Here is a 51,303-nt window from a genome sequence, read left to right on the forward strand (position 1 = left end):
ATGATTCGTTCGGCGTCAGCACTTTCAGGGACATTTTCTACAAAGTCAGCTTTAATCCCCAGCTCCTTCTCCATATACAGCCGTCCTTGATCATGTTGGTACGTGTAGCCGCCATCCCCTGGAGGTCCGATATAAACAAAAGCAACCGTCGGTTTCTTTGCAGCCGGTTCTGTTGTTGCAGTTGCCTCTGTTGCCGCTGTAGTTGTCGCTGGTGCCTCCGTTGCATTTGTAGAAGTATTATTATTGCTGCCACACCCCACCAAAGCCACCGTCATTAGAACCATTAATGCAAGACAAGATGTTATGAACTGACCCCTTTTTTTCATAATTCTCCTCCTCCAAATCATCTCTCATCATGGCTGCAACCATTAATGTACTTCTACTATACTTAGAGGTGGCCTTGGCGTAAATTTATATAACATACGTTTGTATAGGAATATAAGAATCAGAACTTTTTTTGTGTGTAATGCACTAATTGGTTTTCGGAAGGTGAGTTGCGTGTCATATTATATGACCAAAGGTGGAAAAGGAACACTGTTTCAGATTACTTTTTAGACTACTTTTTACTTCACTTTCCATTTCTCAGAATCCATTGCTCCTGAATCTCACCAAAATCTTCTCTTGTATCTGCGTCCATGAAATAATGGGCAGACTCAGATTCCAGAACAATCCCCTTATAATCAGGTGAACGCAATATCCCCGCCGCTCCTCGATCTCCATCTAATCCCTGTAGTGCTGGAAACAACGTCTTCGAGAACAAAGCCGGGGGCATAGCCGACCCATTGCTGACGCTAGCGACATAATCCATCTCCGGAGATTGTTCAAACGTTTGTATTAGACGGTTCACTAATGCTGTAGTAATAAATGGCTGATCCGCAAGCGCCACAACTACTGCATCGGGCTGTAAAGGTAATACCGCATTAAGGCCGCAGCGCAGTGAAAAAGACAATCCTAGATGTGCGGTTAAACAAGTTTCGGTGCGTCTGGAGCCTTGCGGTTCAATCGCGGGTGGCAGCCATTCCAAGTTGTCATCCGCACGCACTACCACGATTAGCGGTTCTAGATTGCAACGATCCAATTCACTAAGCGCGACGCTCCCGAGTGAGACCTCCTGCGACAATTTCAGTGAAACCTTGGACACACCCATCCGCCTGCTCTGCCCCGCTGCCAAATATATGCCTGCTACCTTCAATACTATCCGCTCCTTTGGGCAGCTCTCGTGAGCCCACCCTTCTAATTTGAATAATTTCTGCTATAATACTGACCGCAATCTCCTCCGGACCTTCTCCTCCAATCGGCAACCCTACAGGTGCATGCAAAGATGCAGGAGCCTCAAGCCCTTCCAGTAAAAGAGCTATCCGCGCCTTCGAACCCATAATCCCTATATATAGAGGAGCAAGCGGAATCACACTCTCCAGGAACTGTCTATCCCGCCCAAGTTGATGACTGCAAATCAATACATAATCCTCTCGAGCTACGCCTAATCGCTGAACAACCTCCATAGGGGAACAAATTACTTGTTCAGCTCGAGGAAACTTATTGTGCAAGCTTCCTTCGCGCCAATCCGCAACCGCAACCCGAAAGCCAACTCTGTCAGCAAGTTCCGCAATCGGAACCACATCAAGCCCACCACCAAAAATCACAAGCCGCGGTTTAGGCACGAAAGACGCATGAAATGCTGTCAATTCTGCTGGAGCGGCCATAAAGCGACCTGCTGCTAGGTTTTCTTTTGCCGAGTGGGATAATTTCGGATGTTTCTTGCTCTGCGGCAGTGAAGTATCAGTATCCTGCTCCAGCTTATAGGTAAACCCCCTCTCCACTGCCTCCCGAAACAGAACCAACCGCTCTCCCGCCGCCAGTCTGTCACTCACCTGCACCAAAAGCTTGTAGAGCTGACCCTGCACGGGTTCAAGCACCACTTTGATTTTGCCTCCACAGCCGACAGTCTCACCCCAGGACAGATCATCCGAAGACAACATATTGTATTCCACAATCTCGGGCAGCCCTCGTTCCCATATCTCAGAGGTACGTAACTCCAGATCGCTTTCCACACAACCTGGACTCAGACTCCCAATCGTGCCCCCTTCAAAAAACAACATCACTGCCCCGGGTTTACGATACGAGTGTCCCTCTACCTCAATCAGTGTTGCCAGCACCGCAGGCGCCTGATGGGTTTGAATATGCGTTGCGATCTCATGTGTATTCACGAGGCTCCCTCCTCCGTGTTTGCATTTCAACCCAGACCTTAGTCCCGCCCAAGCATTCTCCGAAACATGAACACTAACTTCAGCCTCATTAGATCATTTATTTTTTTAAAATCGACATCCAAGAGCTCACTGAGCTTCTCGATCCGGTAGGTAGCCGTGTTCCGATGAATAAACAACTTTTTGGCTGTCTCATTGACATGCCCATCGTTCTCTAGATAAACCTCCAGCGTCCGCAGCATTTCTCGCACATACTCCGGCTCACGACTAAGCAGCCCTCTAAGCGTTCCGTTGCAATATTTCTCCATGACCTCTGTCGGGATTTGCCCAAGAAGCAAGGAAAGCTCAAGCTGCCGATAATGCACAACATTCCCATGCACTCCCTCAAATTGAAGCATCCCCATACATTCCTTCACCTCCGCAAAAGCCTCCTTCAGCCCATCCGGCTTCAATTTACAACTACTTATCGCAGCTCGTGGATAATACCCCTTGTCAAACTTAAGGTTGTCAAAACAAGCCTGGATTACATCACGAAATTGCTCAGGACTCTGAAGAGCTGCCGGATAGATGGACAATAATCCTTGGTCTACAATCACATGAATGGCCTTTAAATCCCGCAGTACGGGGTGTTCAGTGTATTCTTCTTTTAATCTAAGCAGCTCACTTTGGCGTTCTTCACTCGTCGTAGCAATATCGGTTAATAAGAGACAGAATGGCGATTGAAGCAGCTCTATCTCCAGCTTTACAGCAGACTGTACTAAATCGGAGTAAGATAAGTTACCATTTAGACAACGTCTCAGCAATCCACTGAACTCCCTATGTTCTGCCTGTTCAAAATAATCCTCGTATCCTGAGTGAATATGATATGAAATAAGTTCAGCACCCTGAACGAACAAGCTCTCTTCCACCGGGAGCAATAAAGGGTCGATGGAACAATACAATAAATATCCCGAGCACTTTTCTCCTTGTATTAGTGGTGTGCGATAACCTGCACGATCCTCTACACGAAAACGTTGATTCCGTTTCTGCCATGGCCATCCCTCCAGCAACTGTGAGGTCTGGTATTCAGAATTGTTATAGATTACATCCCCGCGTGCGCTAACCACTACAAGTGAATGGCCAATCACATCAGACACCGAGTCAAACAATGGACGGCTGCGGACAGATCGCAGGGCAAATTGCATCAGCTTTTTCTGCTTCTCCATTATGCTCTGCAAAACATGAGTGCTCCGGCTAAGCTCGGCTCGAAACAGGCCATTCATCTGATCCGAAAAAGTGAACTGGAACGGCAACTGGATTAAGGGGAAGTTAAGGCTCTCCGCTTCTGCGATTAGCTGCTCCGGTATTTTATCCCAAAATCGTCCCAGCTTAATACCCAAGGCCGATGAGCCCCTTCGATTCAGTGTTTGCAGCAAAGCAGAGGCATCCTCCAGATTGTCCTTGATTAAATAGGCTGTCGTTAGCAGCATCTCGCCTTCTTTGATCCAATCCGAAATATCAGGTGCGTCCATCACATTGATCGATTTCACAATTCGATGTTTCCCCTTGGACCCCGCGATAAGCTTCGCCTCGGACAAAGGATAAATGGACAACGCTTCTTCAACCGTAAGATGCATGCCATCCCTCCTTTTTAGGATCAATTGAACCATTTTTGATTCATAATGTTATTTTATGTAACATTATAATTAAAATGAACCTCCTTGGATAGAGTGAAATTAAAATTTATTGGTTATCACGTTAGTTAATATAACATTAAATGAACATAACTGATGAATCATTAATCTTTAGTTCACATCACTTGTGTGAGTAGTATAATTAGATCGGACAATATTAGGATGGATTTGGAGGGGATCTTTTGAGTAAAAAGCAAGTGTTTACGGGTTCACCCTGGGAGTCGGTGGTTGGATATTCTCGCGCCATCCGAATCGGCAATCGTATCGAAGTCGCAGGAACAACAGCCATGCAAGACGGGGAAATAGTCGGTGTAGGAGATCCATACGCGCAGACGAAATTCATTCTACATACCATCGAAAAAGCGCTAAACCAGCTAGATGCTGATTTGTCGCATGTAATTAGAACAAGAATGTTCGTGACAGACATCTCACGCTGGGAAGAAGTCGGCAAAGCACACGGCGAATTTTTCAAAGATATTCAGCCTGTAGCAACCATGGTAGAGGTAAAAGCGCTTATTGATCCACTATTGTTAGTAGAAATAGAAGTCGAAGCATTCGTAGAATAGAGCTCGGACGTGGCATGGCACCTTCTTAACAGAAGGCGCTTTGTTTGCGTGTTCAGATGAAACGCGAGTGTGTCGTGGCTGACCTTTGTGGTGTGGGGCATTTATACCCCTTCTTCCGGTAATATCGCCAGAATTCTTGGATTCTGGGGGATTTATACCCCTCTTTTCGGCTATATGACCGGAATCACTGGATTCTAGGGTATTTATCCCCCTCTTTCCTGTAATATGGCCGGAATTACAGGATTCTAGGGTATTTTTGCCCTTCTTCCCCGCAATATGAGCCAATTTCGCGCATTCTACGGGATTTATACCGTTCTTTTTCTTCGCATGGAGGTGTTTACTGAAACGCTGGTCTTAGCCAACTTTTGAGCACTGAATTTTTCTTTTACTCTAACACACCATTATTGAGCCTACTTCATCACATTGAGTTCATTTTTTAAAAAACCAATTTCACCTATCATCTCAAAACCCATCAAGTCCCGTCATCTCACGACCGCCGCCAAACCTCCTTCACCCATGAGAGTAACCGAAGATCCTGACCATGTCCGGCGATAACCGACAATCCCAGCGGCAGTCCATTTGTAGAGAGCATAGGTAATGTTACTTGAGGCAGGCCTGCCAATCCAGCCATGCAACTCAACATCATCGCCCCACTACGGTTCTCCTCCAATTGACGCAACCCCCCACCACGCAGTGGAGCAGGACCAGGTACTGTCGGAATCACAAGACAATTATCTTCTCCCAGCAGTTGGCGCAATTGAGTAGAAATCTCCGCTCGTTTATTCAGAGCGATACTGTGGTCCTTGCCAGCAAAGTTAGCAGCCCAAGAGAACCGGGCCGCAATATCAGGCCCAAAAACTGGTTTCACCTTCTCAATCCAGGCGCTATGGGTTGTCCAGATCTCATTGCCTTGTAGCTCTCGAAAGACATCCATCCAGACTTTTAAACCTTCTCGAGCTATTTCAGTTTCGAAGAAATGATCAGCACCAGTCCTCAAGTGGTTCAATCCATTCGCTAGAACACTCACATCCTTTGGATCGACCAAATCCCAACAGTCCGTAGCGACAAATAAAGTCACCATTTTCTTTTGTGAATCATCCTCTTTATCCTTTCTAGAATTATATTCCACATGATTTCCTTTGCTCTTTGGTATCTGATCCTCTATGTTCTTTTGTATATTATTCTCCAATTCTTCCTCTTCATTTTTTTCCCTACCGTTCTCTATATTCAATTCTAAATTTCCATCTATGCTCATCATTACCTTTTCAGTCATGCGTCCACTTCCAAGTAAAACCTCCCCAACCTTCTGGAGCACACCCATACGATCTGCCATCCAGCCTACTGTATCAAATTGCGGTGATAACGGGATCACACCTTCCATATTCACAGCACCATGCGTCGGGCGAAAGCCATATACTCCGCAATAGGCGGAAGGGACTCGAATAGAACCACCTGTATCTGTTCCGAGCGCAAAATCAACACTACCTGAAGCTACCGCTACTGCCGATCCACTAGAAGAACCACCCGGGATACAACCTGCGGCACGGGGATTTATGGGCGTTCCATAATGATGGTTCTCACCACCCAGACTGTACATCAGCTCATCCGTATGAGTCGCTCCTCGAAGCGTCGCTCCCGATCGGAGCAACTGACGTACTACTGCCGCATGTTCTGTAGACGGATTGTGGCTCCACAGCCAATCTGGATTACCAGCAGAAGAACTGTGCCCTGCTACCGCATACACATCTTTCACCGCAAAGGTCAGTCCGTTCAATATCCCGTTCCCTAAACGTCCGACTGTTAGCTGAGGATCGATAAATGCACCATACCGATTATCCACCATATCCCCTTCCTCCTCCCCTCAACATTCCTTCTAAGATCTTAATCAACTCGTCTAAGATTTTAATCATCCTTCTAAAATCTCATGTCCAATAAACTAGGGCTTTCTGTTACACCTTTCTAAGAAGCCTTTCACTTCAAGGTGTCGCCTGCAACCCACCTCCAACCCAAATTCTACCTACTCTCACCTCACCCTACCAACCTATCGCCGCGCCATCGCAGCGCGGGTCTGTCCCCCCACTACGATATCCATTGTCATCTATGGATATCGCGTGAGCATGACCCACGCTCCCGTCATATGCTTCCACTTTCCGGACAATATGACCGGCTCCCGCCAAATCTGCCAGCACCTCATCCGCTACCCGTCCCTCTACCTTCAGCTCCTGCGTAGGCTCCCCCCACGTCCTCCCCCATACAAAACGTGGTTCACTTACAGACGTTTGCGGATTCATCCCATAATGCAGCATCCTTGTAAGTAGCAACGTTTGAGTCTGCGGCTGACCTTCACCACCTTGCGTACCATATAGAATCGCAGGTTTGCCCTCGCGGCAGGCCATGGCTGGCATCAGTGTGTGGAAGCTGCGCTTATGCGGTTCAAGCGTATTGATATGGTTCGGATCAAGCGAGAAAAACGAACCCCGATTCTGAAGCAGAATTCCTGTATTCCCAGCAACCACTCCTGAGCCAAACTCAAAATACAGACTCTGAATAAAGGAAACCGCATTTCCCTCCTCATCCACCACCGCAGCATATGCAGTATCACTACCAATAGGCTGACTGGTCAGCTGTGCCGCTTTTTGCATCGAGATCGTAGAGGCTAGTTGCCCTGCATAGTTCTTATTCAGCAACTGCACCAAAGGAATAGCACTAAAATCCGGATCTGTAAGCACTCTATCCCGATCACGAAAACTCAGCTTCAGCGCTTCAACAAGCAGGTGGTAATATTCATAAGAGCCATGCTCGATTTCTCCGAAATTAAAATACTCCAATATATTAAGACTCATCAGCCCCGTAAACCCTTGAGAATTTGGCGGCACTTGATACACCCTATGCCCATGATATTCCGCATGAATCGGCTCGACCCAATCCCCCTGATGATCCGCAAAATCATCCCGTGTGAGATAGCCCCCAGCTGCCAGCATATAATCACAAATATCTTCAGCAATCTTCCCCTTATAAAAAGCATCCCGTCCACCCGCAGCCAACGTCCTCAGGGTTGTCGCCAGCTGCGTCTGCTGAAATCTCGATCCAGCAGACACAGCCACTCCACCCGGCATATAAATCGCGGACGCCTCCGCCGACAACGCCGTTCCAGCAAACAGCGTATTATTCCGCTGGTCCGGCGACAGCGGAAACCCACTCTGAGCATAGCCGATGGCTGGCTCCAGCACCTCTGCCAGCGTTAAGCGGCCATACTTGCTGAGCATGGCGTCCCAGCTATCCACCATCCCCGGTACGGTGATGGCACTGCGGATCCCCCGCCTCGGAATAGCTCCCTCACCGGCATAGCAACTTCTGCGAACTCCGTAACCCGACCGTCCACTTCCGTTATACGCCCGGACACGCGCCTCTTCTGTGCTATAGGTCAACCAGAACGAATCCCCACCAAGCCCCGTCATATGTGGGTAGACTACAGCGAGCGTCGCACTAACCGCCACCGCCGCATCAAAGGCATTTCCCCCTTTTTCCAAAATGCGCGCACCCGCAGCCGAAGCTAAATAATGAGGGCTGACGACCATTGTTTTTGTGCCTATTACAGGTTTCTCCGCCATGTTCCCCATCTCCCTATTAACTTCTCACTTAATTAATGTCATTTAACATTACATAAAAATCCCTTGTCAATCGGTTACGCCAAACCTCAAAATAACCATCCTCTTTTTGTGATTCATGCACAAACATTAGCTAATTTCTAGTCAACCTCGTAGCTTCACACATATGATTTGTATAGAATGGGCTCTAAACACAAGGGGGGTCTCACGTGATATCCATCCATAAAGACTATGTACAATTAGCTATCGCCATGTTCAGAACTGGGATTGTCGGCTATGGCGGAGGGCCTTCCGTGATTCCATTAATCCGGCATGATGCGGTAACTCGCTACACTTGGCTAAGCGATGATGAATTCGGGGAGACATTGGCGATTGCCAACGCGCTACCGGGACCTATTGCTACCAAAATGGCGGCTTATCTTGGATATAAACTTCGAGGAGTTAGGGGGGCGATACTGTCAGTTCTGGCACATATTTTACCTAGCTGCCTGGCTATGATCATACTGTTATCAGCTGTAAATTATTTAAGTAGCTCAAAAGTAGTAGCTGGAATGATCGCGGGGGTATCTCCTGTCATTGCTGTCATGTTAGGAATAATGGCATATGAGTTTGCGCAAAAAGCCTATAAAGGGCTAGGAAAATATCTCAGCGCTGTCTTCATCCTTCTAGCCTTACTTCTGCTACAAATAATTCACATACATCCAGCTCTCGTAATCGTACTTTTTCTAGGTTACGGAGCCGTTCATTACCGGATCATCGCGAAGCAACAACAAGGAGGATCAAATTGATGGACTGGTTAGAGCTCATATACGGATTTTTCATGGCGAATTTGCTTGGATACGGCGGTGGTCCTTCCTCTATTCCATTGATGTATCAAGAAATCGTTCCCCATTACGGCTGGCTGACCGATGAACAGTTTTCTAACATGCTTGCACTTGGCAATGCACTGCCTGGCCCGATTGCTACCAAAATCGCAGCTTACGTCGGCTATGATGTCTACGGCTGGTTAGGACTCATCATAGCTTTGTTAGCAACCGTCTTGCCCTCCGCAGTAGCGCTTATTATCCTGTTAGAGGTCATGCAAAAATACAAGCAATCCCCCGTAGTGAAAGGGATGACATTGCTTGTCCAACCCGTTATAGCAGTTATGATGGCTGTACTCACTTGGACAATGGCCAAAGGTCCTGCGGACTCTATCGGAATCTGGCAAACACTGTTCATTGCCGCAATCGCATTCTGGGCCATCAAGCGGCTTAAGCTGCATCCTGCCTTTGTCATCTTAGCCGCTTTTGCCTATGGTGGTCTGGTACTCCGCTACACGGTCTAACTAAACTATTTTAAAATATATTGTGACAATACCGCCTGTACCTCATAAATATTCACGGATTTATTAAAGGTCTTCTTGAGTGGCACAGTGCTGCTGGAAATATAGATACATAGCTCCGCATCCAGATCAAAGTGCCCTGCCGTCTCCACGGAATAATGCGAGATGCTTTTGTATGGGATGGAATGATAGTCCGTCTTTTTCCCCGTCAGTCCCTGTTTATCCACTAGAATCAGTCGTTTGTCTGTAAAAATAAACATATCTCTAATCAGCTTGTAGGCTCGTTCAATTTTCTCTTGAGGGGCAAGGATTTGTGCATATTCCCGCTGTACCTCCGCTAGATTTACTTGTGATGCATTACCCATCAATCCGTCAAAAAGTGCCATATAACTTCCCCTTTTCATCTGTTATTTTTTAGTGGCACATCTCCCCACACATAGAACCATATTATTCATCGATTCATATTCTATGCAGTGTAAAACTTCGCTTTGCCATCTTTTTACTTGCTAAATTTCCGATTATTGTTTACACTGTCATTAAATTTGTTAAGAAAGGGGTGTGGAAGGAATGGATCACAACTGGACCAACAGTGTTATGAGTCGGCTACCTAAAGCGATAGCTGGCATTGCTCATGTAAATGGCGATAACGGGAGAAGTCTGTCCATTTCCATGAATTTAATAACACTACACAATTGTGAAATGCCTTTCCTGCCATCACCCGGACGGATCAGTTAACCGGAGAATGATAAGGCCGTAGGGAAATTTCCCTACGGTCTTTTTTTATGGTTTTTTACAGAATTCCAGTTTCGATTTAGGGTTCTGGCGGTGCAAAGGGCATTCTTAAAGGAGAATATATATGATTATTCAATGCCAAAATGTTCAAAAATACCACGGTGCACAGCTCGTACTAAATAGCATCACCTTCGATATCCGCCAAGGAGAAAAAATCGGTCTAATCGGCCGCAATGGCTGCGGTAAAACTACACTTTTCCACTTACTGAATGGCGAAGAGCGCCCCGATCAAGGGCAAATCTCAATTCGCAAAGGTAGTGTAGTAGGAATGCTGGCTCAAATTCAAGAGGTTAACGAAAAAGAAACCGTATATGAAGTTCTACAGCGTAGCTTTGCTGAACCTTTGCAATGGCAACAACGCCTGCGAGAGCTGGAGCTTGAAATGTCCACCTTCAATACCGGAACGGATGAAATGCTATGGAATCGGCTGCTGAAAGAATATGGTAGCCTTCAGGATAAATTTGAGACCGCAGGAGGTTACGAAATTGAATCCTCCATTCAGCGAGTTGCCATTGGTCTAGGAATCGGAACTGGGCAATATAACCGACTCTTCTCCTCTCTTTCTGGCGGCGAGAAAACTAAAGTCGGACTCGCAGAACTCCTGCTGCGTAGACCTGATGTACTTCTACTCGATGAGCCAACCAATCATCTAGACATGAACGCCATCGAGTGGTTAGAGCAGTACTTACAGAGCTATGACGGTACAGTGCTAGCCATTTCCCATGATCGTTACTTCCTCGACGCTGTAGTCAAAAAAGTGATCGAGATTGAGGATGGCGAGGCTTTTACCTTCCATACCAACTACAGCGGCTATCAAATAGAGAAGGAAACACGTCTACTTCAACAATTTGCTGATTATCAAGAACAACAGAAAAAAATAAAGCAAATGCAGGAGAGCATCAAACGCCTCATCGAATTTGGGAATCGGGGAACTCCCCCAAACCCTGCCTTTTACCGGCGTGCAGCTTCCATGCAAAAAGCACTGGATCGTATGGTAAAGGTTAAACGTCCTATTCTAGAGCGCAAATCGATGGATTTGCAGCTACAGCAAAATGATCGCTCCGGGAATCAAGTCGTCATACTGGAGGATATCGGTAAGGCATATGGAGAGAGAAGCCTGTTTACAGACGTAAACGAAGTTCTTCGCTACGGAGAAACTTCGGCACTTATCGGTGGTAACGGGGCAGGGAAAAGTACACTTTTAAGAATTATATTAGGTCAGGAGACGCCAGACACCGGAAGCTGCACGCTTGGTTCAAGAACCGTTGTTGGCTATCTCGCGCAAGAGGCTGTCCCTGACAATAACAAACAATCCGTACTCCGCTACTTCCGTGAAGAGGCCGGACTAGAAGAAGGTGAAGCGCGCGGGCAGCTCGCACGTTTCCTATTCTATGGTGCCGATGTATTCAAAGACATCACGAATCTATCCGGAGGAGAATGGACCCGCCTGCGTTTCGCTGTGTTGATGCATCGTAAACCAAACCTGTTAATTCTGGATGAACCAACGAACCATCTAGATATTGACTCCCGGGAAGCGCTAGAGGAAGCATTAGAAGAATTTCCAGGTACAGTGCTGGCCGTTTCACATGACCGCTACTTCATTAATCGTCTGTTCCATAAGCTCTGGTCCATTGAAAGTAGACGATTTGGAGTTTTCAACGGCAACTATGAGTATTACAAGGAGAAGCAAGCTGAACAGGCGTTAGCAGCACCAGTCTCTATTCCTGATCAGCCTAAGTCTTTCTCTTCAGATGGAACCCCTGCACGCTCCGGTAAGCCTCAATCTAACCGTTCCGTGAATGTTAATGTCACTACGGCTAACTCGTCCAGTTCCCGCAAGAAGAGTATCCACTTTGATTGGGAAAAGGCTATTGCCGAAGTTGAGGATCAGCTTGGGGAAATCGATGCCAAAATGCTAGATCCACTGATCAGTAGCAATGCGGCAGAGCTCGCCGAGCTACAGAAAGAACGCGATGCAGTGCAAGAGCAACTAGATGAGCTCTATGCGGGCTGGATGGAAACTGCGGGACACTAACGATTATTAAATGAGGAGATACGGATATGAGCAACGAAACGAAGATTAAGCTTTTTTGGGAAGAATACACCCAGCTTCATCCACAAGCAGCGGATAACTACGAGGCTTGGGCCTTTGGCGACAGTCCTCAAATGGCCGATGAACTGCTAGATCTGGTGATCCGTAGGATTAAGACAGGAACCGCTTCGAACTATGAAATTTATGCAGTCTGTGACGAGACCTTACCAGAAATTGGACGACATAGTATCCTGCTGGACGGCCGTGGTAATCCGCAAGCAGTGATCGTTACGACAGATGTGCAAATTACACCTTTTGATGAGGTAGGCGCTGACTTTGCCTATAGCGAAGGCGAGGATGACAGAACGTTAGAGTCGTGGCGCCATGAGCATGAGAAGTTCTTCTCCAGAGAATCCTTAGCGTTCTTGAAGAAGCCTTTTGATCCAAAGATGAAGGTAGTTTGCGAGAACTTTAGACTGTTATATTCGAAATCTTGAGAAACACAGGAAACTAAAAAGGCGGCCTCTTCAGTTACGAAGAGACCGCCTTTGATGTATACTATACAACTAATAGAGTTAGATAATTATTAAAATACGGCTCAGCGCCAAAACCCCAGAATCCAGCCAATCACAGAGATCCATAACGGAATGCTGATTAAGATACCCCAAACCAGCCCAGTGGCAATATTGCCCTCTGCAGGACGCACCACATTTTCCTGTTTCAATGGAATGCTCAACTCTTCTTGTTCCATGCGATCCCCTCCTAAAATTCTTATCGTCACAGTAGAGGAAAAAATGTAGACCGCTCGACCTAAAAGCTTAGAATACCAACATTGTAAGTGCTTACATAATAATTATTACCCATCATTTACATCATTAAAAACATCACTTTACGGAAGTCATACATAATATGCAAATTCTTAGTCCAATATTACTACTTTTTCTGGATTTCGTAAATATTCAAACATCGTTTCAATCTGCTCACTTGTATTCCTCTCTAATGAGAGCTCAGGCAGTTCATCTTCAGCAAAAAAGGATACTTCACTCGTCTCCACCCCTTGCAGCGCCTCGCCGCCTACAATTCTGCACAAAATAAAAAACTTATACACGTGATACGGCTCCGGAGGATGGTTATGAAATTTCTTATCTAAAACAGCCAGCAAGCGAATTGCTTCTGTCTCAAATCCTGATTCTTCTTGAATTTCCTTAACAACGACTTCACTCGGTGACAGACCGATATCTCCCCAGCCCCCGGGAAGCGCCCACTTTCCATCCAATTTCTCGCGGACAAGCAGGATTCTGTCATCCTGAAAAACAACCCCACGGATATCCACTTTCGGCGTAGAATAGCCACCCTCACTAGCAAAGGAGAGTCTTATTCTCTCCTTGCTTTCGAACGTATAATTAGCGAGGATATCTACACTTAGCTCCCGCAAAGCTTGATACCGTTCTATATCATAGACATCTTTAGCGTAAGTTAGTCCAGTCTGTGCGATGGCCTGTATTTCTTTAGCCCAGGTTAACCATTTCTGCTCCATTGCTGCACCCCTTTAAATAACTTGATTAGGATTACTGGCAAAGCATTAAATGACGGGAGAACAAACCTTTTTTAGCTTCACAGCGGTCTATAATCGTAAATCCAGCCTCCGTGATCATCTCATCCATCGGTTCAATCGCAACGATAACTACCCGATCTGCAATCCGGCGCGCATTCACTAGAATCGCAAACTGTTCCTCAGGTGTAATACTAGAATATAGATTATAAGGCATATCTACAATAGCTACATCGTAATGTTCTGTGATGTCAGCAATATCTCCAAGCGTAACCTCACTTGTGAATCCAAAATGGGCAATATTCGTTCTGGCACCGATCGCGATTTGAGGGTTAATGTCACGTCCAACCATATTGATTCCCATCGAGAGGGCTTCTACCATTACTGTTCCGATGCCGCAGCAAGGATCGATAGCTCGTACACCTTCCGGATTCGGAACGGCTATATTGACCGCAGCTCGGGCTACACGTGTGCTAAGCGCGATAGAGTAGCTACGCGGCTTTTTCATTTGACGGAACCAGGTGGCCTTGTTCTTATGATAAGCTCCAAAGTACCAGCGACCGCCCAGCGTAACAATGCCGTATACCAGCTCTGGATGGTTTACATCCGCTTCCCCTTCAATCCGCAGCCCAATTTCTCGCTCGATCACTCTTCGCTCATCATATTCTATTTTGTCCGCAGGGGACAGATCATTGGTCTTCACAAAAATAACCTTAAATGTCTTACCGCCAAGCTCCACCTGCTCCGTTTGATCATAAATCTCAGGCAAGCTGTCTCCTTCGTACATAACATCAATTCGTTCTTTTATGAAGGGACTGCGGCTGACATCCACCTCTACCTCACTCTTAAAGATTGAAGAAGGTACTTCCTCTCCAAAAAGACAACGAAGCTCCATCTGACATAGTGATAACTCGTCCTCTGAACAGGTGTAAGTATATAAAAATGTGTTTTTTTCACTTTTCTTTTGCAAAATAATCCATCCTCTATCCCAGTAAATTGTAAACCTAGCTTGCTACTCCAACATTTCGTGCTGACGATCATACCCTATACGCGCTTTGGCGATTTCAGCGTTGTTTCTATTGACCCATTCCACTAGGGAAGTTAAAGGATCCAGCAAGGACTCTCCTAAACTTGTCAGACCATATTCAACAGTCAAAGGTACCGTAGGCGTAACTTTACGCCAAACTATACCATCTCGTTCTAAATGACGCAGGGTTTGGGTCAGCATCCGTTGTGATATACCACCAGAACGCCGCTGAAGTTCTTTAAACCGCAATGCTTCTGCACCCAAATTGACAATGATGAGCACACTCCATTTGTCCCCAACCCTGTCGAGAATCTGGCGGGTGATGGAGCAATCCTCTAGCGTCGGCATTAGCCGAATGGGTTCGTCCATTGAATGTTCCAAAGTGGTTACCTCCATAGGGACTCAAGCATGTAATAGTGCCTTCTTGTCCCTTAAGTTTAATCAGCTTATCATGGTTACTGTTAGTAATCAACAACCGGAAAGGAACTATTAATTGCGAAAAAAAGCTCCGGTCACGAGGATCAGATAAGACGTCTTTCTAATCGCTTTTGATCCATAGTGAGTTCTCCAGTATAATGATTCCTATAGAATGCTAAACAAGACGGTCACACATGACGATTAAGCTCATAGCCGGTTTTGCGCAGCAAAACTTAAGGAGGTACATACACACTATGTCATATGAAACGTATTTTTCAACACACCGGGATGAACATCTCGAAGAACTAAAACAATGGCTCAAGATTCCAAGTATTTCTGCCTTGTCTGAGCATAAGGACGATGTACTAGCTGCAGCCCATTGGCTGACAGACACACTAAAGAAAGCTGGACTTGAGAACATTGAACTTCATCCGACAGCGGGACATCCCGTCATATATGCTGACTATCTTCATGCTCCGGGTAAACCAACCATTCTTGTATACGGCCACTACGACGTGCAGCCAGTAGATCCGCTAAACCTGTGGACTACACCTCCGTTTGAACCAGAGATCCGTGACGGCAAGCTGTATGCACGTGGAGCAACGGATGACAAAGGACAAGTATTCATTCACCTCAAAGCGATTGAAGCAATCCTGAAACAAGAAGGGACTCTTCCTGTTAACATCAAGCTCTGTATCGAAGGCGAAGAAGAAATCGGCAGCGCAAATCTCCCTCCATTCCTGGAAGCTAACAAAGAGAAGCTGGCTGCAGATGCGGTGCTAGTCTCCGATACTTCCCTGCTGGAACGTGGTCGCCCTGCAATTTGCACAGGACTACGTGGCCTAGGATCACTTGAAGTGAGCGTTACTACAGCTCTTACAGACCTGCACTCCGGTTCTTACGGTGGTGGCGTTCCGAATGCACTGCACGCTCTCGTGTCCCTGCTCAGCTCCCTTCATGACGACAAAGGCCGTGTTTCTGTAGAAGGCTTCTATGATGGTGTACCTGAACTTTCTCCAATGCTACGTGAGGAATTCGTGAAGCAAGGCGTGAATGAAGATAAGATTCGTGAAGGACTTGGACTTGATGCGTTATACGGCGAAGAAGGTTATTCTTTTGTAGAACGTATTGGTGCTCGCCCTACACTTGAACTTAACGGTGTGTATGGCGGCTTCCAAGGCGAAGGAAGCAAGACTGTTATTCCAAAAGAAGCACATGCCAAGATTACTTGCCGTCTCGTTGGCGATCAGGATCCACAGCATGTTCTTGATGCCGTTGAAGCGCATCTGAAGGCTAATATTCAAACCGGAGCGAAAGTACATGTGACGCAAATGGAGAAGGCACGTGCCTTTAACATCGATCCATCGAACCCTATTCTGCAAACTGCAGCAGACGCTTACGGCAAAGTATACGGAACCCGTGCCCTCTTCACCAAAGACGGTGGCTCCATTCCGATCATGGAAAGCTTCTCCCGTGTACTTGAAGCACCCGTGGTCCTGATGGGCTTTGGCCTTGATGATGAGAACCTGCACGCACCGGATGAGCATTTCAACCTGGAGAACTTTGATAAGGGACTGCTCACCATTGTTGAGTTCTTGAAGACTGTTTAAGAGAATCAGGTAGTATAACAAAGCCAGACTCCTCTTCATTGAGGAGCCTGGCTTTTTGATATCTAAGAATAGTTCATAACAAAACCATCAACCAAAACATAAAAAAATCCTTGCATCGCAAGGATTTGAAAGTTTAAATTATGGAGCGGGTGATGGGAATCGAACCCACGCTATCAGCTTGGAAGGCTGAAGTTCTACCATTGAACTACACCCGCATTGGAAAGTGAGTACAAGAGATATTGTATCACCCCCATAAATAAAAATCAACATTTTTTTATGCGAAATATAAGACATAGAGTATGGTGTGAAACTTATACTTTCTTATATTCTACAAGGAAGCGCCGAGGGGAGCCTTTTTCAAAAATGAGGTCTCAAATTCAGCTGCTTGAATAGGTTTACTGAACAAAAACCCTTGAGCTTCATGGCAATGCTGCTCACGCAAAAACTGCAGCTGCTCCTTGTTCTCCACCCCTTCTGCGGTAACCTTAAGCTTCAAATGATGCGCCATAGAAGTAATCGTGGAGACTATTGCCGCATTATTACTGTCCTCCATAACCTCGGAGACAAACGATCTGTCAATCTTTAGCCTGTCGATCGGCATATCCTTCAAATAGTGCAATGAGCTATAACCTGTACCAAAATCATCGATGCTAATGAACACACCTAGCTCTTTCAAGCGCTTCAGCTGATCAAAAGCCGTTTCTTTATCCAAGGTCATACTCTCTGTAATTTCAAGATCAACATAACATGGATCCAAACCAATATCGGTCAGAATGGTATGAATTTTACCAGCCAGGTTCGGCTGAAGGAATTGACGCATAGATAAGTTGATAGAGACGCATATCGGCTGGTAGCCTGCTAGCTGCCACTGTTTATTTTGCTGGCACGCCATCTTCAGTACCCATTCCCCAATTGGAACAATTAGCCCGCTATCCTCAGCTAATGGAATAAACTCATTAGGTGAGACAATACCACGCTTAGGATGATTCCAGCGCAATAAAGCTTCCATACCTACAATCTCTTCTGTCTCCAGCTGCACCTTTGGCTGATATAAGAGATAGAACTCATCACGCTCAAGCGCTCTTCGAAGGTCATTTTCCAGCTTCAGGCGTTCCTTTGCCTTCATCTGCATGGCTGGGATATAACGACGAATCTCCACGCCCTGCTCCTTCGCATTATGAACAGCAGTATCCGCATTTTGAATGAGATGTTCAGCAGTTTCCCCGTCACCGGGATAAATACTCATCCCCAAGCTGAGTGAGATATGGTACTCGCCAGATTCTATATTAACGGGTGCTTCAAATAATCTGAGCAACTCTGTAGCTCGTGCCAAGCATTCTCCAAGACTTGCTCTTTCTGTCATTAGAAAAGCAAACTCGTCCGCTCCCATACTATACAGCTCTTCACTGGATCTAGCCTCATTACTGAGACGCTCAGACACCAATTTCAATAAAAGGTCTCCGGCATAATGACCCAGAGAGTCATTTATATTCTTAAAATGATTAATATTCATAATGGCCAAAGCTGAGAATTGATCATTTGTGTCCGTCTCTCCAGCATCAATCATTTCTTCTACACGCTGTGTCAGCCGACGTCTATTAGGAAGTCCTGTTAAATCATCATGATACGCCAAATAATTGATCCGTTCTTCGGCCAGCTGTTTCTCGTAAAATGGTTCTTCAATTGTCAGACGATACACGCCGGTAAGCAACTGGTAATAAGCAATTCCGCTACATAACATCCCAAAGAGATCATCAATATTTCCGCCACTTATGGGAGTCATAAAAAAAGCCTGGCCTAGCGAGAAAAAGATAAGTGCCCGAATAATAACAAGCAGCGAGGCTGACTTTTCATTATTCCCAGGAAATACGATGGCAGCAACACCTGCTAAATAAACAAAAAGTACTGCCAGATCAACGAATTGTTTAAGTGTACTCATCCAAGGCTTAGTAAATAACTCAGGCACTGCTGAGTGGATAAATACAAATAATGCGATGAAGAGCACGATCAACATGAAGGCGATTCTGAATACATTTCTTTTTTCGGTAACGGTCACAGGTTTATCTTCTCTACTAAAAATAAACAATATACCCAGCCCGCTGGATAGTCGTGAAAAGGTAAGCAGCCACCTTGATTCCTCAGGGGTTATAAACGATGAAATCAATGGAAATGCTACAAAGCCGAGTGTATGCAAGAAGTCAATAATACATATTCCACCAAAAAGAGCTGCGACATATAATCTTCCTTTAGATAATCTGCTAGAGAAGAACAACCAGCCCTGTGCAAATATCGCAAATCCAAAAGCAACAGTACAACAGCCGACAATGAGATAGAGTGCAGAAATAATTTCCCAATTGTCCAATCGGTTTAACGATGTATGGAAAATTTGAATGAATAGGAACAGTAAGGCTCCTATAATAGCCGCTTGAATTGTCTTTTTCTCTTCTTGTCTCATAGATCCCTCGCGTCTGAAAATGATGTCGATTATTAAGCAACTATGTATAGTCTTGTCCTATGTATAAATATCGGCTAGATCGGTCTTTAAAGTTACATTTCTTTTGTGAGGTCGTATTTTTATGGCGATTATTCATAAATCTTGCATAAATATAAACCATTTTCTTCTAGCAGGCAAGCAAAAATACCTTCAGGCTTCTTATTAGAACGGTAAGTATTTTAGCGAAAAATATTAGAATCATTTATCAGAGAAACTTATAGAAATTTTATTTTTATTCAAAAAAAAAGCACTTCCCCCTACGAACGGGTTCAGTGCTTCTGAACAACAGGTTTATTTATCTCCGAAGTTAACCTCTGGTGTTGTAAGCTTATCATAGAAATCAACCGCTTTATCCTTATCCGCCGATGCGCGAAGCGCCATTGCTGAACGTGGATGCTCATCAAGCGTTCCAGTGATCATGTAAGGAATGATATAGCCCCACTCTTCTTTTTCACGTAAAGGAATCATCAGGCGTTCAATGATATCAATTACAGGGCGCAATGTGTAGCGTGTATTCTTCAAATGAGTCACTAGCAGCTCTGTAGGACAGTTCCCCGCAGCACGTCCCATTCCATAACAGGAAGCGTCCAGCAGCTCTACACCTTTCTCAGCAGCAATCAACGTATTGGAGAACGCGAGTTGAAGATTATTGTGGGTATGTACGCCCAGGCGTTTGTTTGGCAAATGAGTTTTGAACTTCTCAACTAAGTAATTGATGTCGTTGTGATCTAGACTACCGTATGAATCCACAATGTATACCACATCAACTACACTCTCACGAATCATTTCGAAAGCTTCTAATAATTCATTCTCCATTACATTCGACAAAGCCATAATATTGATCGTTGTCTCATAGCCTAGATCATGAAAGGTTTGTACCAGCTGTAAGGCTTTCTCCACATCTTTGCTATAACAAGCTACCCGAATCAGATCCAGCATACTTTCGCTGCGAGGTAAAATATCATTTTCATCCACACGACCGATATCAACCAAAGCGGAAAGCTTCGTATGTCCCTTTTGCGGGATAACTTTACGTAAGAAGTCATCGTTCAGAAAACGCCATGGTCCAGCACCTTCTGCTCCTTTGAGCAGTTTAGGGGAGTTTTTATAACCGATTTCCATATAGTCAACACCAGCCTCATTCAAGCCGGCATACAAATTTTGCACAAATTCCACGCTGAAATCCCAGTTGTTAACGAGCCCCCCATCGCGAATGGTGCAGTCAACAATTTTACATTGATTAGTCTTCATAATTATCTCCCTTCAATTCCTGCAATCATCGTATGTGCTATTGCAATCATTATAACCTCTAGCATAGCTTTACTATGCAATTTATATCGTTCAATCATACTTTAATGAAGAATAAATTGTAAAGGTATTTCGCCTTTAGCACTTTAAAGTAATTACCATAGTAGGTCAGGGACAAATGTCACAGTATACAAACACTTAAAAATGCTACATTACAAGAAAACAGTTGAGATTGATTCTCAATCTCTTTTGGAGGGATTACAATAGCTACTTCTACCTGCTGTTCCTTACTGCAATTACAACCTGGCGCTGCTGGAAATATTCATAAAATAGAAGGAATGAACCCCGTTCTACGCCGTCGTCTTGCTGATCTCGGAGTGTCAGAGGGTGTGAACATCCGTCTTAAAGGAAAGGGACCTTTTTGGGGACCGATTACGCTAGAATGTAACGGCCAGCTGTTCGCCATACGCCGCAAAGAAGCTTCTCTGATTGAGGTGAACGTATCTTGAGTTCTATAGCTCTTGTGGGCAATCCCAATACAGGTAAGACCTCTCTCTTCAATACATTAACGACTTCATACGAATATGTAGGTAACTGGTCAGGCGTTACGGTTGAGAAAAAGATCGGAAATCTGAAGAACGGGGCAGGCAAGCTCATTGATTTGCCCGGCATCTATTCTCTGCACCCACTCTCCCGTGATGAAGGGGTCGCAGCCCAATATCTGATAGAAGAATCCCCTGAAGCATTAATCAATATCGTGGATGCATCCCAGCTGGAACGTAATCTGCTGCTCACGCTTCAACTACTTGAGTATGGCAAGCCTACTGTACTCGGTCTTAATATGATTGATGTCGCTAATGCGCGTGGTATTCATATTAATCAAACCATTTTACAATCAAGATTGGGTGTCACCGTCCTCCCACTTATAGCAAGAACCGGTAAAGGCAGCGTACAGATGCTCAGCATCCTCGAGGAATCGTCAGCTATTCCTGCTGTAAAGTTCAAGCTGAATTATGGTGAGGTCGTCGAGCGAGCGATATCTTCTATAGAAAAGGAATTACGTTCTATAAAAGATCTGCCCAATCACCGTTGGGTCGCTCTACAGCTATTGGAGCAGAATCCGGTTATACTTCAGTTTCTGAAGTCGCGTATAGATGTTACGGGACTGCTAAATATCTGTGAGTCTTGTCAGAGTGAGCTACAAATCAAAAAACTCGCCCTGACACTCCCGCAATGGATTCGCTCGAACCGTATGGAGTATATTCGCAATATTTGTGTCGAAGTCCTTGATACGACAGCTCAGAAGCCCCATAACTTAACCGAAAGATTAGATTCGGTATTGACTCATCGATTTTGGGGACTGCCCTTATTTATTTTCTTTATGTATGCTCTCTTTAAGACAACATTTGACTGGGTTGGCGGCCCCCTATCGGATATCGTAGATGGCCTGATATCCGGCCCTATTAGTGATGGAACGAACTCACTGCTTCAGACCATTGGAGCTTCAGGCTTCACGCATGCATTGATTGTGGATGGCATCATCGGCGGTGTAGGCGGCGTACTGGTCTTTGTTCCGCAAATCTTTATTCTCTTTCTGATCATTTCCTTCCTAGAGGATTCCGGATACATGGCAAGGGTCTGCTTGTTGATGGACAGCACCATGGAACGAATGGGACTGAACGGAAAAGCATTCATTCCATTTATCATTGGTTTTGGTTGCAATGTACCGGCCATTATGGCGGCGCGAAGCATCGAACAGCCCAAAGATCGCATGCTGACAACACTGTTAATGCCGCTGATGTCTTGTTCTGCAAGATTACCTGTTTATGCATTATTCGCAGTTGTATTCTTCCCTGAGCAACAAGCGTTTGCCGTTCTCTCTATGTATGTTATGGGGATTGTGTTTGCCCTAATTCTTTGTAAGGTATTCTCTAAATACTTATTCAAGAATGAATCCTCCGTCTTCATCATCGAACTTCCTCCTTACCGTATGCCGCAGATCAAAACCTTATCGCGCAGCACTTGGGAGAAGGGCAAAGGGTTCCTTCGTAAAGCGGGAACGATTATTCTAGCTGGATCAGCCATTATTTGGTTCATGTCTTATGCTGGTCCTGGCGGATTTGATGTAGAAATGGATCATAGCTATCTAGCTAAATTCGGAGGCATGATTGCACCACTACTGGAACCGCTTGGTTTCGGAACGTGGCAGGCCGGCTCTACCTTGGTCCCAGGATTTTTAGCGAAAGAGGTTGTAGTGTCTACGATGAATATCATCTATCACGCACCAGATACCGCTGGATTAGAGAATCAAATTTCACAAGTCTTTACACCGCTGAGTGCAATCAGCTTTATGGCCTTTATCCTGTTATATATTCCTTGTCTGGCCACTGTAGGGGTTATCAAAAAAGAAACAGCCTCTTGGAAATGGACTTTCTTCTCTATTGGCTATTCTCTTGCTCTGGCATATATCGTATCTTTTGTTATTTTCCAAGGTGGGCGATTATTAGGCTGGTCGTAGAACTTGTAATTCGTTGATTCTCTTAATGAAAGTGGGGCACCGTAATGGTAAATGTTCTAATCGTCACTCTGATCTTCGGTTATTCAGGCTGGATCATCTATCGACATGTGCAAAAGGGCAAGCAAGGCGCTTGCGCTGGCTGTGATAAGGGCAAGACCTGTTCTGCAGCGTCTTTAGATTCTCCCCTCTCCTGCTGCTCAACACCTGTTAATAAGAAGAAGTAGGCTTGCCTAACCGTTATATGAAAGGGTTCATAGTTTAGCTTGCATTGCTTTCGGGTATGTTTGTTATAAGCAACTACAGACCATACCTAAGGAGGTAATCACTATGAACACAAAAAAAACATTTTTCACAACAGCCGCATTGGGCGTAGCCTATTTACTGAAGAATAAGGGAACTCGCGATAAAATAATGAACAGTATTCAATCCTTTACTTCTCAATCAAAGGCTAAAAAATCCAGTGGCAATATTTAATCTTCAGCATTCTTACAAAAGCAAAGAAACCTCGCCTTAGGGAATGGTCGGTCTTCCATCCATTGTCCTAGGGCGAGGTTTCTTTTTGTTGATTATGAAGAGCTAATCATTCGCTTTCGCTGAGCAACCACTGAACCAATGTGCGAACCATGACTCCTGTACCGCCTCTAGGATTAACTCCACGTTCTTTAGAAAGAAATGCGGTTCCAGCAATATCTAGGTGTATCCATGGCAGACCTTCCGCAAACTCACCTACAAATAACCCAGCGGTAGTGGCTCCCCCGAACCTACCTGCGGTGTTACGGATATCGGCCACTTCGCTCTTTAGCATTTCGCGGAATTCCGGGTAAGCCGGAAGCTGCCATATTTTTTCACCCGAAACATTAGCTGCTGTCAGAAACTGCTCCATAAATTCCTCGTTGTTAGTAACAGCACCTGTAGCTATATCTCCTAATGTCGACAACACTGCACCTGTCAGCGTAGCGACATCAATAACACGTTTCGCTCCCCATTCCCGGGCATAGGTCAGCGCATCCCCAAGTACAAGTCTCCCTTCTGCATCGGTATTCAATATTTCTATAGTTCTTCCGCTCATTGATGTAATGATATCCCCGGGTTTAAAGGCATTAGCAGATGGCATATTCTCAGCGGATGGAATGACCATTAAGACATTAATTCGTGGACGTAATCGGCCTAATGCCTCCATAACTCCAAGCACAGCCGCTGCGCCTCCCATATCACTGATTAACTCTTCCATCCCTGGGGCTCTTTTTAAGGAAATTCCCCCCGTATCAAAAGTAATCCCTTTACCGACCAGCCCCACTACATTATCCCAGTGCCCCGTTCCCTGGTAACGGATGACGATCATTCGCGGAGGGTTTACACTTCCTTTTCCGACTGCGAGCAATCCGCCCATTCCTTTTTGCTCAATTTCTCGTTCATCCAGCACTTCGGAAGGAAATCCATAACGTTCAGCAACTTCTATAGCGGCCATAGCTAGGTCAGATGGAGTCAGCAGATTGCCGGGCATATTCGTCAAGTTCCGTGCCAGATTCGTAGCCTCACCAAAAGCCAGCCCTCTCTGCATGCCAAGATTCCAGTCACGCTCGAAAGTATCCGCTGGCTTCTTCTCGATAGTAAAAATAACCGAGTTTGGACCTATATATTGAGATTGCTCCTGCTTATAGGTGGGACGACGATAGGAACCAAGTGACAACCCCTCAGACAACGCATAGGCAATAGATACGATATCCTTATCTTCTGTTAGCTCCTGAACACCTTCAGGCAACTGAAACACTAGCTGTATTGCCTTCAATCGAAGTGCTGCACGTGCTATCTGAACCGCCATTTGACGTAGGTCTTCAGTACTAATTAATTGGTCCCCTTTTCCAACTAAAATAGCTATAGGACAACCAGATGGATAATCTAACGGCAGTACATAAGTCTGATTCAGCTTCCCACTAAAGAGACCTGACTTTCCTAATAATCGAATTCTGTCATTCCACCTCTCTGAGAGGCCGCCATGTTGGGCTTCCGACTCAGAGATGATAAGAATAAGGGCATCACCCTGTATTTCATTAATGGCACTGCCGCTATTAAATTCTATATTCATTGTGTCTACCTCCATTTGTCTCCCAAAACCAACCCCCATTGTAACATAAGCAAGGCCGATCTCTGCATCTGTATTATCCGCAGGGATCAGCCTCTTAAACACTTTATATTCTATTCGAATGTACTAATGGATTAATGGCAATGAGATTACAAAATGAGTACCTTCGTTAACTCTACTACTGACAGAGATACATCCGCCATGATTTTTGATGATTCGGTCACTCACGGAAAGCCCTAGCCCTGTCCCATTCTCCTTAGTTGTAAAAAATGGACTAAATAACCTGTCCAGTGTACGGATATCCATTCCCTTTCCGTTATCAGAGATGAACATACGGACCTCAGAACCCTCTCTGTGGGCTCCAACCTCTATTTTACCCATTAGACCATCTGCTCTATCCGCAACGGCCTCCATAGCGTTTCTAATCAGGTTGAGGACTACCTGTTTCATTTGTTTTACATCTCCAGAAATCATCATATCTCCCTCCTGAAAAGGATGTAGATTGATCTGGCAACCTTTCATCAGGGCTTCGCTCTCTGTAAGCAGCACTACTTCCTTGAGTAAAGCTGACACAGGAATCATCCCCACTTGAGGAACTGACGGCTTGGAGGAAGTAAGGAATTCATGAATGATATCGTTCGCACGATCGATCTCCGCCAAGATTATCTTGCCGTATTCCTGCTTCCCAAGCTGCTGTAGATGCGGGTGCAGCAATTGAATAAATCCACGAATTGCAGTTAATGGATTCCGGATTTCATGGGCAATAGATGCAGATAATTTACCTAGCATAGCCAAACTATCGTTCTGGTAAGCCGTTTGCTCAATCAACTTATAATCGGAGATTTCTTTAACTGTAAACAAATAACAACCCTTCATTTGCTCTCCACAGCATAATGTAACCTTCCAGTAACGGCCATACTCATCTAAAAATTCATAATTTGATTTTCCTTTGTATACCATCTCTCTATAGCTTTGCAGTACTTGCTTTTTCTTAAAGCGGCTTAGTCTAACGTTAGATAATAAGTGTGATATTGTACAGCCGACAAGGGAGTGACGGGTTAATTCTAGCATCCCGTACATTTGCTTATTTACAAAACTTATAACTCCCTCTTCATCAAAAAGCATGATTCCGCTGTCAATATTCTCTAGTACATCCTCGTATGTAGTATCCACAGGCCCTGACTGATAGGTTCTTCCCGGTAATAGAAGACTTTCTTGATATTGGCTAATCACGATACGAAGTTCCCCCTTTTACTGCATTTGACGAAGACGCTAAAGCGACATCAAATTACTATGTATTTGAGTATATGACGAAGCCGCCAGAACATTCGGTAATCGTTGCACTTTTTCCAACCGGTTCAATTATATTCCAATCATATCCAAGTGAAGTAGACAACGCAATCAGAGAAACTGTCGAATGATAAAAAAATTCATAAAATGATTCCAAAGACATATAAAATATCACATCAAATTATATTTATCACTATTAGTTCGTTCAAATGATTTAAACTCTTTTAAAAGAAAATAGAAAAAGCTAAAGGCCCTCGCGGTTGCGAAGGCCTTGATAAAGAAATGGGTCAGACCCAAATTGTAAATAATCTTACGCTTTCTGTTGCAGACGAAGGCGTCTTTGACTCATCACAGCTAATCTTTTCTTCAATTCCCGTTCCCACTTCGTATCCTCAATCTGTTTGGCTACAGCAAGCAGGTCAAGCGCCATATCGATCTGACTCCGCACAATAGCTAGAGGCTCTTCACTCTCGATGTTAATGACGTTCTCGAATATTGCAGTTTCGTCTTCCATGACATAGTCCTGAAAATCCACATCAGTAACACCGTCTCCATGTGCGTATTCCGCCAAGATCTCATACTCGTTTTCGACCTTATAGTGAACCTCTACACGATGACATACCGGACAAAAAAGCAGGGGAACATTATGGACTTGCGTGCGATAATGTTTAAGGGTTCCCTTTGTTCCTACCATACTCGCTCCACAGCAAAAGCTCATATTTGTTCACCCTCCTTAGAATAACTAACCCATCTGAGTTTTTATTATTGTATTACATTACCCCAATGGAGATTCCTCCACTCGAGGACATAATATAACTTTTCACGCCTATTTTCAAATCCATTTTTTATTTAAGCCTTTTTTGGTGCAAAAAACCTCCTTACAGAAAAAACTTCTGCAAGGAGGTCGAAATCAGAATATCAAAGATCAGATAATAGCAGAACAACATTTAAAGGTTTCTGTCACCTGGTTTCCAGTTCATTGGGCATAAGCCACCAGATTGCAGGGCTTGCAGGACACGAAGTGTTTCTTCTACGCTGCGACCTACATCATTGTGATTAACGACCTGATATTTCAATTCACCTTCAGGATCAATGATGAACAATCCACGCAATGCAATTCCTTCTTCTTCAATCAGAATGCCGTAGTCTTTAGCAACTTGTTTAGTAATATCAGCAGCAAGCGGGAAATTCAAACGGCCAAGACCATTCGAATCCTTAGGTGTATTGATCCATGCTTTGTGGCTGTGGATCGAATCTACACTTGCGCCGAGAATTTCTGTATCAAGCGCTTCGAACTGCGCAGCTGCTTCACTGAGAGCTGTGATTTCAGTCGGACATACAAAAGTGAAGTCCAGAGGATAAAAGAAGAATACCAGCCATTTGCCACGATAGTCGGACAGACTTACTTTACCAAAATCCTTACCATCACCTGATACGGTTTGCATAGTAAAATCTGGAGCTGGTCTACCTACTAAACGTTCAGCCATTGCCAAAATCCTCCTTTGATTATGTAAGAAACCAACCATTTCTTGTCGTGATATGCTGGAATAATTTACATCTTGTCTACATATCAAATGGTATCATCGTACAAAATCAAAGTCAATCTTAGACAAATTCCCCTATAATCGTAATTAGAAATTAGATTTTATTATGCTTTGCGGATAGCTGCAACAATCAGGTCGCCCATTTCAGATGTACTGATCGCTTTGCTCTTATCTACGGCGATATCACTTGTACGGTGTCCTGCATCCAATACTTCAGCTACTGCAGCCTCTATCGCAGCAGCCGCATCCTCATAACCAAAGGTTAAACGGTACATTAGTGCTAAGGACAAGATTGTTGCAATCGGGTTCGCAAGTCCTTGTCCGGCAATATCAGGTGCGGAGCCGTGAACGGGCTCGTAGAGACCGTAGTTACCATCGCCCATCGAAGCGGAAGCAAGCATACCGATAGAGCCTGTCAACATCGCAGCCTCGTCGCTCAGAATGTCACCAAACATGTTCTCGGTAACGATAACATCAAAGCTAGCTGGACGACGCAGCAGCTGCATTGCGCAGTTATCAACGAGTACATGTTCAACCTCTACCTCAGGATATTCTGGAGCAATCTTATTTACGACCTCACGCCATAACCGTGAAGTTTCAAGTACATTCGCTTTATCAACACTTGCCAGCTTATTGCGACGCTTGCCAGCAATCTCAAAAGCCTGACGTACAATTCGTTCCACTTCCATTACGTTATATACACAGGTATCCACTGCTTCTTCACCATGTTCACCTTGACGACGCAGTTTATCTCCGAAATAAATCCCACCAGTCAGCTCACGAACGACCATAAGATCGGTACCTTCCAGCACTTCTGGCTTCAATGTCGAAGCGTCCTTAAGGCAATCGAATACGACTGCTGGACGTAAGTTTGAGAACAATCCAAGTGCTTTGCGAATGCCAAGCAATCCGGTTTCAGGACGAAGCTCCTTAGAATTGTTATCCCACTTCGGTCCGCCTACAGCGCCCAGTAATACGGCGTCAGCACTGCGACAGATTTCCAGTGTATCTTCCGGCAGCGGTGTGCCTCTTTCGTCTATTGCAATGCCTCCAAAAAGAGCGTGCTCCGTTTCAAAAGCATAACCAAATACTTCTTCCGTTGCTTTCAATACTTTTTCTGCTTCAGCTACTACTTCAGGTCCAATACCGTCCCCTGCAATTACGGCGATTTTTTTAACCTCACTCATCTCAGTCACTCCTCAAGTGGTCTGCTCTAACAGACATAGTTCTTCTTTATATTGTTGTATCATACCCAGTCGTAAAGGACAAAGATATAGATTCTATTGAGTTGATAGGCATAGCCTATAATTCAATGAGATAAGACAACTTATCCAAATTGCCGCTTCATATTTGCTCTTATTTCTGAAGATGTTTACAATTAAGTTGAAATCATCTACCTAAGGAGTGAATGCGAAGTGCAATATGCTAAGCTTGGCAAATCCGGTATGAAGGTCAGTCGGCTATGTCTCGGAACAATGAACTTTGGCCCACAAACAGATGAACAAGAAGCCTTCCGTATTATGGACGCTGCACTCGACGCAGGTGTTAATTTTTTTGATACCGCTAACATTTATGGTTGGGGTGAGAATTCCGGTTTAACAGAAACGATTATTGGTCGTTGGTTTAAGCAGGGTGGTGGGCGACGTGAAAAGGTCGTGTTAGCTACCAAGGTATACGGTGCAATGAGCGATAAGCTCGATGGCCCTAATGATGAGGGTGGACTATCATCTTATATTATACGCCGCCATCTAGAGGGGTCTCTGCAGCGTCTCCAGACCGATCATATTGAATTGTACCAGATGCATCATGTTGACCGTAGTGTCTCTTGGGACGAGCTGTGGGGGGCTTTTGAGCTTGCTGTAAACCAAGGAAAGATTGGTTATGTCGGCTCCAGTAACTTTGCGGGATGGGATATCGCTGTAGCCCAACAAGAAGCGAAGGCACGTGGCTTTTTAGGTTTGATTTCTGAGCAGCATAAATACAGCCTCACCTGTCGCCTTCCTGAACTTGAAGTATTACCCTCCTCTCTCCATCATGGATTAGGCGTTATTCCTTGGAGCCCACTGGATGGAGGTCTTCTTGGACGCAATGCACTTAAGAAAATAGAAGGCAGCCGCAGTGGAGGGAATGCTGAGCGCGTAGAGCAATACAAAGATCAGCTTGAGGCTTTTGCAAGCTTATGTATGGAGCTTGGGGAACCACAAGATAATGTAGCACTAGCATGGTTATTAGCCAATCCTGCTGTAACCGCACCAATTATTGGACCACGCACACTAGAGCAATTCGAGAGTGCACTGCGCAGTCTTGAGATTGTGCTAGATGAATCTGTCCTTAAACGTTTAGATGAGATCTTCCCAGGACCGGGCGGAGAAGCTCCTAAAGCTTACGCTTGGTAGGTTTCTTATAATTTGAAAAAGGGCGCTAAGGCTTCAGCAGAACCAATCGCTGAAGCCTTAACTCCCTTTATTGTTCGTACTTATTCAGCTGTGTCCACGGTTACACTTCCATTACTCGTACTTAGGTCCACAGTATAAGTTCCTTTACCAAGAATGGCAGTGCCAAAGCTGTCCCCGTCTAGATCCCAAGGGACATTCCCCTTCAGTGAGCCATTGCTAGTATCCGCTGTAATCTTCGCATCGGACACAGTTGGCAACCCCACCGTAATCTTTCCGTTACTAGACGAACATTTCCATTTTCCAGTCACTGCTGAATTAATAGTGATCTTGCCGTTGCTGCTCTTTGCCGTCAACGCTCCATCTATATTATCCAATATAATCGCACCATTAGAGCTTTTGAGCTGCGCTCCACCTTGGATGTTCTGAACAGTCAGTGAGCCATTACTGGTATCTGCTTCAACTCCGCCAGCAACATCATGAATATTTATAACCCCATTACTAGTATCAACCACTAAGCCAGACTTTAAATCCCAGGCTTCTATTGACCCGTCACTAGTATCTACCTCAACGGCAAGGCTGCTAGGTACACTTACATTTAAATAAGGACTTTTAGTATTAAATCCAAACTGAATATTAGAGAACCAATTATGATCTGTATCAAGCTCCATAATCAGTGTATCTCCCTCAGTTTTTACTTTCCATTTCTTTTCCAACGCACTTTCGGCTTCACTTTGCGATTTTCCAGGTAGGAGTAAGCTTCCCTCATAATCCAATGAGCTTCCATCTATTCCCTCGACCTTTACTTTTCCACTTGGAAGTACGATTTTCAGCGTCGTAATATTGTCTTTCACTTCGACATTGCCGCTTAGTGGAGTTAAATGTGTATTCCCGATTAAACTGCTAAGTGAGCCGCCGGCCATTACGCTCTGCGCACTGCTTGCTCCAACCAACAGGATGATCAATAGGATTGCCCAACCGCTCACACGACTTTTGGCATCGGATTTGATAAACAATCTTAGCAACATCTCGAGTCCGAATAGGATCAACAGTGCTGGCCATAAATAACCAAGTACTTCATAGCTGATCATATTATACTGAGCCATCACAATAATGACACCAAGTGCAATGCAGCCTATAGCTGCAGTAAAACTCCCGATTTTCCATCTCCCCATAGTCAAATCCCCGTTTCTTACGCTCTCGTATTGTTTCTTAGCATCTTCAGACCGTACGCAATCAGACCCAGTGATAGCAAGATCGTACCAATGTTAATCTCAATTAACATTCTCCAAAGCGTCGGAAATGCTGAGATCACCAGCATAAGGAAACCGGCAACAACACATCCAACACCAACCCAAGCCGGATTCACATCTTCATGTGGGTAACCCGGCATAGAGGACATCCCCATCGTCCAAGGTTCTCCGAAGCTGTCAGGATGGAACATCATACGCTCATGTTCGGCAGCAGTTATTTTCATCCAAGCCGCTTTCTGCAGGGCATCAAACAATTGGTAAAACCATAGTGCAGCTAGCGCAAAAGGGAAGATCATGGGCTCAGACGGAATAAACATAATACATAAGGAAGCCCCGATCATAAACTGCAGCCCCTGCTTTTTGAAGCCTAAGTACAAATGACCTACACCAGGAATCATAGCTAGCATAAAAGTGAGCCAACGTCTCTTCTTAATCATAATACATCCTCCTAAAATTTGGATAGCATAAACTTTTCAGTTTACCTGAATCCATCTATTATTTATAAATCTCTTTATGACTATTTTCTAAAACCACCAAACCATTGGGTCACCGAATTCGACACATGACCATTAATTTCAGTAATCCCATAAGCCAAATTCTCAAAAACGCCAAACTGTAACAATAAGAAGCTCAAGCAGGCAGCCACCGCATAATGCATCCAAGATGTTCTAGGAGCATAGCGACGTCTTACGCTTGTCGCTTTAACCGCTCGCTCTCTGCGTCCTGTTTCGAGCTGCTCGATATGGGCCATAACACCTGCTGCGAGATCTGGAAAGTCCATCTGTTCATGCTGATATTCACTGTCCGTTTCCATTTCTGACCAAAGAGCGGACATTTCCTTAGCTTCCTCCAGCCACTGCGCGCAATCAGGACAGGATTGTATGTGCAACCGGATACGCAGCTCCATATCTGGAGACAGTAGGCCGTCAATGTAATGTGGCATCCATTCCTTCACTATTGCACAATTCATCGCAATTCCTCCCTTTGTCTACGCATCATCTGTCTGGCACGATAAAGCTGCGATTCGATAGTCTTAACGGAAACACCTTTTTGCTCCGCTATCTCTTGATAAGAATTTCGCTGAAAATAGTACAGCTGTACGACCGACCGGTACGGTTCCGCAAGGCTGTTCACATTCTCACCCAGCTCAGCTGATTGTTCCTGCTCTAGCACCTCTTGCTCTGGTGTTTGAGATGTTACCCAATCATTCTCAGTGTAATCAGCCGCACTCCGATGCCTCCACTCCCTATCATTGGCCCGTTTCCAGTCCAGACAGGTTCGATAGGCTATCCGATAAAGCCATGTCGAGAAGGTAGATTGTCCTCTGAAGGAGGGGAGCGCTTTGTATGCTTTTATAAAAACCTCTTGGGCCATATCTTTGGCCGATTCGGCTTCTCCAGTAATCTTGACGCACACTCTGTATACCATGCCTTGGTAACGTGTCACCAAATGCCCAAAGGCCTGATGCTCACCGTTCAGCACAGCAGAAATCCATTCCTTCTCTTCCAGCTTTCTCCCCTCCTTCACCTACATAACGTTAGACGCCAGCCAATTCTAATCCCCTGCAACTTTGCCGTAACTTTTTTAAAAATTTTTGAAATATTTTTGTGAAAGGAATATATTGTTTTTTGTCGAATAATGTTTAATTACTATGACTAAACGAAAACTCTTTCTAATTATCGTGCTATTTCTTACTATACTTACTGGATTTCGCTTCCTATGGGTTTGGGCATCGCCTCATGCCATACAACCACAATTAGTCAAAGGAGTTCTCGATTTACGGAATAAAGACTTAAATCAAGACAAGCTCCTTACCTTAAAAGGCCAATGGGAGTTCTATCCTAATACGCTGCTTCCCACTTTCAATAAAGAATCTCTAAACAAAGCTCCCCCTAAAAAATATATACAAGTCCCGGATCAGTGGAACGATGCCATTCATAATGGCGAAAAGTCTGCTTTAGGCTACGGCTCCTATCGGTTACGGATTCTTGTAGATAAAAACGAAAAGCAGTCTTATGGCATACTCATATCCGGGGTTCGGACTTCTTCGGAAATATATATCAATGGTGAACTACTGGGAAATTCAGGTTCTCCATCTGCCAATAAAGAAGACTATGTTGCTCGTGTATTACCTTACTCCGTAACTTTTACAACGGATAAGACTGAGATTGAAATTGTGATTCATGTAGCCAACTACTCTTTAGCTCATACAGGTGGTATTTTTAAACCCATTTTATTTGGTAACGAAAAAACCTTAACACATCAGCGGATCGTTTCCATAGGCCTTCAACTGTTATTATGTGTAGTACTTCTACTTCATGCAGTCTATGCAGCAATATTATATACCATTGGTCCGCGGCAAAAGATGTTGATCTATTTTTTTCTGTTGGTAATTTCCGCTATAACTACAGTACTTATTGATGATGACAAGCTTTTGCTGCATATGCTTCCCTTAAACTACCAATGGAGCTTAAAACTATTAATCATATCTAATATTATGGCTTTTATATTCATCTTACTGACAAGCAAGCAACTAATGTTCCATAATTTAAAAATTAAAAGCGTTCGGATCCTGACCAGCTTATCCTTGGTACATATCCTTTTCATACTGCTCGGTCCCGTTGTCCACTATTACGAATCATATACGCTTCTTTTTTTCATCAATATATTCGTTCTATCATTAGAAGTTGTAGTTCTCTTTCTGAAATCTGCGCTTAAAAACAACGATGGCTCTATTTTTCTATTGCTATCTATCCTAGCCATCATTAACAGCAATCATTGGGGATTGTTCAAAAATTTCGATCTGGTTGACGTTACCTATTATCCTTTCGACCTGATTATTGCCTTTTTATGCTTTGCGACTTTTGGGTTTAAGCGCTATTTCTGGAATACTAAACAGACTGAAAATCTGGCAAAAAGCCTGCAAAGAACCGTTACGCAAAAGGATGATTTCCTAGCTAATACCTCTCACGAGCTGAAAAACCCCCTACATAGCATCATTAATATTGCTGAGACCGTCTTAGACAGTGAGAGAGACTCTTTAATGCATCAGAACGCAAGTAATCTAGAACTGCTAATTACCGTCGGAAGACGTATGTCTTTACTGATAAACGATCTTCTAGATCAATCACAGCTTCGTGAAAGCAACATTCAATTACAGTTAAGAAATGTTCCCATTCAATCCGTAGCTGTTGGCGTACTCGATATGCTCAAGTTCCTAACGGAAGGTAAGCACATTACACTAATCTCGGAGATTCCCGACTCGTTTCCTTCTATTGTGGCAGATGAGAAAAGACTCATTCAGATTTTGTTCAATCTGCTTCAAAATGCTGTGAAATATACGAGTGTAGGCTCAGTTAGGGTCCATGCGGATATTCATAAAGGTGTGGCGCGCATCCATATTACGGATACTGGCATTGGAATGAACGAGGAAACACAGCTTAGAGCCTTCCAACCCTATGAACAGGGTGACTCAAGCGTGACAGCAATAAGTGGTGGAATTGGATTGGGCTTAAGTATTTGTAAACAGTTAGTTGAACTTCACGGTGGAGAGATTAGCGTAAAATCTTCACTTGGCAAAGGCTCTACTTTTACTTTTACTATGCCTCTATCCGATTCAAACATTCAAAAATTCAATTTAGAATTCTCAACAGTGACTGAATACACGGACAAACTATCTCATATTAGGCTATCCGAATTTAACACTACATCTGCTACTTCAACGGATGGAAGAAGACCTAAGATTTTGGCTGTTGACGATGACCCGGTTAATCTGAAAATCCTTACTAGCGTACTGTCCATCAAAGACTATGAAATGGTTACGGTAACCAGTGGAATTGATGCTTTAATAAAACTGGATACTGATCAATGGGATTTAATCATTACAGATGTAATGATGCCCCAGATGTCCGGCTATGAATTAACACAGAGAATTCGTGAACGTTTTACTATAGCTGAGCTTCCTATTCTACTTCTGACCGCACGTAGCCAGCCGGAAGATATCTACACCGGATTTGTTTCGGGCGCGAACGACTATGTAATGAAACCCATGAACGCTATGGAGCTAAGAGGACGGGTACGTTCGTTAACAGACTTAAAACAGTCCGTAAATGAACGGCTTCGTCTGGAAGCAGCATATCTTCAAGCGCAAATACAACCACATTTTTTATTCAACACATTAAATTCTATATCTGCTCTGGCATCTTTTGATACACAGCGTATGGGTCACCTTATTGATGCCTTTAGCTCTTATTTACGCTTAAGCTTTAACTTCTTGAACGCTGAGCCGATGATACCGATTGAACACGAGCTTGAGCTTGTCCGTGCCTATCTGTACATAGAGAAAGAGCGCTTTGAGGACAGGATGACCATCAACTGGGAGTTAACAGAAAATCTACATTTCCAGTTACCTCCCTTGACCATTCAGCCACTCGTTGAAAATGCCGTTAGGCATGGTATATTAAGCCGCTCCAAAGGAGGTACGCTTTCAATATCCATCAAAGAACTAGCTGATGACATCGAGATTACAATCGCTGATAATGGTAAAGGTATGACTTCCGAGCAACTTCAGCAACTGCTGAGCAGTCAGTCTAATGTAACAAGAGGGATTGGATTTCTTAATACACATAAACGCTTGTTACGTGTCTATGCTAAGGGTTTGCAAATTAAAAGCAAGGAAGGGCTAGGTACTTCAGTAAGTTTCATAATCCCTTCTGAAAAAAGAAATATGAATCACAAAAATACCTAGTCACAGACAGACTATAATGAACCGAAAAATAAAGAAGAGTTTATTGTTTTTTGCTAAAAAATACTATATTGAGTGGTGAAATAACAATGATTCAAGCAGTATTGGTGGACGATGAACGTCTTGCTCTCGTAAAGTTAGAATTCATGTTAAAAGAAATGGAAGCTGTTCATATCATCGCGTCCTATACAGATCCTGTTCAAGCTATACAAGAAGCTCCAGCCTTGGAGCCTGACGTTATTTTTATTGATATTGAAATGCCTGAAGTGAGCGGACTTCAAGCTGCCGCAATTCTGCAAGAGGTGTGTCCAAACGCTAATATCGTTTTCGTGACCGCGTATAACCAATATGCAGTGGAAGCCTTTGAGTTAAATGCGATTGATTATATTTTGAAGCCCGTGCGACATGACCGTTTATTCAAAACAGTACAACGCTTGGAGGACAGATTGAAGTTTGCACCAAAAAGCAAAGAGGTAGCACATGAACTAACGATTCGTTGTTTTCAATCGCTGCGTTTTGAACGAGGAGGACAACCTTTAAACAATCTCCGTTGGAGAACTTCTAAGGCACAAGAATTGTTTGCTTTCTTGCTTCATAATCGCAATCGATTCGTCAGTAAAGATACCCTGATTGACCTACTATGGCCAGATTTCAACCTTAAAAAGGCTTCTACCCATCTCTACACAACCATTTATCAAGTACGACAATGTTTAAAGCAGAGTGAGGTAGATCTGCATATCAGCAACGTCAGTGGCGGAGAAGGGTATACGCTTGAGACCGGGCCGCTTCTAATCGATGCAGCCCAGTGGGAGCACAACATTCTTGCACTCGAATCCATTGGAGAGGACAATTGTGCAGAACATCAAAGCTTATTTGAGCTTTATTCAGGGGATTATTTTGGAGATTACGATTATTTGTGGGCGGAGGGCGAACGACAACGTCTGCGCACCATTTGGCTACACCATGCTATGGGAATGGCCCAGTTCTATATCGACAACAACAGAGTTCCCGAAGCTGTCACTGTGTATCAAAAGGTAGTACAGCTTCAGCCCTATTTTGAACAAGGACATTTAGGATTAATGAAGGTCTACGACAGTATTGGGGAACGATCCGCAGTGGAAGAACAATACAAGAATCTGACGGAATTATTGAAAGGCGATCTAAGTATTGGTCTTCCTGCCGTTGTTCAAGATTGGTATGAACAATGGGAACTACATAACCTTAGAATACGCAGCAAGAAATAGTTTCTATTTAACAAAGACACCCGGATCTATTCGGGTGTCTTTGTTGTTACGATATATTAATTGCTGCGTTTGAAACAGCTAGTTAAACGAAGCTAGCGAATTACGCAAGATTGAACAAACTTGTCCGAAGCAAATTCAGACATGGTTCAATAAGCCGCAATTCTAACATGTTGTTGGCAGAGCTATGCCCTATTATCCTAGTTCCGGTTGATCTACGAACGTAACAGCGGTATCTGAAGTGCTGTGCAATTCAAAGATGACAATCTCATTGTTGCCTTGTTTCAATAGAGGACCTGGCACATACATTGTTTTCTGTGGTCCTATATTCCAATAGCGTCCAAGGTTGAACCCATTAATGAACACGACGCCTTTAGTCCATCCTTCCATGCTCAAGAACGTATCACAAGGTTCATCCACAACCAAGGTGCTGCGGAAGAAACTAGGTTCCACTTGCCTGAATAAACCTTCAAACTGCAGACCAGATAAATCCGTTAATGGCAACGTATAAGTCGTCCATTCCGACAGAAACTGCCGTCCATAACGTACTCCTTCAGTAATCCCTTTACAATCTCTCATAAAAGGACCATAGTTGACGCGTCCTAAATTCTCCACAAGTATACTAACATGCAGCCCTTCGGCCGGAACCTCGAACTCTAATTTCACCTCTGGCTCTACACGATCTAAGGTTGCAGTGAGCTCTCCATTCAGAAAGACTAATGCACGATCATGTAAATCCTGGATGAAGAACTCATCTTTGGGACGAGGTCCTGTAAGGAACGTACTATAATGAATAAAGCCATAATCCTGACCCAATTTCTCCATCGGTTCAGGGTATACAGAGTGAATAGGTGCAGAAATACGATTCAAGTTTGCGGTAAGTGAAGTCTGCTCCTTCATCTCTACTCTCCCATATGCTCTCTTAGCGACAGGAGCTGGTAACTCAATGGGTCCGAGATCTACATATTTGGAGATCACTTCACGAACTGCATAATATTTAGCTGTCGGCTCACCGGATTCACTCAGTAAGGAATCATAGTCATAACTAGTAATTGTTGGTTCATAGCTGTCAAACGTATGTCCATTCGCTCCGTTGTAGAACCCAAAGTTAGTTCCGCCATGGAACATATAGAAATTAACGGATGCGCCTAAACTAAGTATCTCATCCAATACCTTCGCTACATCCTCAGCCGGACGCGTATGATGCTCCTCACGCCAATGATCAAACCAACCGTTCCAGTATTCCATACACATGATTGGAGCCTCTGGTTGGTATTCACGGAGCTTGTTGAATGCTTCTACTGGACGTGATCCAAAGTTCACCGTCTCTAGCACACCTGGGACCATACCTCCCTGTAACATCGCGTCTTCAGGTCCATCGGAAGTGAATAGTAGTACATCTATCCCACGGGAAATCATGCTGTCTTTTAAATGAGTCAAATAGCGCTTGTCATTGCCGTAACTTCCGTACTCATTCTCAATCTGCATAGCAATGATCGGGCCACCATTTGTACATAACAGTGGTTGTAATTTGGGGAGCAATACATCATAATACGCATCTACATGATCTAGAAATGGCTTATGGTAGCATCGAAGACGCATATCCGAATCAGCTAGCAACCAAGATGGCAGTCCACCAAATTCCCATTCTGCACAAATATAAGGTGCGGGACGAACGATGACATGCAGACCCAAATCTCCTGCCAATTCAATAAACCGGACTACATCTGCCATACCTTCAAAATTATGTTGGCCTTTCTTCGGCTCGTGTAAATTCCATGCCACATAGGTTTCAACCGTATTGAAGCCGCAAGCTTTTAATTTGATAAGACGGTCTTCCCAATGTTCCGGCAGAGTCCGAAAATAATGGATGGCCCCTGAGATAAGCCGTATCGCCTGATCGTTATAATAAAAGGAAGATCCTGAATAATGAAAAGTTGCCATATTCTCAACACCTCGTAATGGTATGATCACTTAAGTAGAATAACTTGCTATCGCTTGATTGATCCGCTCTCTTGCCTCTAAGAGCCATGTTCCCTGATCCCTCGGGTATACAGAGAAGGTCAACGATGTACTCAGACCCTCTTCCATAATTGCTATCGTTGCTTTCTTGCCAATTTTCTGCTCAAGTAATTCTAGTGCGCGCAAATCCTGCAACCCTTCATATAGAACTTCCAGTCGAATGGATTCAATCGGGCCTTCTTCTCCCGGATAGACCAAGTAGGCATCTCCTGAGGGAAATGCATGCTCAGCGTCAGTCGTACGATAAGGGTCCAGCTGCTGATTCAATGAATATTGCGAGTACCAGAAGTTATAACCCCAATGCAAGAAGCCCTGTAATCCGAATTTATACAATTGAAACCCGATTATACGATTTCTAGCAGACGGCATGTTGAAAAACCGGTTGGATACTTGTTCACCTTGAGCGCAGCAATAGTACGTCCAAAGGTCTGGAACCTGATGTTCTAAGAACGGTTCAATATGCGTATTCGCAGGAATCGGCCTTTTCACCAGGCCCTGTTCATACAACTCCAATTCGGACAAAGCGTCCATGATCGGATAACTTGATAAATGTTTATAAATGATCTCACTTGCAGCTCGGTACGATTCCAAATGTTCCTCTCCTGGTTCATCTGAAATATGGAACCAGCTTTGCTGGTCTATTCCCTGCTCTTTCAAATATTGATCTAAGCAAGGTAAAAATTGATCCAAGAAACTACGGTATTCCGCTGAGGATGCGTCCGTATCCCAACCGAATAGTTGCTGATCTTCACCTTGAATGGTTACCATTATTTTTGGTGCACATTTTGCACCCCATTGAGTAAATAAATGAGAGAACTCAAAGTATTTGAAGCCAAGTCGGCGGCACATCGATACCCAACGAGTAAGCAGATCAAATCCGAATTCATAACAATCTCCCGCTTTAGTCACGGAAATCAATTGAACGGTTGGACGTACTCCACCAATGGCTGTATCCAAAGGCGGTGTAAACAACGGAGTTAAGATCATGTTCATGCCATGCTTAACCATCGTATCTGCATAACGTTCTATAAGGGCCCAATGCGCTTCACTAAATACTTCGACACCATACTTTGTAGCAAGACAATCCACATGGAACCATTCCGTATGAATTAACTGTTGCGGCGGTAGTGTTGCAGGGATGACGGTTAACTCGAATACATCCGATTCACCTAATATCTGCCCTTCAGATGATTTGAAGAGGACCTGAATAGAGCGAAGCCCCGTACTCATTGTTTCATCCAAGGTTATCGCCACCCATAAAGATCGCCATTGTCCCGGGATCGATGAAATAGATTGTTGATCCAGCGTATACAATGGATCTGGATATAATCCCGGCGTAGTTCTTAGCACATCGTCATCATGATTTTTGAAACAAGGCATTTCTGAGGGAACAAGTCCAACGGATCTTATACATATTAGATCTGGAAGAGATGACTTTATCTCTACTTCAATATTCTTTAAAAGTGTATCTGAGGTATAAGCGACTTGGAACGAAAATGTTTCCCCGACAAGTGCGGTTGCACTGTGATAGGGTTCATGATTCGGCACTTCATCAGCAAATACCTTAACCAACGAACTTAATAACATCGTCTGAAATGGCTGCGGAGCATTCATCGTTGCTTCACCTCTTCATCATTACAGACACTTTGAGCAAATTCTTTCAGAACAATACTGTTACCCTCGATGCGAGATTGCTCCGCTGCAAAAGCCATAAGGTGACTTTGAACGGAATGATTTGCTGATGTAAGACCCTGAATCTTTCCTTCCGCTCGAACCAGCTTAACAAAATCTTTGATTAACCCCATATCGCCGCCGCCATGACCAACATGACCACCTGCATTCTCGAACGAGATTCTCTCTACCTTACCGCTGCCAAAATGGATCACTTCAATTGCATTCTTCTCCATCGCACCGCGAATTTCTCCCGTGGTACCCATCAGCTTGAGGGTACGACTTACATCTTTGGTAAACGCACTCATTGTAAAAGCTATAGTTACGGAATTAGCGAATTCTAGATTTACCACTTGATGGTCGACGACATCATTATCACAATGATAGACACATCGTCCATAAGGTCCTTCCTGAAGAGCATTCAGTCGGGCTTCATAGCTTGGATCATCGCTAATTGCCGATGTAGGCCAATCCGTATCCTCCGTCAAATATTGATTAGGAGCATAATAGAGACATTTATCTGCTGCTGGGCATCCATCTGTGCAACGTAGCGGGGCTCCTTCCGGTGCTTCACTAGATTTGAAATGGGACAGTGAGCCGAAGGAAGACACTCGAACACATTCTGAATCTGTCAACCAGGAAAGAATGTCCAGATCATGACAGGACTTAGCGAGAATCATCGGACTGGACTCATCCTTTTTGCGCCAATTCCCTCTTACGAAGCTATGAGCTTGATGCCAGTAACCCACGTTCTCATTATGTTGAATGGACATCAATTGTCCGATCGCACCACTTTCCAGCAGTTCCTTAATCGTAGAGAAGAAATTGGTATATCTCAATACATGGCATATCGAGAAGACACGATTCACTTTAGAAGCCATTTCACCCATAAGTACACATTCCTTGGCATCAGGGGACATCGGTTTTTCTAATAGTACATGATACCCTGCCTCCAGTGCTTTCATTGTCGGCACATAATGCTGATTGTCTTGGGTACAGATAAATACCGCATCTGCTACTTTCGGGGAGGCAAAAAAATCATCCCAATGGGTAAAGCACATATCATCAGCCAGCTTATGTCTTGCCTTAAATTTATTTCTCCGCTTCGCATTCGGCTCTGCAACAGCTACAACTTGAAGCTCATCGGGGTGCTGAATCGCATATTCTGAATAATTAATTCCTCGCAGGCCCGCTCCAATTAAAGCAACAGTAACTTTCTTCATCGCAATCTGCTCCTTCATATGAGACTTTATGCTATGTCTTTCCTCTATTTCTTTATTCTTTAACACTACCAACCGTCATTCCTTTTACGAAATACCTTTGTAAGAATGGATACACTACCATAATTGGCAATGCGCCCATGAATATTTGCGCCGTTCGGATCGTCTTCTCACTCAGGTTCTCCATCACCTTGAGCTGCTCAATAGACATCGATGACATCTGGGCATTGATAGACATAATCAAGGTAGAAAGATAGGTCTGTAGTGGATAGTGCTCAGGCGAATTCAGGTAAAGGATACCGTCAAACCAAGCGTTCCAATGCCCAACTATGGTGAATAACCCAATCGTTGCGATGGATGGAAGGGATATCGGTAAATAAATTTGCCAAAGTACTCTCCAATGTCCGGCACCATCAATCGTAGCCGCTTCATCCAATTCTCTTGGAATAGATCTGAAGAAGTTAAGCATCAGAACCATATTCCATACATTCAATGCACCTGGTAAGATAAGCGCCCAAATGGAATCGATTAAGCCTGTATTCTTCACTACGATATACGTCGGAATTAAGCCGCCTCCAAAAAACATCGTAATCGCGAATATCCATACATATACGGTTCTAAATTTAAACTGATCATTCGATTTGGACAGTGGAAAAGCAGTAATAAATACTAGAAACAAGTTAACTACTGAACCGAGCACTACTCGTTTTACGGAGACTCCCAAGGAACGAAAGAACTCTACCTTTTCTCCTAAATATACATAAGCATCCCAGGAAAAGCCGACGGGCCAAAGCTTCACTTCTCCAGCCATCGCAGCTGTATTCGAGCTAAGTGAGATGGAGAGTAAGTGTACAAATGGGATAATGCCGAGTATGGTAATGAAAGTTAACAACAGCGTATTGAACACGATAAATAACTTTCTGCTGAATGATTGTTTATGTAGCACCATCTCCACCTCCTAGAATATGCGGTAATTGTTAAATTTGTACGCTGCATAGTAAGTTGTTGATACCATAAATAAAGATATTATCGATTTAAAGAGACCCACTGCTGCCGCAGGTCCAAATTGTTGGCTGAACATCCCCAATCGATAGACAAATGTATCTATTATATCTGCGCCTGCATATACAGTCGGGTTATACATAATCAATATCTGCTCAAAACCTGCGTTAAGAATACCACCGAGACCTAATACACTAAGTAAAATAATAATCGGTGCTATACCTGGAAGCGTAATGTTAAGCATTTGCTTCCATTTCCCTGCACCATCTACCTCTGCCGCTTCATACAGCGTCGCATTAATTCCTGTGATGGCAGCAAGCATGATGATCATATTGTAGCCCATGCCTTTCCAGACATCCGAGCCAATGATAATCCCCCTGAACCAACCATTATCAAGCATGAACATGATAGGTTCTAAGCCCATAGCGGAAATTAAGCCATTAATAGGTCCATTGAGAGAGAATAATTCAATAATGACACCCCCAAGGACAGTCCATGAAAGGAAGAACGGGAGGAAAATGGCGGATTGAATAAAACCTGCGAACCATTTCTTAGTAAGCTCATTTAATAATAGAGCTAGAATGAGCGGGACAAGCAGAGACAATACCATTTTGATGATAGCTATGACTAGCGTATTCCAAAGTACTTGCTTGAAATCCGGTAAATTAAATACATAACGGAAGTTATCTAATCCCACAAAATCAGATTTAAAAAAACCGGATAACGGCTCAAACTGTTGAAACGCCATAACCAGGCCGGCCATCGGTCCGTAGGCATAAATCAGTGTAACAATCACACCCGGTATTAACATGATATGAAGCGGATATTCTTTCTTCAGTGATTTCATAGATGCCCTCCTCACCAACTTACTCATTTTAAAACGGGAGGTGAGTCGGCTCACCCGACTCACCTCACCCGCTTTCTTGTCCCTATGATTTATTTCGTAGCTTCCGTGCTATACCATTCATTGACCTCATCGATAATTTCATTACCGCCAAGTGCCTTCCAGCTATCCACGAATTTATCGAAATCATCAAGAGAACCACCCATGATAATCTTGGTAAAGGACTCTTGCATCAACTTATCCAGCTGACCGCCCTTTTCCACTACTGTTGGTGTAGGAAGACCGTAAAACTCGTTGTATACAAATTGTTGATTTTCTTTAATTTGTCGTGTTAAGCCCCAGCCACCGTCTTTTGCAGCCCGGCTATAATATTGACCCCAGTTTACACCTTTGGTAGCGTTAGATGTGTCGCCTGCCAGGAAGTCCTTAGTCGCTTTGAAAGTATCCGCAACGGTCTTATAATTTGCATCGTCTATTGTAATTTCAGTCTGATTAGCATCGAGCGCTTTGTTTACTTCCCTGTAAATCGTATCAATATCAACAGGGTTGGCAATCCGTGGGTTAAACCAGTTGTATACATAGCCATCTGCCGCTTTGTTCTTATCCTTGTATTTCTTATTACCAACTTCGATGTAGAAATTGAGCATCTTAATCGCTGCTTCGGGGTTCTTCATCTTTTTGTTCACAACGAAAATTTTGTTGCTGCGGATTTTTGGAACGAGTGATTTAGCTGGACCATCAATCCCTGGAAGCTGAATTGCAATCCAATCCGCCTTTGGATCTTTGTCTACGCTGGAGTTAAGCGGCCAGTTCGGATACCACCACTCTCCGTAGGAAATACCCACTTTACCTGCAGTCAGATCTTCTACAGCCTTATTCTCATCCTTTAGTGCAAACTCTTTATCAATAATTCCATCTTTATACCATGCTTGTAGCTTACCAAGTGCAGTCTTCACTTCAGGCTGAATCAATCCCGGTAACAATTTGTCATCGCCGCCTTTAATCCAAGCCGATTGTTTATCACCAACGGAAGGATAAGCACCGAATCCATTAAAGAAACCTCTGACATCAAATCCCCAAAAGAAGAGATTCTTTTGCATGGCGATACCATAGGTGTCATTCTTACCATTCTGATCTGGATCATTATGTGTGAATGCTTGTGCAACTTTCTCAAGCTCATCGATCGTCTTCGGTGCCTGTAAACCTAGATTATTAAGCCAATCTTGACGAATCCATAGCAGCTGCGTGGATAAGAAGGGATCTTCAAATGCAGGAATACCTAATTGCTTACCATCCGCACTGAACGTTTTCATCGCGAATCCACCATCTGAGTCCATATAAGCCTTAAGAGCTGGTGACGCATATTGTGCATAAGCATCTGTCAGATCAGCAAGCATATCTTGCTTTTTAAGTTTCTCATAGTTCTTCTGATCAACTTCTATCACATCGGGTAGATCCCCCGATGCCATGGCAAGCGAGAACTTCTGCTCAAACTGGGCAGAGGGAACGGTCCATTTGTATTTCACTTCAATATTCATCATCTCTTTGAGATCTTTCAGGTAGGCATTTTGTTCCGGTGTTATTCCGCTTGGAGTTCTTGGATCTTCTGGTGGATTATATCCTAGTATTTCTGTAACAGTGACCGTTTCCGGGTATTTCCCTAGTGGATCAGGTGCTGTGGCGCTGTCTGTCGCACTATTCGTAGTCTCTTCCTTAGGCGTAGATGGTGCATTCGCATTTCCATTCCCTTGACTTCCACATGCTGACAATAATGAAAGAATCATCGTTACTGACAAAATAATTTTCCATGGTCTCATTTTTTTCATCTGAACGCTTCCCCCCTTTGTTTGCTGCAATTCTTGTTGTTAATCAGTGTTCCTAGTTATTATTTTAGTCACAGAGGAAACCGCTTTCAATTTCACTTTTTTTACATCACTTTCACTTTATTTACTTATTTTGAATTCCGATAATCCTGTGGAGATAAACCCATTTTGCGTTTGAAGAATGTTGTAAAGTAGGAGGGTGATTCAAAACCGACCCGGATGGCGATTTCATTTAATTTCAGAGTTGTATTCTTCATCAGCTGCAGAGCAACATGCAGCTTCGTCGACTGGATATACTCTAATAAATTTTGTCCTGTCGTCTGTTTATAATAACGAGATAAATAGGACGGATTAAGATGCACCTCTGCAGCAATTGAGGTAAGCGATAGATCCCCAGATAGGTTCTCCTGCACAAATTGGTGAATTTGTTCGATGATTAGCGTCTTGAAATCTTCCTGCTCGATTCCTCCAGCTTTGTGCATCGTATCCTCAAGTTGACTTAGTTTCTCAAGGTCTAGGATAAGCATGTGCTGACCTAATAAAGCTCTCTTTAGAATCATAGAGCGCACTGCTTCAACTTGAAGATGGATTGATTCCCAATGGTTAAGTAAATCCCCCGATATTCCGAATGAAACGCAGACACTTAGCAGCTCATCACACTCATTCTGTACAGGCTCTAATATCCCTCTCATATAAGCAACGATTCCAGGCCAATTCACCCCTTGATCTGGATAGTCACTACGAAAGCGATTCAGCAATCCTTCATCTGGTTGAAGCAGCCATATGAATACACGATCATCATAAATCACTTCTTCACATGCAATAGATGCAGGCAGGTGATCATGGAAAATACGCTGAACAGACGGAGGCATTTTAAATTTAGGATCATCTAGTCGATCCAAGATACCAACAAGAAAGAACGAAGGACGATCTAATGCAATGCCGAACTCTACATCCTTGTAACGTATATTATTGAGTATAGAAGTAATAGACTCCCCGCTCAGCACCCGCTCCATCAGCTCTTTCTTTAGGAAGGAACTAGCGATTTGATAGTGCATTTGTGCCTTTTCCAATTGAAGTCTACGACGGTTCTCCTCGTCTAGCTTGTCGATTGCTGCCTTCACAGCTTGGAAAATAGGTTCAATTCCTTCCGTTTTCAGAATGTAATTGTCCACATTCTTACGAATCGCTTCGTATACATAATCAAATTCACTGTATCCTGTAAGGAAAATCACTCGGCATAATGGCCAATAATAGACGATTTCGTCCACGAGCTGGAGACCATTCTTCTGAGGCATACGAATATCGCTAACCAAAATATCCAATTTCGTTTTCTTAGCAATTTCAAGAGCTTCGCTTGAGGAGTAAGCTTTTCGTATATCCAGTTCAAATTCTGAGTTATCCTGAAACAGTTGGACTAATCCATTCACAATCACAGGCTCGTCATCTACGATTAGTAATCTATACATAATCACACTTCCTTACTCTCATATTTAACTATCAGTTCTACCCTCAATCCTCCGTATTTGCTGCGTGAGACAAACAAGCCACTATCTGGTCCGTACTTCAATTGGAGTCTATTATTAACGTTGATTAATCCCGTCTTCTCAACTTGTTTCAGACCCATCGCAAGTTTCTTCTGCAAGTACTCTATTTCCTCATCTTTTAAAAGATTACCGTTATCTTCAATTGTGATAATTACTATTCCCTCTTCGCATTCGGCACCAATATAGACAACCCCTTGTCGGGAGTCGTCTTCGAAAGCATGCTCGAAAACATTCTCAACAATCGGCTGAATAATCAGCCTCGGTACTAAAATCGCGTTCGCCAAAACGGGTATTTCTTCATATTCGAAAGAAATACGATTCGAGAAGCGAATACACTGAATTTCACAATAATCAAGCGCATGCTGATACTCCTTAAAGAAAGGCACCTCGTCCGATCCACTTCTTGTGATGTATTGGTAGTAGCTCCCTAGCTTTTGTGAGAGCTCAGCCGCACTATCGGAATCTCCTACTTTACACATCATGTAAATATTAAAGAAGCTGTTATAGAGAAAATGCGGGTTAATCTGTGACTGCAATTGCTTCAACTGCGAATGCTGCAGGGCAATCTTCTGTTCATAATTCTCCTCAATAGAACGCTTAAGTCTAGAAGCCATGCGATTAAAACTATTAAATATATAGTAAAACTCATCTTTGGTCTTTGACTCGATGACTAAATCAAGATTATCCGTTTCTACCATACGGAATGTCTTAACCAATTTGGATAAGGGCCTATGAATCATTAGATTTACCGAATAAGAATAAAGTATCATTACCACAATAGCGATGACGAAAGAGGCATATAGTAGTGTATTAAATTGGCTTAAGGGCCTTGTGATTTCATTCTGATTCACGTACATAATCAAGGATAGATTCAAAGAACTGATAAAGTTATGGGCAATAAAGTAACTTTTACCGTTCACCTTGTTTATTTCTGGGATATCGGAATTAAACTGATCCTGTTTGGTGATGAGCCTAAGGACCTCAGTAGATACTAACTGATCGTCTGTAGTAGATAGAATATTGCCCAGCTCATTACTTCCCAAAAACACCTCCGATTCTTGATATAAGGTTGCGATTTGATTTAGTGCCTCCAATAGCTTACCTTTTGAGATTTCAATATACGACCAAAGCTCCGCATTATCTCCTGTTTCTATAAGGAAAATCGCATCACCGCTCCGATAGAATGAAGGCTTCTGCTTAACCTTAAGTAACGAGGAAATTTTCTCGTACTCCATATTAGGAATGGCCGTGACCCCCGTCTTACCAGAGATCGTTTTGCCCAGAGACTTAATATATATCCCGGCGTTAACCACATATTCGCTTGAGGCAATGATCCGATTCAATAGATCTTCAGCATTACCGATTAATTCTACCTCTTCATACTTTTCTAAACTTTCGCCTCGGAAACTAAGCTTCTGTATGTTTTTATCTTCTTGAAATTGTAATTGTTGATTGCGGATGAAATATATCTCTTTATCCAGTTGCTTGGAATAGAATGACGCCCCAGCCAGGGATGAGTCCAAAATCGTATTTTTGGTGAATGACATCCCCTTATAATTCACCCAAATATTCATCGAAATGAGCGGAATCAAAAAGACGATAAATACGATGACAACTTTCTGATAGACGAACCATTTTACTTTTCCCGTAGCCAGCAGCTTCATTCTCTACCTCCGTATCTACTCATTTTGAGCCCTTAAAGCTATAAAAAAGACCCGTAAAGTAGTCCTTTCCTCAAGGGAGGATTTTACGGGTAATGACTATTCTTTTAATTATAGATAGACTATCATCACATCATGCTAAGAAGACTTTCATCCCATCATAGGAAATGATGAAATTCTCCTCTGCTGTATTCTTAACTAAAGTATCATGCAACTCTGCGCTGTAGTGAGAGAAATGAGTCAGAATAAATGATGTACTAGTATCACAACTATTTTGGTCAAGCAAACGTTCTCTTACAATCCGACAACCGGAGATCCCCATATGATAATCATATCTATCCTCTAGCCCATAATTACAATCCAGACTAACAACGTCCAGGTGCTTATCACGTAGATAATTGAAGGTTTCATCACTGAATATACCACTATCATTGCCGTATAAGAATCTTGTGTTATTCTGCTCAAGTAGATAGATAAAGCTATGTTCATCCGGCTTGTGATGGGCTGGCAATGCGGTTACTGTCACTTCTCCAAGAGTGAAGGGCATGAAAGGCTGTATGATATGAAACTCGTAAAAAGGATCTTCAATCGTATCGGTTCCATAATCATAGCGAAGAGCTGATTTCATCGTTTCTTCTACCGTTTCATTTCCGTAAATATGCAGTTTTTTTCCACTCTCCTGCAGCTGACAATACCAATGTTCATGCCTCATCATGAGCTCTGCTGCTGCAAAATGATCCGTATGCGAATGCGTAACAATCAAATGATTAACTTTCCCCAAATCCAATTTGTAACGAAGCTTATTCATATACATGTCAGGTGAGAAATCCAGCAGCAAATCAGAGTTAATAAGCGCTCCTGTACGAGCGCGAATATTCTTGCCACCAAGCTCCATCGCCATAGAGCAACGTTCACATTGACAAAATAAAGCTGGATAACCCTCGCTTGCTCCAGTTCCTAAATACATAAATTCCATGGTATCATCTCCCAGCGCATTTTATGATAGCGCTTACTAATTAGTAAAAAAAAGATATATGCTAAATAGTGTCGCTGGCGCTACATTACGAATAATGAGTGAAAATCCCATTTTCGTCAAGGTTCACTTCGTTGGGAGTTGGGTAGCAAGTGAAGAAGGTTATGAAACGAGTAGCCATAGACCAAAAATAAAGAGCAAGGCTCCTCCAATAACAGGAGGAGCCTTGCTCCGTTGACTTTTATCCTATGGGTGTTGAGTGCCGGGACAGCACCCTTATCATTACGATATATTAATTACTTCGTTTAAATCTTCGAGCTAACACAAATCCCACAAGAACTAGACCTCCACCTACTAAGTAAATAGGAAGTGCACTGTCTTCTCCCGTTTTCGGAAGCTCTGTTGGTTTACTGCTGTTATCCCCTGGTTCTTTCACTGTACCTGTCGGTACTTCCTCGACATCAATCTCGATCTCGATCTCTTCTTCATTTCCATTCTCATCTGTCACAATGATCGTGAACTTGTCTTTGCCAATGAAGCCTGGATCTGGTGTATAAATCCACTTGCCATCCTTAGTAATTGTCACCTTACCATGATCTGGCTTTTCACCGACACTCGGCACGCCCCCAAGTGGGATTTCACCTTCAAGAGGAACTTCCTCATCTGTAGTCAGTTTCTCTACAGGTGGCGTCACCTTCGGAACAATAGGCGTGCTAGTTGGCACCACCGTAATAGTTGGTGTTGCTGTTGGTGCTACCGTTGGTGTCGCCACCACAGGTGTTGCGGATGGAGTAGCCGTAACGATTACTCCCGGTATTGACGTCGGGGTCGACACAGGGAAAATTGGATTGTCTGGCGTCGACGTAGGTGTTACTGTCGACACAGGTGTTTCCGTCGGTGTTGCTGTCGGCGTCGGTGTTGCTGTCG

46 protein-coding genes and 1 tRNA gene (1 of these 47 running past the window's edge) are annotated in these 51,303 nt (G+C 43.7%); 14 read left to right on the forward strand and 33 right to left on the reverse strand.

Annotated elements, in window-relative coordinates:
* The 4 genes from ACQKMP_RS07765 to ACQKMP_RS07780 form a co-directional block, all read right to left on the reverse strand.
* Window positions 1–326, reverse strand: partial view of a BMP family ABC transporter substrate-binding protein gene (locus tag ACQKMP_RS07765; RefSeq protein WP_042185773.1) — the beginning only. Its footprint begins 835 nt before the window's first position; only the first 326 of its 1,161 coding nucleotides appear in the window; its start codon is at window positions 324–326; its stop codon lies beyond the left edge, outside the window.
* A gap of 242 nt (window positions 327–568) precedes the next feature.
* The gene (locus ACQKMP_RS07770) at window positions 569–1,141 is read right to left on the reverse strand and encodes an NTP transferase domain-containing protein (protein WP_197071270.1); all 573 of its coding nucleotides are present in this window, start codon (window positions 1,139–1,141) and stop codon (window positions 569–571) included.
* The gene (locus ACQKMP_RS07775; RefSeq protein ID WP_427469121.1) at window positions 1,083–2,207 is read right to left on the reverse strand and encodes an XdhC family protein; all 1,125 of its coding nucleotides are present in this window, start codon (window positions 2,205–2,207) and stop codon (window positions 1,083–1,085) included. The genes ACQKMP_RS07770 and ACQKMP_RS07775 overlap by 59 nt, the downstream gene beginning before the upstream one ends.
* Before the next feature lie 38 nt (window positions 2,208–2,245).
* The gene (locus tag ACQKMP_RS07780; RefSeq protein WP_427469122.1) at window positions 2,246–3,820 is read right to left on the reverse strand and encodes a PucR family transcriptional regulator; all 1,575 of its coding nucleotides are present in this window, start codon (window positions 3,818–3,820) and stop codon (window positions 2,246–2,248) included.
* Between the two features lie 239 nt (window positions 3,821–4,059).
* On the opposite strand from ACQKMP_RS07780, the gene ACQKMP_RS07785 reads away from it, so the two are divergent.
* The gene (locus tag ACQKMP_RS07785; protein WP_042185766.1) at window positions 4,060–4,443 is read left to right on the forward strand and encodes a RidA family protein; all 384 of its coding nucleotides are present in this window, start codon (window positions 4,060–4,062) and stop codon (window positions 4,441–4,443) included.
* Between the two features lie 487 nt (window positions 4,444–4,930).
* On the opposite strand, the gene ACQKMP_RS07790 is transcribed toward ACQKMP_RS07785, so the two are convergent.
* Together ACQKMP_RS07790 and ggt are read right to left on the reverse strand one after the other, a co-directional pair.
* The gene (locus tag ACQKMP_RS07790) at window positions 4,931–6,283 is read right to left on the reverse strand and encodes an amidase family protein (RefSeq protein ID WP_042193429.1); all 1,353 of its coding nucleotides are present in this window, start codon (window positions 6,281–6,283) and stop codon (window positions 4,931–4,933) included.
* Window positions 6,284–6,476: 193 nt separating this feature from the next.
* A complete protein-coding gene (gene ggt / locus ACQKMP_RS07795; protein WP_042185762.1) occupies window positions 6,477–8,054 on the reverse strand; it encodes a gamma-glutamyltransferase in 1,578 nt (525 codons plus the stop codon).
* Between the two features lie 206 nt (window positions 8,055–8,260).
* Here ggt and ACQKMP_RS07800 point away from each other — a divergent pair, with 206 nt between their 5' ends.
* Together ACQKMP_RS07800 and ACQKMP_RS07805 are read left to right on the forward strand one after the other, a co-directional pair.
* The gene (locus tag ACQKMP_RS07800; RefSeq protein ID WP_427469123.1) at window positions 8,261–8,839 is read left to right on the forward strand and encodes a chromate transporter; all 579 of its coding nucleotides are present in this window, start codon (window positions 8,261–8,263) and stop codon (window positions 8,837–8,839) included.
* Entirely contained in the window at window positions 8,839–9,378 is a 540-nt protein-coding gene (locus ACQKMP_RS07805; protein WP_339245854.1) for a chromate transporter, read from the forward strand. The genes ACQKMP_RS07800 and ACQKMP_RS07805 overlap by 1 nt, the downstream gene beginning before the upstream one ends.
* Before the next feature lie 5 nt (window positions 9,379–9,383).
* On the opposite strand, the gene ACQKMP_RS07810 is transcribed toward ACQKMP_RS07805, so the two are convergent.
* Window positions 9,384–9,761: a PH domain-containing protein gene (locus ACQKMP_RS07810; protein WP_060625452.1), complete on the reverse strand. Its 378-nt coding sequence runs from the start codon at window positions 9,759–9,761 to the stop codon at window positions 9,384–9,386.
* Window positions 9,762–10,069: 308 nt separating this feature from the next.
* On the opposite strand from ACQKMP_RS07810, the gene ACQKMP_RS07815 reads away from it, so the two are divergent.
* The 3 genes from ACQKMP_RS07815 to ACQKMP_RS07825 all read left to right on the forward strand — a co-directional run bounded on the left by ACQKMP_RS07815 (window position 10,070) and on the right by ACQKMP_RS07825 (window position 12,696).
* Complete coding sequence (locus ACQKMP_RS07815) at window positions 10,070–10,132, forward strand: cytochrome c3 family protein (RefSeq protein WP_379423559.1); 63 nt, start codon at window positions 10,070–10,072, stop codon at window positions 10,130–10,132.
* Between the two features lie 99 nt (window positions 10,133–10,231).
* Complete coding sequence (locus ACQKMP_RS07820; protein WP_427469124.1) at window positions 10,232–12,202, forward strand: ABC-F family ATP-binding cassette domain-containing protein; 1,971 nt, start codon at window positions 10,232–10,234, stop codon at window positions 12,200–12,202.
* A 26-nt stretch (window positions 12,203–12,228) separates the two neighbouring features.
* Window positions 12,229–12,696, forward strand: a complete 468-nt coding sequence (locus ACQKMP_RS07825; RefSeq protein WP_379422937.1) for an ASCH domain-containing protein — start codon at window positions 12,229–12,231, stop codon at window positions 12,694–12,696.
* A 101-nt stretch (window positions 12,697–12,797) separates the two neighbouring features.
* On the opposite strand, the gene ACQKMP_RS07830 is transcribed toward ACQKMP_RS07825, so the two are convergent.
* The 4 genes from ACQKMP_RS07830 to ACQKMP_RS07845 all read right to left on the reverse strand — a co-directional run bounded on the left by ACQKMP_RS07830 (window position 12,798) and on the right by ACQKMP_RS07845 (window position 15,159).
* Complete coding sequence (locus ACQKMP_RS07830) at window positions 12,798–12,950, reverse strand: hypothetical protein (protein ID WP_156113065.1); 153 nt, start codon at window positions 12,948–12,950, stop codon at window positions 12,798–12,800.
* Window positions 12,951–13,118: 168 nt separating this feature from the next.
* Window positions 13,119–13,736 (reverse strand): NUDIX hydrolase, encoded by a 618-nt coding sequence (locus ACQKMP_RS07835; protein ID WP_042185753.1) that lies wholly within the window; start codon window positions 13,734–13,736, stop codon window positions 13,119–13,121.
* A 31-nt stretch (window positions 13,737–13,767) separates the two neighbouring features.
* On the reverse strand, window positions 13,768–14,721 hold the full coding sequence (locus ACQKMP_RS07840; RefSeq protein WP_341127416.1) for a TRM11 family SAM-dependent methyltransferase: 954 nt from the start codon (window positions 14,719–14,721) through the stop codon (window positions 13,768–13,770).
* Window positions 14,722–14,763: 42 nt separating this feature from the next.
* On the reverse strand, window positions 14,764–15,159 hold the full coding sequence (locus tag ACQKMP_RS07845; protein WP_081382709.1) for a winged helix-turn-helix transcriptional regulator: 396 nt from the start codon (window positions 15,157–15,159) through the stop codon (window positions 14,764–14,766).
* A gap of 290 nt (window positions 15,160–15,449) precedes the next feature.
* Here ACQKMP_RS07845 and ACQKMP_RS07850 point away from each other — a divergent pair, with 290 nt between their 5' ends.
* Window positions 15,450–16,805, forward strand: a complete 1,356-nt coding sequence (locus tag ACQKMP_RS07850) for a dipeptidase (RefSeq protein ID WP_339269469.1) — start codon at window positions 15,450–15,452, stop codon at window positions 16,803–16,805.
* A 141-nt stretch (window positions 16,806–16,946) separates the two neighbouring features.
* Here ACQKMP_RS07850 and ACQKMP_RS07855 read toward each other — a convergent pair.
* From ACQKMP_RS07855 to ACQKMP_RS07865, 3 genes are all read right to left on the reverse strand, one after another.
* Window positions 16,947–17,020 (reverse strand) — tRNA-Gly (locus tag ACQKMP_RS07855).
* 113 nt (window positions 17,021–17,133) lie between these two features.
* Window positions 17,134–19,260 (reverse strand): putative bifunctional diguanylate cyclase/phosphodiesterase, encoded by a 2,127-nt coding sequence (locus ACQKMP_RS07860; protein ID WP_427469125.1) that lies wholly within the window; start codon window positions 19,258–19,260, stop codon window positions 17,134–17,136.
* Window positions 19,261–19,590: 330 nt separating this feature from the next.
* Window positions 19,591–20,550, reverse strand: coding sequence for an aldolase catalytic domain-containing protein (locus ACQKMP_RS07865; protein ID WP_170880320.1), 960 nt, complete (start codon window positions 20,548–20,550; stop codon window positions 19,591–19,593).
* 335 nt (window positions 20,551–20,885) lie between these two features.
* Here ACQKMP_RS07865 and ACQKMP_RS07870 point away from each other — a divergent pair, with 335 nt between their 5' ends.
* The 4 genes from ACQKMP_RS07870 (at window position 20,886) to ACQKMP_RS07885 (ending at window position 23,539) form a co-directional block, all read left to right on the forward strand.
* Window positions 20,886–21,056 (forward strand): FeoA family protein, encoded by a 171-nt coding sequence (locus ACQKMP_RS07870; protein ID WP_231573393.1) that lies wholly within the window; start codon window positions 20,886–20,888, stop codon window positions 21,054–21,056.
* Window positions 21,053–23,065: a ferrous iron transport protein B gene (feoB, locus tag ACQKMP_RS07875; RefSeq protein WP_042185744.1), complete on the forward strand. Its 2,013-nt coding sequence runs from the start codon at window positions 21,053–21,055 to the stop codon at window positions 23,063–23,065. Before ACQKMP_RS07870 ends, feoB begins: the two co-directional genes overlap by 4 nt.
* Before the next feature lie 44 nt (window positions 23,066–23,109).
* A complete protein-coding gene (locus ACQKMP_RS07880) occupies window positions 23,110–23,289 on the forward strand; it encodes a FeoB-associated Cys-rich membrane protein (protein ID WP_076298228.1) in 180 nt (59 codons plus the stop codon).
* A 103-nt stretch (window positions 23,290–23,392) separates the two neighbouring features.
* The gene (locus tag ACQKMP_RS07885) at window positions 23,393–23,539 is read left to right on the forward strand and encodes a hypothetical protein (protein ID WP_179085847.1); all 147 of its coding nucleotides are present in this window, start codon (window positions 23,393–23,395) and stop codon (window positions 23,537–23,539) included.
* 106 nt (window positions 23,540–23,645) lie between these two features.
* Here ACQKMP_RS07885 and ACQKMP_RS07890 read toward each other — a convergent pair whose 3' ends face one another.
* The 5 genes from ACQKMP_RS07890 to leuB form a co-directional block, all read right to left on the reverse strand.
* Window positions 23,646–25,151 carry a leucyl aminopeptidase gene (locus tag ACQKMP_RS07890; protein WP_427469126.1) on the reverse strand — a complete coding sequence of 502 codons (1,506 nt, stop codon included), beginning with the start codon at window positions 25,149–25,151 and terminating at the stop codon, window positions 23,646–23,648.
* Window positions 25,152–25,274: 123 nt separating this feature from the next.
* A complete protein-coding gene (locus ACQKMP_RS07895; protein ID WP_427469127.1) occupies window positions 25,275–26,381 on the reverse strand; it encodes an ATP-binding protein in 1,107 nt (368 codons plus the stop codon).
* Between the two features lie 367 nt (window positions 26,382–26,748).
* The gene (locus tag ACQKMP_RS07900) at window positions 26,749–27,156 is read right to left on the reverse strand and encodes a hypothetical protein (protein ID WP_042125131.1); all 408 of its coding nucleotides are present in this window, start codon (window positions 27,154–27,156) and stop codon (window positions 26,749–26,751) included.
* Between the two features lie 229 nt (window positions 27,157–27,385).
* Window positions 27,386–27,925, reverse strand: coding sequence for a peroxiredoxin (locus tag ACQKMP_RS07905; protein ID WP_042125130.1), 540 nt, complete (start codon window positions 27,923–27,925; stop codon window positions 27,386–27,388).
* Window positions 27,926–28,086: 161 nt separating this feature from the next.
* Window positions 28,087–29,169 carry a 3-isopropylmalate dehydrogenase gene (gene leuB / locus ACQKMP_RS07910; protein ID WP_042125128.1) on the reverse strand — a complete coding sequence of 361 codons (1,083 nt, stop codon included), beginning with the start codon at window positions 29,167–29,169 and terminating at the stop codon, window positions 28,087–28,089.
* Between the two features lie 228 nt (window positions 29,170–29,397).
* Here leuB and ACQKMP_RS07915 point away from each other — a divergent pair, with 228 nt between their 5' ends.
* The gene (locus tag ACQKMP_RS07915) at window positions 29,398–30,378 is read left to right on the forward strand and encodes an aldo/keto reductase (RefSeq protein ID WP_042125126.1); all 981 of its coding nucleotides are present in this window, start codon (window positions 29,398–29,400) and stop codon (window positions 30,376–30,378) included.
* Between the two features lie 80 nt (window positions 30,379–30,458).
* Here ACQKMP_RS07915 and ACQKMP_RS07920 read toward each other — a convergent pair whose 3' ends face one another.
* From ACQKMP_RS07920 to ACQKMP_RS07935, 4 genes are all read right to left on the reverse strand, one after another.
* Window positions 30,459–31,550: a DUF4097 family beta strand repeat-containing protein gene (locus ACQKMP_RS07920; protein ID WP_042185736.1), complete on the reverse strand. Its 1,092-nt coding sequence runs from the start codon at window positions 31,548–31,550 to the stop codon at window positions 30,459–30,461.
* Between the two features lie 17 nt (window positions 31,551–31,567).
* A complete protein-coding gene (locus tag ACQKMP_RS07925; protein ID WP_427469128.1) occupies window positions 31,568–32,065 on the reverse strand; it encodes a hypothetical protein in 498 nt (165 codons plus the stop codon).
* Window positions 32,066–32,145: 80 nt separating this feature from the next.
* Window positions 32,146–32,598 (reverse strand): zf-HC2 domain-containing protein, encoded by a 453-nt coding sequence (locus ACQKMP_RS07930; protein WP_339269450.1) that lies wholly within the window; start codon window positions 32,596–32,598, stop codon window positions 32,146–32,148.
* Complete coding sequence (locus tag ACQKMP_RS07935; protein ID WP_042185733.1) at window positions 32,595–33,155, reverse strand: RNA polymerase sigma factor; 561 nt, start codon at window positions 33,153–33,155, stop codon at window positions 32,595–32,597. Before ACQKMP_RS07935 ends, ACQKMP_RS07930 begins: the two co-directional genes overlap by 4 nt.
* A 124-nt stretch (window positions 33,156–33,279) precedes the next feature.
* Here ACQKMP_RS07935 and ACQKMP_RS07940 point away from each other — a divergent pair, with 124 nt between their 5' ends.
* Both ACQKMP_RS07940 and ACQKMP_RS07945 read left to right on the forward strand, forming a co-directional pair.
* Window positions 33,280–36,375, forward strand: a complete 3,096-nt coding sequence (locus ACQKMP_RS07940; protein ID WP_427469129.1) for an ATP-binding protein — start codon at window positions 33,280–33,282, stop codon at window positions 36,373–36,375.
* An 86-nt stretch (window positions 36,376–36,461) separates the two neighbouring features.
* Window positions 36,462–37,616 (forward strand): response regulator, encoded by a 1,155-nt coding sequence (locus tag ACQKMP_RS07945; protein WP_427469130.1) that lies wholly within the window; start codon window positions 36,462–36,464, stop codon window positions 37,614–37,616.
* A 192-nt stretch (window positions 37,617–37,808) separates the two neighbouring features.
* Here ACQKMP_RS07945 and ACQKMP_RS07950 read toward each other — a convergent pair whose 3' ends face one another.
* From ACQKMP_RS07950 to ACQKMP_RS07995, 10 genes are all read right to left on the reverse strand, one after another.
* A complete protein-coding gene (locus tag ACQKMP_RS07950) occupies window positions 37,809–39,557 on the reverse strand; it encodes a beta-galactosidase family protein (protein WP_341125980.1) in 1,749 nt (582 codons plus the stop codon).
* A gap of 30 nt (window positions 39,558–39,587) precedes the next feature.
* The gene (locus tag ACQKMP_RS07955) at window positions 39,588–41,249 is read right to left on the reverse strand and encodes a DUF4091 domain-containing protein (protein ID WP_427469131.1); all 1,662 of its coding nucleotides are present in this window, start codon (window positions 41,247–41,249) and stop codon (window positions 39,588–39,590) included.
* Window positions 41,246–42,529, reverse strand: coding sequence for a Gfo/Idh/MocA family protein (locus tag ACQKMP_RS07960; RefSeq protein WP_427469132.1), 1,284 nt, complete (start codon window positions 42,527–42,529; stop codon window positions 41,246–41,248). Before ACQKMP_RS07960 ends, ACQKMP_RS07955 begins: the two co-directional genes overlap by 4 nt.
* Window positions 42,530–42,581: 52 nt before the next feature.
* Window positions 42,582–43,475 (reverse strand): carbohydrate ABC transporter permease, encoded by an 894-nt coding sequence (locus tag ACQKMP_RS07965; protein ID WP_042125110.1) that lies wholly within the window; start codon window positions 43,473–43,475, stop codon window positions 42,582–42,584.
* A gap of 9 nt (window positions 43,476–43,484) precedes the next feature.
* Window positions 43,485–44,375, reverse strand: a complete 891-nt coding sequence (locus ACQKMP_RS07970) for an ABC transporter permease (RefSeq protein WP_042125108.1) — start codon at window positions 44,373–44,375, stop codon at window positions 43,485–43,487.
* A gap of 89 nt (window positions 44,376–44,464) precedes the next feature.
* Window positions 44,465–46,198, reverse strand: coding sequence for an extracellular solute-binding protein (locus tag ACQKMP_RS07975; protein ID WP_379422963.1), 1,734 nt, complete (start codon window positions 46,196–46,198; stop codon window positions 44,465–44,467).
* 125 nt (window positions 46,199–46,323) lie between these two features.
* Complete coding sequence (locus ACQKMP_RS07980) at window positions 46,324–47,664, reverse strand: response regulator transcription factor (RefSeq protein WP_427469133.1); 1,341 nt, start codon at window positions 47,662–47,664, stop codon at window positions 46,324–46,326.
* A gap of 2 nt (window positions 47,665–47,666) precedes the next feature.
* Entirely contained in the window at window positions 47,667–49,406 is a 1,740-nt protein-coding gene (locus ACQKMP_RS07985) for a sensor histidine kinase (RefSeq protein WP_427469134.1), read from the reverse strand.
* Window positions 49,407–49,536: 130 nt separating this feature from the next.
* The gene (locus tag ACQKMP_RS07990) at window positions 49,537–50,379 is read right to left on the reverse strand and encodes an MBL fold metallo-hydrolase (protein ID WP_042125099.1); all 843 of its coding nucleotides are present in this window, start codon (window positions 50,377–50,379) and stop codon (window positions 49,537–49,539) included.
* Window positions 50,380–50,668: 289 nt separating this feature from the next.
* Window positions 50,669–51,303, reverse strand: a 635-nt coding sequence (locus tag ACQKMP_RS07995) for an Ig-like domain-containing protein (protein ID WP_427469135.1), incomplete at its 5' end; no start/stop codon positions are given.

The sequence above is a fragment of the Paenibacillus sp. NPDC101420 genome (assembly GCF_050277435.1).
GTDB lineage: Bacteria > Bacillota > Bacilli > Paenibacillales > Paenibacillaceae > Paenibacillus_AQ.

Excerpts from the sequence above, each read along its gene's own strand:
- ACQKMP_RS07780 (WP_427469122.1), bottom strand. The coding sequence starts at position 3,820 with ATGCATCTTACGGTTGAAGAAGCGTTGTCCATTTATCCTTTGTCCGAG.
- ggt (WP_042185762.1), bottom strand. The coding sequence starts at position 8,054 with ATGGCGGAGAAACCTGTAATAGGCACAAAAACAATGGTCGTCAGCCCT.
- ACQKMP_RS07805 (WP_339245854.1), top strand. The coding sequence starts at position 8,839 with ATGGACTGGTTAGAGCTCATATACGGATTTTTCATGGCGAATTTGCTT.
- ACQKMP_RS07810 (WP_060625452.1), bottom strand. The coding sequence starts at position 9,761 with ATGGCACTTTTTGACGGATTGATGGGTAATGCATCACAAGTAAATCTA.
- ACQKMP_RS07820 (WP_427469124.1), top strand. The coding sequence starts at position 10,232 with ATGATTATTCAATGCCAAAATGTTCAAAAATACCACGGTGCACAGCTC.
- ACQKMP_RS07825 (WP_379422937.1), top strand. The coding sequence starts at position 12,229 with ATGAGCAACGAAACGAAGATTAAGCTTTTTTGGGAAGAATACACCCAG.
- ACQKMP_RS07830 (WP_156113065.1), bottom strand. The coding sequence starts at position 12,950 with ATGGAACAAGAAGAGTTGAGCATTCCATTGAAACAGGAAAATGTGGTG.
- ACQKMP_RS07835 (WP_042185753.1), bottom strand. The coding sequence starts at position 13,736 with ATGGAGCAGAAATGGTTAACCTGGGCTAAAGAAATACAGGCCATCGCA.
- ACQKMP_RS07850 (WP_339269469.1), top strand. The coding sequence starts at position 15,450 with ATGTCATATGAAACGTATTTTTCAACACACCGGGATGAACATCTCGAA.
- ACQKMP_RS07860 (WP_427469125.1), bottom strand. The coding sequence starts at position 19,260 with ATGAGACAAGAAGAGAAAAAGACAATTCAAGCGGCTATTATAGGAGCC.
- ACQKMP_RS07865 (WP_170880320.1), bottom strand. The coding sequence starts at position 20,550 with ATGAAGACTAATCAATGTAAAATTGTTGACTGCACCATTCGCGATGGG.
- ACQKMP_RS07870 (WP_231573393.1), top strand. The coding sequence starts at position 20,886 with ATGAACCCCGTTCTACGCCGTCGTCTTGCTGATCTCGGAGTGTCAGAG.
- ACQKMP_RS07880 (WP_076298228.1), top strand. The coding sequence starts at position 23,110 with ATGGTAAATGTTCTAATCGTCACTCTGATCTTCGGTTATTCAGGCTGG.
- ACQKMP_RS07885 (WP_179085847.1), top strand. The coding sequence starts at position 23,393 with ATGAACACAAAAAAAACATTTTTCACAACAGCCGCATTGGGCGTAGCC.
- ACQKMP_RS07890 (WP_427469126.1), bottom strand. The coding sequence starts at position 25,151 with ATGAATATAGAATTTAATAGCGGCAGTGCCATTAATGAAATACAGGGT.
- ACQKMP_RS07900 (WP_042125131.1), bottom strand. The coding sequence starts at position 27,156 with ATGAGCTTTTGCTGTGGAGCGAGTATGGTAGGAACAAAGGGAACCCTT.
- ACQKMP_RS07905 (WP_042125130.1), bottom strand. The coding sequence starts at position 27,925 with ATGGCTGAACGTTTAGTAGGTAGACCAGCTCCAGATTTTACTATGCAA.
- leuB (WP_042125128.1), bottom strand. The coding sequence starts at position 29,169 with ATGAGTGAGGTTAAAAAAATCGCCGTAATTGCAGGGGACGGTATTGGA.
- ACQKMP_RS07920 (WP_042185736.1), bottom strand. The coding sequence starts at position 31,550 with ATGGGGAGATGGAAAATCGGGAGTTTTACTGCAGCTATAGGCTGCATT.
- ACQKMP_RS07925 (WP_427469128.1), bottom strand. The coding sequence starts at position 32,065 with ATGATTAAGAAGAGACGTTGGCTCACTTTTATGCTAGCTATGATTCCT.
- ACQKMP_RS07930 (WP_339269450.1), bottom strand. The coding sequence starts at position 32,598 with ATGAATTGTGCAATAGTGAAGGAATGGATGCCACATTACATTGACGGC.
- ACQKMP_RS07940 (WP_427469129.1), top strand. The coding sequence starts at position 33,280 with ATGACTAAACGAAAACTCTTTCTAATTATCGTGCTATTTCTTACTATA.
- ACQKMP_RS07945 (WP_427469130.1), top strand. The coding sequence starts at position 36,462 with ATGATTCAAGCAGTATTGGTGGACGATGAACGTCTTGCTCTCGTAAAG.
- ACQKMP_RS07950 (WP_341125980.1), bottom strand. The coding sequence starts at position 39,557 with ATGGCAACTTTTCATTATTCAGGATCTTCCTTTTATTATAACGATCAG.
- ACQKMP_RS07955 (WP_427469131.1), bottom strand. The coding sequence starts at position 41,249 with ATGAATGCTCCGCAGCCATTTCAGACGATGTTATTAAGTTCGTTGGTT.
- ACQKMP_RS07960 (WP_427469132.1), bottom strand. The coding sequence starts at position 42,529 with ATGAAGAAAGTTACTGTTGCTTTAATTGGAGCGGGCCTGCGAGGAATT.
- ACQKMP_RS07965 (WP_042125110.1), bottom strand. The coding sequence starts at position 43,475 with ATGGTGCTACATAAACAATCATTCAGCAGAAAGTTATTTATCGTGTTC.
- ACQKMP_RS07970 (WP_042125108.1), bottom strand. The coding sequence starts at position 44,375 with ATGAAATCACTGAAGAAAGAATATCCGCTTCATATCATGTTAATACCG.
- ACQKMP_RS07975 (WP_379422963.1), bottom strand. The coding sequence starts at position 46,198 with ATGAAAAAAATGAGACCATGGAAAATTATTTTGTCAGTAACGATGATT.
- ACQKMP_RS07980 (WP_427469133.1), bottom strand. The coding sequence starts at position 47,664 with ATGTATAGATTACTAATCGTAGATGACGAGCCTGTGATTGTGAATGGA.
- ACQKMP_RS07985 (WP_427469134.1), bottom strand. The coding sequence starts at position 49,406 with ATGAAGCTGCTGGCTACGGGAAAAGTAAAATGGTTCGTCTATCAGAAA.
- ACQKMP_RS07990 (WP_042125099.1), bottom strand. The coding sequence starts at position 50,379 with ATGGAATTTATGTATTTAGGAACTGGAGCAAGCGAGGGTTATCCAGCT.